Raw genomic sequence first — 56,724 nt, forward strand, 5'->3', positions numbered from 1 at the left:
GATATTGGCGCCATACACGTGGATGCTGATGGAGACGCGGTCCTCATAGGCGTTGTGCACGCGGTGGATGTCGCCCACCGTGGGCGACACGGCCTCCACATGGCCCGGCTCCAGCCGCGTGGCCGCGCCGTGCGGCTGCGGGCGCCCTTCGGCGTCGATCTGGTACGGCTGCGAATACTCGGCCCCGCGCAGCATGCCGATCAGCCCCCAGACCGTGTGGTCGTGGATGGGCGTGCGCTGCCCCGGCCCCCAGACAAAGCTGACGATCGAGAAACGCTCTGCGGAATCGCAATGCAGCAGCACCTGCTGGTAATACTCGGGGTGTGGCTGGGCGAAGGCGTCGGGCAGCCAGTCGTCGCGGGCCACCAGCGTGGCGAGCAGCGCGCCGCCTTCGGCCAGGATGCGGGGTTCGTCGGGCTTCTGGTCCAGCAGCGCCGAAAAACCGGTGATGAACTCGCGCAGCGGCGTGAGCGTACGCGCAGGGTGCGTGGGGGGTGTCTGGGTGTCGTGCATCCCGTGTCTCCTGGATGGTCCGCTTGGTGATCCGATTCGGCGGGCCGTCTGTGGATGGTGAGTCTGTGAACGGTGACGATCGCTGCGGCCCTGTCTCGAACAGCGGCCTTAAACATAGCACGAAGCCACCGTCCGAGCTGGGTCAGCCGGCCAGCGCCGTACGGCCGGCGGCGGTCAGGATGGCGTCGTTCTGCGGCGTGTGGATGCGGCTGCAAAGCACATCGCGATAGTGCCGTTCCAGCGCATTGTTGCGGCTCAGGCCGTGATTGCCCGACAGCTGCAACGCCAGTTCCACCGCCCGGATCGCGTTGCCGGTGACGGTGTACTTGAGCAGGCCGCTGTCCGTCGCCGAAGGCGGCGTGCCGGCATCGGCCTGTGCAGCGGCATCGTCAAGCAGCACCTGGTTGGTATGCAGCAGCGCGGCCATCTCGCCGATGGTCTCCTGCACGCGCGGCAGGGTGGCGAGCGGCGCACCCAGACTGCCCGGCGCGCGGTCCTGCACAAAGCTGCGAATCCAGTCGAAGCCGGCCCGCGCCACGGCGTCGTAGAGCGTGCCGAGCAGGCCCACCATCCACGCCTGCTGGTCGGCATTGGCGTCCACGTCGGCCTGGCTGGCCCCGGCTGGCGCCCAGGCCTCGGGCCGGCGGATGTCCACCGCATGGTCGAGCGGAATCCACACGTCCTCGAACACGGTTTCATGGCTGCCAGACGCGCGCAGGCCAAGGTGATTCCAGCTCTCCACCACGCGGATGCCCGGCGTGTCGGCCGACGGCTTCGGCACCAGGAAAATGCCCACGCGCGGCTCCGGCTCGTGCGTGCGGCCCCACACGGCCAGCCAGCGTAGTGCCGGGATGCCGGTGGTGTAGAGCTTGTGGCCGTGAATGCGCCAGCGGTCGCCGATGCGCGTGGCCTCGGTGCCGGGCAGGCCGCCGCGCGCCGGGGAGCCAAGTTCCGGCTCCACGCGCAACGAGTTGATCAGCGCGCCCTCCTCTACCGCGCTGGCGAAGACCTCCCGGCGCACCGCCTCGGGCCAGCGCGAGTCGGCCCGGCCGATGGCGCGATGCTGGAGGTAGGTCATGGTCAGGACCAGCGCCGTGGCCGGGTCGCCGGCCGCCACGGCCGCGATGATCCGGCGCGCTTCCGCCAGCCCCGCCCCGCCGCCGCCGTAGTCGCGCGGCACCACCTGGGCAATCAGGCCATGTTCGTGCAGCAGGTCGAAGTTCGCGTGCGGGAAGCTGCCGTCGGCGTCATGGCGCGCGGCGGTGGCGCCCAGCCGGGCGGTCAGCGTCGCCAGCAAATCGGCCAGCCGGGGCTCGCTCGCGGGCAGGCGGCGCAGGGTGGTACGCGGGGAAGTCGAAGCCATGATGGGGGGTCTCGGGAGAGCATCGTGCGATGAGTGCCGCATAGCGTACCGCGCGCCCGCCGCGCCGATAACGACGCATATCGCATATCGAGCGACGGTTTCTGCCGCATATCGAGCCGCGTTTTTATTCGTTGGGGGCCACGGCCCGCCGGGCGTACTTTGCTCGTCATTCCTGACACCACCCGCAAGGAGGCCCGTGCAATGAGCGTCGATTTCATCGGCATGATCCAGAGCCAGAAGCAGTCCGAGATCCATCCGCCCTCGGGCCCCGTGATCGACCGCGACTATGTGCGCGCGTTCGCCCAGGCCCATGAGCAGGCCGGCTTCGACCGTATCCTGGTGCCCCACCACTCCACCGGCCCTTCGGCCACGCTGACGATTGCCTACGCGGCGGCCGTGACCGAGCGCATCCACTTCATGCTGGCGCACCGCCCCGGCTTCACGGCGCCGACGCTGGCGGCGCGCCAGATCGCCACGCTCGACCAGTTCAGCGGTGGCCGGCTGGGGGTGCACTTCATCTCGGGCGGCTCCGATAGCGAGCAGGCGCGCGACGGCGACTTCCTCGACCACGACCAGCGCTACACGCGCACCGACGAGTACCTGGGCATCCTGCGGCGCATCTGGACCGAGGACAAGCCGTTCGACCATGACGGCGAGTTCTACCGCTTCGCGCAGGGCTTCTCCGAGGTCAAGCCGGCGCAGAAGCCGCATGTGCCGATCTACTTCGGCGGCGCGTCCGAGGCGGCGCTGGCCGTGGCCGGCAAGCATGCCGATGTCTACGCGCTGTGGGGCGAATCGCTCGACCAGGTGCGCGAGCTGACCACCCGCGTGCGGGCGGAAGCCGCCAGGCACCGGCGCGAGGTGCGCTTCTCGGTGTCGTTCCGCCCGGTGCTGGCCGAGACCGAGGAAAAAGCGTGGGCGCGTGCCGACAGCATCCTCGAACGGACCCGCGCGCTGCGCGTGCAGGCCGGCTACAGCCGGGGCGGCCCCCAACAGAGCGAAGGCGCGCGCCGCCTGCTGGCCGCCGCCGAACAGGGCGATCGCGTGGACCAGCGCCTGTGGACCGCCATCGCCCGCGAGACCGGCGGCCGCTCCAACTCCACCGGGCTGGTCGGCACGCCCGAACAGGTGGCCGAGGCGCTGCTCGCCTACTACGACATCGGCGTCACCACCTTCCTGATCCGCGGCTTCGACCCGCTGGAAGACGCCATCGACTATGGCCGCGAGCTGATTCCGCGCGTGCGGGAAGCGGTGGCGCGCCGCGAGGCGGAAGCCAGCCGCAAGGCCGCCTGAGGCCGCCTGAGGCCGCCTGAATCGACGCGCGCCAGCTTGCACCCACAACAACGAAAACGGGGAGTTTCCACACCATGAGCCAATCCAACGAGTCGAATCCGCCGAACCTGGCGCAACCCAACGCCCGAAGGCGCGGCGTGCTGCGGCTGGCCGGCAGCGCTGCCCTCGCCGCCCCGGCGCTGATCCTGGGCCGACAGGCATGGTCGGCGCCGCGCAAGCTCACCTTCGCGTGGAACCAGAACTCGTTCTGCCTGACGCCGATCGTGGTGGCGCAGGAGCGCGGCTTCTTCGAGAAGAACGGCCTGCAGGTAGACCTGATCAACTACAGCGGCTCCACGGACCAGCTGCTGGAATCGATTGCCACCGGCAAGGCCGATGCGGCGGTGGGCATGATCCACCGCTGGCTCAAGCCGCTGGAAGCCGGCTTCGACGTCAAGATCATCGGCAGTTCCCACGGCGGCTGCGTGCGGCTGGTGGGCGCCAAGGCGGCGGGCGTGACCAACCTCCAGGCGCTCAAGGGCAAGACCGTGGGCGTGAGCGACCTGGCCGCGCCGGGCAAGCACTTCTTCACGATCCTGCTGGCCAAGAACGGCATCGACCCCGACCGCGACATCACCTGGCGCCAGTACCCCGCCGACCTGCTCGGCGTGGCGGTGGACAAGGGCGAGATCCAGGCGATTGCCGATGGCGACCCCAACCTCTACCTGCTGGAGAAACGCACCAACGGCGCCTACGTGGAGCTGGCCACCAACCTGACCGGCGAGTACGCGCGCAAGGTCTGCTGCGTGGTGGGCGCCCGGGGCGATCTGGTCCGCAACGACAAGCCGGCCGCCGCCGCACTGGCGCGGTCCATCGTGCAGGCCACGGATTTCGTCAACGAGAACCCAAACGAGGCCGCGAAAATCTTCGCCAAGTACTCGCCCAAGATCAGCCTGGATGACCTGCGCAAGCTCTACGCCACGCTGACCTACACCCACCACCCCACCGGCGTGGACCTGCAGGAGGAAATCGCCTTCTATGCCGACGATTTCCGCAAGATCGGCGTGCTGAAGAAGTCCACCGACGCGAAGCGGCTGGCGCAGCACGTCTACGCCAACGTACTGGGATGATGCGATGACCACCACGAGTCCCTCCACCCTCGACACCCGGCATGCCCGGCCCACCGCCAACGCGCCGCGCCAGGCTGCCGTGGCGCGGCCGGGCCGCCTCTGGCCCACCGGCCTGCTCGCCGCGCTGGCCTGGGCCGCGTTCGGCGCCATCACCTGGCGCTGGCCGAACAAGGTGGCCGGCTTCTCCGACTGGGCCTATACGGAAGAACTCGGCATCGCCGCGCTGGTGGCCGCCGCCGCGCTGGCTGGATTGGCGCTGGCGGGAGCGAGCCTCCCGCCGCTGCACCGCGCGCTGGCCGCGCTGCGTCCCACCGGCCCGTGGCTGGTGGCGCTGCCGCTCGGCTTCCTCGGCTGGGAAATCCTCACCGCCAAGACCGCGCTGCTGCCCACGCCGTTCTTCGCGCCGCCGCAGGCGCTGATCGAGGTCTATGTGGACGACTGGCGCCGCCTGGGCGACAGCGTCCTCAACACCATCCGCCTGCTGGGGCTGGGCGTGGCCTATGGCGGCGTGGCGGGCTTTCTGATCGGCGTGTCGATTGGCTGGTCGCGGCGCATCGGCTACTGGGTGCACCCGGTGCTGCGCGTGCTGGGGCCGCTGCCCTCCACCGCCCTGCTGCCGCTGACCTTCTACTTCTTCCCGTCGAGCTACTCGGCCGCCGTGTTCCTGATTGCGCTGGCCACCGCGTTCCCCGTGGCCGTGCTCACGTGGTCCGGCGTGGCGAGCGTCAACAAGAGCTATTACGACGTGGCGCGCACGCTGGGCGCCTCCGGCTGGTTCCTGGTGCTACGCGTGGCGATTCCGGCCGCGCTGCCGCAGGTGTTCGTCGGCCTGTTCATGGGGCTGGGCGCGTCGTTCTCGGTGCTGGTGACGGCCGAGATGATGGGCGTGAAGTCCGGCCTGGGCTGGTACCTGACCTGGGCCCAGGGCTGGGCCTCGTACGTGAACATGTACGCCGCGCTGATCGTGATGGCGCTGCTGTTCTCGGGCGTCATCACGCTGTTGTTCGCCGTGCGCGACCGCGCACTGTCTTGGCAGAAAGGAACCGTCAAATGGTAGCCGTGCTGGAACGTGAACCCCTGCCGGCGTCGGCAACAACGTCGGCAACAACGTCGGCAGAAGCGTCGGTAACAGCGACGACAGTAGCCAGCGCCGGGGCGCGCATCGACATTCGCAACGTCAGCCATGACTTTGGCGATGCCGGCCAGCGCCTGCCCGTGCTCGATGGCGTGAACCTGAGCGTGGCGCCCGGCGAGTTCGTGGCGCTGCTGGGACCGAGCGGCTGCGGCAAGTCCACGCTGCTGCGGCTGGTGGCTGGGCTGGACGCGCCCACGTCCGGCCAGATCCTGCAGGACGGCACGCCGATCACCGAGCCCGATCCGTCGCGCATCGTGGTCTTCCAGGACCCCACGCTCTTCCCGTGGCGCCGCGTGCGCGACAACGTGGCGCTCGGCCTCCAGGCGCGCGGTATCGCCCGGCAGGAGGCCCATCGCGTGGACGAGGCGCTGCGCCGCGTGGGGCTGGAAGCCTTCGACCGCGCCTTTCCGCACCAGCTCTCCGGCGGCATGGCGCAGCGCGTGGCGCTGGCCCGGGCCCTGGTCAACGACCCGCGCCTGCTCGTGCTCGATGAACCGCTCGGCAAGCTGGACTCCCTCACGCGCCTGACCATGCAGAGCGATCTTGTCGAACTGTGGCAGCGCGCGCGGTTCTCGGCCCTGCTGGTCACGCACGATGTGGAGGAGGCGCTGTTCCTGGCCCAGCGCGTGATCGTCTTCAGCCAGCGGCCGGCGCGCATCACGGCGGAGATCGTGGTGGACCTGCCCTATCCGCGCCATCGCGGCGATCCGCGCCTGACCGCGCTGCGCCATGAGGCGCTGCGTCATCTGGGGCTCGATGCCAGCTGGTGATGGGTGCTTCGGTCTGGCCAGACGCGGTCTGGCTCAACAACCTGCTGGCGGTGCTGCAGGCCGCGCAGCTTGCGCTGCTGCGGCTCTGCCACGCACTGGGCCTGACGGGCGATAGCCACGGCCAGCCGGCGTGGCCGTGGGCACAGCGCATTGCCGGGGAGACGCTGCTGATCGACCCCGGCCTGGCCCGGCAACTGGCGTGGAGCCTGGCGGCGATGGCGTTCGCGCTGCTCGCGCTGGGGCTGGCGCTGGCCTGGCGGCGGGGGCGGCGGGGGCGGCTGGTCTGGCTCGGCGCCGCCGCGCTCGCCCTGGTTCTCGCCCCATGGCCGGTGCCCGGTATCGTCCTCGGCCCTGCCGCGCCCACCAGCTTCCATGTCAGCCCTACCCGCTTCGCCGTGGCGTCCATCGCACGGGGCGAGCGGGTCTACACCCAGCACTGCGCGGCCTGCCATGGCGACGATGGCCGGGGCGAGGGGCCGCTCGCGGCCTCGCTGTCACGCTGGCCGCCCACGCTGGCCGGCCCGCTGCTGGGCCGCCGCGCCGATGGCGAGCTGTTCTGGCACATCGTGGCCGGCATGCGGGGCCGCGACGGCCAGCCGACCATGCCCGCGTTCGGCACAACACTGGGCGACGCGGACGTCTGGGCCGTGATCGACTATATGAAAGCGCTGTCCGCCGGCACCGGCGCGCGCCTGCAGGGCGCATGGCCCACGCCGCTGGCCCTGCCGGACCTGCCCGTGCAGTGCGCCGGCATGCCGCCGCGCCCGCTGGCCGACTGGCGCGGCACGCAGCGGGTGCGGCTGGTGGCTGTCGATGGTCATGCGCCGCTGCCGATGGAGGACCCGCGCTTCCTGACCCTGCTGGTGACGCCGGACGGCCACGCGCCCGCCGAGGTGCCGCAGTTCCGGGCCGGCTGCGTGGCGGCTGCGCCCGAGGCATGGGCGGTGATGGCGCGCATCGCCGGCGTGCCGGCGGCGGCGCTGCCGGGCACGGCGCTGCTGAGCGACCGTCAGGGCTGGCTGCGGGCCCGGGGGGCGCCGGGACAGGCGGCGTGGCGCGAATCGGACCTGCTGTGCACCGCCGGGCAGGCCGGGGGGCAGCCTCAGTCCGCGGATGCCCGGATTGATACCCCCGTCGATGCCCCCGTCGATACCCCCGTCGATGGCCTGACCGCCCTGCTGCTGCGCATGGACGCCGAGCCGGTCCGCTTCGTCAAGGGCGGCTTCGTGCATTAGCGGGGAGTTTTCGCACTTTCAGAATCGTCTCAAAGACAGCGGCGGGCGCCGTGCTTACCGTGGGGGTTTCCGTCCCACCACGAAGCAGCCGCGCATGTCCCTTGATGTCCTTCCCGATGAAATCACCCTGCAGGCCGTGTCCGGCCGGACGCTGACGTGGACCGGCCACTACGCCGTGTCCGCCGGCCTGTTCGAGATCCGGCCGCCCCGTATTCCGCGCGACGCGCGCCCCGTGTTCGACGAGGATCTCGACTGCATCATCGGCTACCAGCGCAGCTTTGGCGGCTGCTATCACCTGTACGACCTGAACGGCGACATGACGGCGATCTGGGAGGGGTTGCGGGACACGGTGCCGGTGGAGAAGCGCGACCCCATGCTGGTGGTGGGCGGCCTGTGGGCGGCCAATGTACGTGGCCTGACGGCGCTGGCCCTGCCCGGCATCGGCTCAGCCATGGCGCCGACCACGCTGGCCCTGCTGCGCAAGCGCTTTTCCGGGCTGGCGGCCACGCCGCTGCTGTTCACAGGCGCCGCGCACGCCACGATGAACGATGCGCACCGCTTCGTGCCGGTGCATATCCTGCGGCTGGCAATGCGCCATGGCGACCGCATCCAGCCGCCGCCCGATGTGCCCGGCGCGGTGCGTTACCTGGCCCGGATGGCGATCCGGCGGCGGCCCTGCATACTGGATGTGGTGACGACCCATGGCAACGCCACGATCGTCCAGTTCGAGTACTGGTCCTACGCGGACACGTTGCCGGCGGCCTGATGCAACGGACCCGACGGACCCGACTGACCTGCCTGACCAGCCTGACCCGGCAGTTGGGGCGCCACCGAGTCGATGGCAGCCAGCACGGCCTCCACCGAGGGCGGCTTGCCCTGATCGCCGATCGACACCGACTGGCCCGGCTTCTGCACGCCGAAGTGCCCGCACGAGGTAGCCGTGAAGATCATCACCGTGGGCTTGCCGAGCGCGTCGGCCAGATGGACGAAGCCGGTGTCCATGCCGACGACCAGCGCGGCGGCGTCCAGGCGCTGCGCCACCTCGGTGATGGACATGCGTGGCAGCACCTCGGCATCCGGAATCGCGGCGGCCAGCGCGCGGGACTCCTCGTGCTCCTTCTCCGAGCCCCACGGCAGCTGCACGCGGAATCCGCGCGCCGCCAGCGACTGACCCACCGCAATCCAGTGGGCCTGCGGCCATTTCTTGATCTCGGCAGAGGTGGCATGGAACAGCATCGCGCGCGGCACGCCGTCCGTGTTCAGCGGCGTCGCCGGCGGCGGTATGCGCAGCGCGTTGGTCTCGGCTGCCGGGTAGGTGTAGCCCAGCGCGTTGGCCGTCACCAGCCGCATCTTTTCCCGGCAGGTGGCGTCGCCATGCGGGCCGAAGATGTCGGTGTAGGCGAATTCGGCCTTGGCCTCGCCCAGGAATTCGGCGGCGTAGCCAAACCGGCGCGGCGAGCGTGCCAGCCGGGCCACGATGGCGCTCTTGTAGACGCCATGAACGTCCACCACAACGTCGTACTTCTCGCGGCGCAGCTCCCGCACGGCGCGCAGGATGCCGCGCAGGTCCTTCCACTTCTTGCCGTTCTTCTTGAACTGCCGCAACGGCGGCGCAATCACCCGGTCCACGCCGATGGCCCAGCGCGGGATGTCCGCGCACGAGGCGTCGGCCACCCAGTCGATGGCGGCGTCGGGGTAGGCGCGGCGCAGGTCGGACACCAGCGGCAGCGTGTGGACCATGTCACCGAGCGAGGTGATCTTGATCAGCAGGATTCGCTTCATGAAATCAGGGGCAGCGGATGGGCGCGCGGGCGATGGGGCCCGTGGCGCGAAGGCGCTAGTATGCCTGAGCCGCCCGGGCGGGCGGCGGTCAAACATGTAATCAAAGCCCCCTACGCGCCCGGGGCGTCACTGGGCCCGTCACTGGACCCGGACGCCGGGTCCGGCTCCCCCTTATTGCCAGACCGAGGCGTCCGGCACCACCGTGGCGAAACGGTCATTCAGCGCCGCCAGCGTAACCCGATGCAGCTCGGCGGCCGCCAGCGGCTCCCCGCCGAGCGGATCTGGCAGGTCCCGCGTGGCGCAGGCGTTGGCCACGAGCGTGACGCGGTAGCCATGGTCGAGCGCCGAGCGCACGGTGGCGCTGACGCACATATGAGTCTGGAAGCCGGCCACGATCAGTTCCTTGCTACCCAGGGCAGCCAGCCGGGCGGCCAGCTCGGTGCCGGCGAAGCTGTTCGGCAGTTGCTTGACCACGGTTTCCTCGCCGGGCGCCGGCTGGAGCCCTTCGATAATGGCGGCATACGGGCCCGCCGGATCGAACGCGCCGCCGGCCTTGCCGTGATGCACCACGTGGATCACCGGCGTGCCGTGGGCGCGGGCGCGCGCGAGCAGGTCGGCGCAGGCCGGCACGGCCTCGGGCATGCCGGTCAGCGGCAGCTTGCCATCGATGTATTCGCGCTGATGGTCGATCAGGATCAGCACGGCGGCTTCCCAGGCGGCGGGGGTGCGGCTGGCACCGGCGGCATCGAGCAGCGTGAAGGGCGCGGACATGGGGCGGTTCTCCTTGTAGTTCGGGATACGTGGGTTGGCTATGCACGCAGCGTAGGGCAGGCTATGCTGTGCGCCAATTCGCCACGAACTCACACTCACTGTGCAAAAAAGCACAATCTCCTGGGACGACCTGCTCACGCTCTCCACGCTGATCCGGGCCGGCAGCTATTCGGCCTGCGCGCGGGAGCTGGACATTACTCACGCCACGGCAATCCGCCGCATCCGCCGGCTGGAGGCCGCGCTGGGCAAACCCGTGGCCACGCGCACCGATGGCACCTTCGTGCTGACCAGCGTGGGCCGCAACGCGCTGACGGCGGCGCGGCAGATGGAGCAATCGGCCGACCGCCTGCTGCGCGAGATGGAAGGCGCGAGCGCGGGGGTGTCCGGCGTGGTCCGCGTGGCAACCACGGCCGCGCTGGGCAGCGACTACCTGACGCCCCGGCTGCCGTCGCTCTACGCGCAGAACCCGGACATGGAGGTCCGGCTGGAGGTGGACAACCGCGTCACCAGCCTTGCGCGGCGCCGCGCCCATATCGCCGTGCGGCTGAACCGCCCGCACGAGGGCGAACTGGTGGCCCAGCGCGCCGGTACGCTGCGGTTCGGGCTCTATGCCTCCGCGCGTGCGCCGGTGGCCGACGACGCGCCGCTGTGCGGCCTGCTCGACGAAGGCTTCACGCTGCCCGAAGTGGCGTGGCCGCAGTCGCTCGGCCGGCCGTTCGCGTTCCAGTCCAACAGCCTGCTTGCGGTGCGTGCCGCCGTACGCGCGGGGCTCGGCATCGCCCTGCTGCCCCACTTCCTCGCCCACGACGACCCGGCGCTGCAACGGGTGCGCGAGGTGCCCGAGGTGGAGCGCGAGATCTGGCTCGCCTACCCCGCCGAATTCCGGGGCGCCTCGCGCTTCCGGCCCGTGATCGACTGGCTGGCGGACAACCTCGCCGACTGCCCTTAACGCCACAGCGCGCCCCCCGGGCCCGCGGCCTCCTGTTGCATCGGCACGACCCACGCGGCGCATGCGCCACCTCGTGTGGCATGCCGCACCAGATTCCAGCAATGGCCGCCCGGCGCGGGCCGGTGGTCTGCTACGCTACGAATCGGTTGCCAACCAAGGGGCGGGGGTTATGGATCACAGCCCGGCAGCCGATAAAAACGGGTTCAGTGCAAATACCAAGAAGAGATTCATGCGGCACTCCTTGAAGTACCGGATGGCGATCGCCGCAGCCGGCGTGGTCACGCTCATTCTCGTGACGCGCGCCTGCTACGCCCAGTTCTATGCCTATGAAAGCCTGAGGACGCTGCTTCAGGCGCAGCAGGACACGCTGGTCAAACTGGTCGCCGGCCAACTCGACGAAAAACTCGAATCCCGCGAAGTGGTGCTGCGCCGCCTCGCGCGCACCTTGTCGCCCCATCTGGACGCAACCCCGCGCCAGCAGTCGGCCATTGCCGCCGACACCGTGGACATGCCCGAAAGCTTCAACGCCGTGTTCCTGGCCCGCCCGGACGGCACGCTCGCGTTCAGCACCGCCGTACCGGAAGGCGTGAAGATGACCGTGGGCGAGCGCGACTACTTCCGCGCCATCGAGCGCGGCGCCTCGTTCGCCGTGTCGGACCTGCTCCAGGGCAAGCACAGCGCCGCGCCGGGCGTCATCCTCGCCGTGCCGATGCGCGATGCGGCCGGTGACCTGCGCGCTGTGGTGGGCGGCGTGCTGAACCTGTCGGCCAGCAACTTCCTGCGCGAACTGGCGCACAGCCGTGTAGGCGTGACTGGCTACTACTGCCTCGTCTCCTCCGGCGCCAATCCGCGCTACGCGCTGCACCCCGAGGCGGACCACGTGCTGGCGCCGGCCCGGGCCATCGGCGAGACATGCGGCGCCGAGCAGCCCGCGTCCGAGTGGGAAGCCCTCTGGCCAACCCAGCCCATCGTCTCGCGCTATTTGCTGTCGTCGAACGGCTGGGAGGTGGTGGCCGTGCTGCCAGCCGAGGAAGCCTATGCGCCGCTGATCGACGTGCGCAAGCGCACGCTGTTGATCGGCCTCATTTCCCTGGTGGTTACCGCCGCGCTGATGTGGCTGGTGATTCGCCGCCTGCTCGCCCCGCTCGAGCATCTGCATCGCACGGTGCGCCAGTTGGCGATGCAACCCACCGCCGTCTCGGACCTGCCGGTACGGCGGGACGACGAGATTGGCGAACTGGCCGGCTCGTTCGCCGAGGTGCTGCACCAGCTCTCCGAGCGCGAGGCCGCGCTGAAGGCCGCCAAGGACCGCGCCGCCGCCAGCGAGAAGCGGATCGAGGCGATTGCCAACCATGTGCCGGACTTCGTGGCGTTCATCGACGTCAACGAGCGCTTTGCCTTCGTGAACCAGGCCTACGCGCGCCACTTCGGCCTGCCCGCCGACCAGGTGGCCGGACTGTCGCTGCGCGAACTGTGGGGCACACCTGAATATGTGGCGAATGCGCCCTACCTTGAGGAGGCCCGCAGCGGCCGCGTGATCACCTTCACGCGCGAAGCGGCCGATGGGCTGGCGTGGGAGGTGACCTACCAGCCTGCGTGGAACGACGCGCAGGACACGGTGTCCGGCCTGCACATGTTCGCCCGCGACGTGACCGGGGAGCGCCAGAAGCTGCGCTCGCTGGAGGCGCAGACGCTGTCCGACCACCTGACCGGCCTGCTCAACCGCAAGGGCTTCGACCGCCGGCTCAACGAGACCATGGCCCGCGCCGATGCGGGCGGCCACCGCGCGGCGCTGCTGCTGGTAGACCTGGACGACTTCAAGGCGGTGAACGACACCTACGGCCATCCGGTGGGCGACCGCCTGCTGGTGTCCTTCGCCGAACGGCTCGCCACCTGCGTGCGCAAGGGTGACGCAGTGGCGCGCATCGGCGGCGACGAATTCGCCATCATCCTGGACAACGTGTCGAACCCGGCCACCGTGGAGCGGATCGCCCAGACCGTGGTGCAGGCCGCGCTGCGGCCCTTTGTCGTGGACGGCCTCACGCTCGTCTCCACTGCCAGCGTGGGCAGCGCCATCCATCGCCCGGATACGGGCTCGTCAGTCAGCGAACTGTTCATGCGTGCCGACATGGCGCTCTACGAAGCCAAGCGCCACGGCAAGGCCCGCCATGCGGCGCCGAACTGCGCGCCGGTGGGTGCCCCGACCTCCCCGGCCGGCGCGATGTCCGGAACCTGAAACGGAATGGTGGCGCCCCAACCGCTGGCGCCACCGTCCCTTCCCCCTACCGATTTACCGGTGCATCACCGCACGCGGCCTTCCTTCCACGCCTGGAGCAGCTTGTCATAGGCGATGGTTTCGCCCTTCGGCTTCTCGTTGTCCAGCTTCTTCCAGGGCGCGTGCTCGGTGCTCAGCCACTTGGCCGGGTCGCTCTTGGGGTTCAGCTTGGGCGCGCAGTTGGTCATGCCGGCGCGCTGGAGCCGCGCCATCACCTGATCCATCTCCTCGGCCAGGTTGTCCATGGCCGCCTGCGGCGTCTTCTCGCCCGTCACCGCCGTGGCCACGTTCTTCCACCAGAGCTGGGCCAGCTTCGGGTAGTCGGGCACGTTGGTCCCCGTCGGCGTCCAGGCCACGCGGGCCGGGCTGCGATAGAACTCGATCAGGCCGCCGTACTTGGCCGCGTTCTTGGTCAGGTAGTCGGTGTTGATGTCGCTCTCGCGGATAAAGGTCAGGCCCATCAACGACTTCTTCAGCGAGACCGACTTCGCCGTCACGAACTGGGCGTAGAGCCACGCGCCCGCGAGGCGGTTGGGGTCGGTGTTCTTGAAGAAGGTCCAGGAGCCCACGTCCTGATAGCCGTTCTGCATGCCCTGCTTCCAGTACGGGCCGTACGGCGACGGCGCCATGCGCCACTTGGGCGAGCCATCGGCATTCACCACCGGCAGGCCCTTCTTGGTCATGTCCGCCGTGAAGGCGGTGTACCAGAAGATCTGCTGGGCGATCTGGCCCTGCGCGGGCACCGGGCCAGCTTCGGAGAAGGTCATGCCCATGGCCTGCTGCGGCGCGAACTTCTTCATCCAGTCGATGTACTTGGTCAGCGCGTAGACCGCCGCCGGGCTGTTGGTAGCGCCGCCGCGCGAAACCGAAGCGCCTACCGGCGTGCACTTGTCCTCCGCCACGCGGATGCCCCACTCGTCCACCGGCATGCCGTTGGGCAGGCCCTTGTCGGCGGTGCCGGCCATCGACAGCCACGCGTCCGTGAAGCGCCAGCCCAGCGAGGGGTCTTTCTTGCCGTAGTCCATGTGGCCGTAGACCTTCTTGCCGTCCAGTTCCTTCACGTCGTTGGTGAAGAAGTTGGCGATGTCCTCGTAGGCGGACCAGTTGGTCGGCACGCCCAGGTCATAGCCGTACTTGGCCTTGAACTTGTCCTGCAGGTCCTTGCGGGCGAACCAGTCGGCGCGGAACCAGTACAGGTTGGCGAACTGCTGGTCGGGCAGCTGGTACAGCTTGCCGTCCGGCGCCGTGGTGAACTTGGTGCCGATGAAGTCCTTCACGTCGAGGCCGGGATTGGTGAACTCCTTGCCGGCGCCGTTCATATAGTCGGTCAGCGGCAGGATCGCGCCATAGCGGTAGTGGGTGCCGATCAGGTCGGAATCGGAGATCCAGCCGTCGTAGATGGACTTGCCGGACTGCATCGACGTCTGGAGCTTCTCCACCACGTCGCCTTCCTGGATCAGGTCGTGGTTGACCTTGATGCCGGTGATCTCCTCGAACGCCTTGGCCAGCGTCTTGGACTCGTATTCATGGGTGGTGATGGTTTCCGACACCACGTTGATCTGCGTCACACCCTTGGCCTTGAGCTTGGCGGCGGCGTCGATGAACCACTTCATCTCGGCCATCTGCTTGTCCTTGGCCAGCGACGACGGCTGGAACTCGTTGTCTACCCACTTCTTCGCGGCGGCCTCGTCGGCTCGCGCCCCGCCGCATGCCAGCGTGGCCGCTATGGCCAGGGCCGACATCCCCAACTTCACGTGCACTTTCATCAGTGTCTCCTCTTGGAATGATGGAACGGCAACGACTACGCGCACCGGCAGGCATCAGCCACGGCGCATGACCACAAGCAGCACCACGGCCGCAATGGCCGCACTGATCCAGATCGACGGTTCCTCCGCCAGCCCGAACCAGGTCTGCATCTTCTCGCCCAGCCCTACCCAGGCCAGGTTGATCCACGCGGCGAACATCAGCCCGATGAACAGCCGGTCGCCGCGCGTGGTGGCAATCGGCAGGAAGCCCTTGCGCATGACCGTGGGGGAGCGGGCCTCCCAGACCGTCATGCCGATCAGCATCACCACCACCAGCGCGAAGAACACCGCCACCGGGGTGGTCCAGACCATCCAGCTCAACATGTGACGAACTCCTCTCTTTTGCCCGGCCCGCTACACGCGGCCCATGGCGAAGCCCTTGGCGATGTAGTGCCGCACGAACCAGATCACGATGGCGCCCGGCACGATGGTCAGTACGCCGGCAGCGGCCAGCACGCCCCAGTCCATGCCGGAGGCCGATACCGTGCGGGTCATGGTGGCGACGATCGGCTTGGCATTGACCGAGGTCAAGGTCCGTGCCAGCAGCAGCTCCACCCAGCTGAACATGAAGCAGAAGAACGCCGCCACGCCCACCCCGGCCTTGATCAGCGGCAGGAAGATGGTCAGGAAGAAGCGCGGGAAGGAGTACCCATCCACATAGGCGGTCTCGTCGATCTCGCGCGGCACGCCGGACATGAAGCCTTCCAGGATCCAGACCGCCAGCGGCACGTTGAAGACCAGATGCGCCAGCGCCACGCCGAGGTGGGTGTCCATCAGCCCGATGGTGGTGTAGAGCTGGAAGAACGGCAGCAGGAACACCGCTGGGGGGGTCATGCGGTTGGTCAGCAGCCAGAAGAACACGTGCTTGTCGCCGATGAACTGGTAGCGGGAGAACGCGTAGGCCGCCGGCAGCGCCACGCTGATCGAGATCACCGTGTTCATGGCGACGTAGATCAGCGAGTTGATGTAGCCGGAGTACCAGGAGGCATCGGTGAAGATGGTGCGGTAGTGCTCCAGCGTGAACGAGGCCGGCCAGAGCGACAGCGTGGTCAGGATCTCCTCGTTGGTCTTGAACGACATGTTGACCATCCAGTAGATCGGCACGATGGCGAACAGCAGGTAGACCACAAGAAACACCGGCCGCCACGCTCCGGCCCGGTTGCTGGCGTGTTGACTAGCCATGGGGCACCTCCTCCCCGCCGGACGTGCCGGCGCGCTGCATCCAGTTATAGAGGATGAAACAGGTCAGCAGGATGATCAGGAAATAGACAATCGAAAATGCCGCCGCCGGCCCCAGGTCGAACTGGCCCACCGCCTTCTGGGTCAGGTACTGGGAGAGGAAGGTAGTGGCGTTGCCCGGCCCGCCGCCGGTCAGCACGAAAGGCTCGGTGTAGATCATGAAGCTGTCCATGAAGCGCAGCAGCACGGCAATCATCAGCACGCCGCGCAGCTTGGGCAGCTGGATGTAGCGGAACACGGCGAAGCGGGAGGCCCCGTCGATCTGGGCGGCCTGGTAGTAGGCGTCCGGAATCGCGCGCAGCCCCGCGTAGCAGAGCAGCGCCACCAGCGGGGTCCAGTGCCAGACGTCCATCACCAGCACCGTGACCCAGGCATCCACCGCGCTGCCCGTGTAGTTATAGTCGAATCCCATCGCCTCCAGGGTGGCGCCGAGCAGGCCGATGTCGGTGCGGCCGAAGATCTGCCAGATCGTGCCGACCACGTTCCACGGAATCAGCAGCGACAGCGCGATGATGACCAGCACCGCCGAGGCCCGCCAGCCCTTGGCCGGCATGGCCAGCGCCAGCAGGATGCCAAGCGGGATCTCCACCAGCAGCACGGCCAGCGAGAAGCCAAGCTGGCGGATCAGGGCGTCGTGCAGTTCGGCGTCGCGCAGCACGGTGCGGAACCATTCCGTGCCGACGAACACGCGGCGCTCCGGCGAGATGATGTCCTGCACCGAGTAATTGACGATGGTCATCAGCGGCAGGATGGCGGAGAACGCCACGCACAGCACCACGGGCAGCACCAGCAGCCAGGCCTTCTGGTTGACGGGCTTCATTGGACCAGTTCCTCGTTGATATAGAAGCAGGTGTGGCGGTTGAACACCGAGAGCCACGCCGTGTCCCCGGGGGCCAGGCTGGCCGCCTCGGTGCCGAGCCGGGCGCGCAGGGTGCCGCCAGCCTGCTCGCCCTCCCCCGCCACCGTGCCGGTCACGAGCCAGTACGTGCCGATATCCTGCGCGCGCGTCACGCGCATGGGCATGGCCTGGGGGTCGTCGGGAGCGGCCAGTTGCAGGTACTCGGGCCGCACGCCCACCTTGAAGGCGCCAGCGCCTGCCAGCGCGGCGGCAATGCCCGCCGGCAGCTCCGGCATATAGCGGCACCCGGCCACCTCGATGGCGCCGTTGCGCCACGTGCCCGGCAGGAAGTTCATGCCCGGCGAGCCGATGAAATTGCCGACGAAGGTATGCGCGGGCCGTTCGAACAGCGCATCGGCGGCGCCCACCTGCACCGCCTTGCCGCGCGACATCACCACCACCTGGTCGGCGAAAGTCAGCGCCTCGGTCTGGTCGTGCGTCACGTAGATCAGCGTCAGCCGGAATTCGTGGTGGATCTCCTTGAGCTTGCGCCGCAACTGCCATTTCAGGTGCGGATCGATCACGGTCAGCGGCTCGTCGAACAGGATCGCCGAGACGTCCTGCCGCACCAGCCCGCGCCCGAGCGAGATCTTCTGCTTGGCGTCCGCCGCCAGCCCGCTCGCGCGGCGGTCCAGCGAGGCCGAGAGGTCTAGCATTTCGGCGATTTTGCCGACCCGCTCCTTGACCTGGGCCGCCGGCACACCGCGATTGCGCAGCGGAAAGGCCAGGTTCTCGCCGACGGTCATCGTGTCGTAGATCACCGGAAACTGGAATACCTGGGCGATGTTGCGCGCCTGTGGCGTGGCGGCGGTCACATCGCGGCCGTCGAACTGGATCGTGCCCTGCGAGGGCCGCAGCAGGCCCGACACGCAGTTCAGCAGCGTGGTCTTGCCGCAGCCTGAGGGCCCGAGCAGCGCGTAGGCGCCGCCATCCTCGAAGGTGAAGCGCAGCGGCAGCAGCGCGTAATCCTCATCGGTCTTCGGTTCGGCGACGTAGGAATGGGCGAGGTCGAGGTCGATCCTGGCCATCTCAGCCACCCGTCTCGGAGATGGGCGTGCTGACCACATCGGCCAGCGCGCCGGGCCGCTGGGGCGCGTGGATGCGCAGGCCGGCGGCGTCGAACAGGTAGAGATGGGCCGGTTCCAGATGCAGGGAGAGCGGCGCACCGAGTTGCAGGTCGAGCACGCCGGCGAACTGCGCGACCAGGTTGCCCATCGCCGTATCGAGGTGGACGAAGGTGTCGGAGCCGGACAGTTCGGCCAGCGCCACCTTGCCCGGCACGGCCACCGCGCCAGGTACGGCGGCCAGCCGCAGGGCGGCGGCGCGCACGCCCACGGTGACCGGGCCATCGGGCGCCTGCACCTCGGGGAGCGGAATCACGATGTTCCCGGCCAGCGTCACGCGGCCCGCTTCCAGCCGGCCTTCGACGAGGTTCATCGGCGGATCGCTGAAAGCCCGCGCCACGCGCAGCGAGGCGGGATAGTGGAAGACCTCGGGGGTCGGGCCGTACTGGAGCAGTTCGCCGGCATCGAGTACCGCCGTGTAGCCGCCCAGCAGCAGCGCCTCGGCCGGCTCGGTGGTGGCGTAGATGACGGTGGCGTCGCCATGGGCGAAGAGCTGGGTCAGTTCCTCGCGCAATTCCTCGCGCAGCTTGTAGTCGAGGTTGACCAGCGGCTCGTCCAGCAGCATCAGCGGCGCGTTCTTGGCCAGCGCCCGGGCCAGCGCCACGCGTTGCTGCTGGCCGCCGGACAGCTCCGCCGGGTAGCGCGCCAGCAGGTGGTCGATGCGCAGCCGGCCGGCTATCGCGCGGACCTGGCTGTCCAGTTCCGGCCCGCGCACATTGCGCAGCCGCAGCGGCGAGGCGATGTTGTCGAAAACGGTGAGCGAGGGGTAGTTGATGAACTGCTGGTAGACCATCGAGACATTGCGCTCGCGCACCGGCACGCCGGTCACGTCGGCCCCGTCGGCCAGCACCCGGCCCGCGCTGGGCTTGTCCAGCCCCGCCATGACCCGCATCAGCGAGGTCTTGCCCGCCTGGGTGGCCCCAAGGAGTATGGTCACGGCCCCGCGCACAGGCGCCAGTGACATCGGATAAAGATAGGCTTGCGATCCCACCTGCTGCGCAACGCCGTCCAGGCTCAGTTGCATCCGGTCTCCATCGGTTCGATTCGTGTTCGAACTGCATTGATGTGCTTGATCGATCACAATCAGAACCGTGACCGAGGGGCACTATTCATGGCATCCCGCTCGTTTTAGCAAATAAACGAACACAAAACAATCGTGCAGTGCATCATTTGTTTTCGTTTGTGTTTGAACTAGAATGCGGCACATGACGCTCAATCCCCGCCAGACCGCCCTGCTCGAGGAAGTCCGCAACCAGGGCTTTGCCTCCATCGACGAACTCGCGCGCAAGTTCGGCGTGACGCTGCAAACCGTGCGGCGCGATGTGAATCTGCTGGCGGAAAACGGCATGCTCGCGCGTTTTCATGGCGGCGTGCGGATGGATGGGTCCACCACCGAGAACATCGCCTACCGGCAGCGGCAGGTGCTGCATGCCGAGGGCAAGGTGCGCATCGCGCGGGCCGTGGCGGCGGCGGTGCCGGAGGGCTGCTCGCTGATCCTGAACATCGGCACCACGGTGGAGGAAATTGCCCGCGCGCTGATCCATCATCGCGGGCTACGCGTCATCACCAACAACCTGCACGTGGCCAATATCCTGGCCGACAACCCCGATTGCGAGGTCATCGTGGCCGGCGGCGTGCTGCGCTCGCGCGACCGGGGCATCATCGGCGAGGCCACGGTGGAGTTCATCCGCCAGTTCAAGGTCGATATCGGCCTGATCGGCATCTCGGGCATCGAGACCGACGGCACGCTGCGTGACTACGATTTCCGCGAGGTGAAGGTGGCGCGCACGATCATGGAACACTCGCGCGAGGTGTGGCTGGCGGCGGATGCCAGCAAGTTCAACCGTCAGGCGATGGTGGAACTGGCACCGCTCTCCAGCATCGACCGCCTGTTCACGGACGAGCCGCTCCGGCCGCCGTTCGTGCAGATGCTGGCGGACAGTGGAGTGAATTGTGTGGTGGCGGACGGGGAATGAGGCGGGGGGTGGGACGGCGGCGTGCTTGCCAGCCACCGCCCCACCCCCCCGGCCCCTCTCCCAGAAGGAGAGGGAAGAATCCCGTTTACTTGAAGACGACGGTCTTGTGGCCGTTCACCAGGATGCGGTGTTCGGCGTGCCACTTGACGGCGCGGGCCAGCGCCACGCATTCCACGTCGCGGCCCACGGCGGTCAGCTGCTCGGGGTCCATGCTGTGGTCCACGCGCTCGATTTCCTGCTCGATGATCGGGCCTTCGTCGAGGTCGGCCGTCACGTAGTGCGCGGTGGCGCCAATCAGCTTCACGCCACGGTCGTGCGCCTGGTAGTACGGCTTGGCGCCCTTGAAACTCGGCAGGAAGGAATGATGGATGTTGATCGCGCGGCCGGCCAGCTTGCGGCACAGGTCGTCGGACAACACCTGCATGTAGCGCGCCAGCACCACCAGGTCGATGTTCTGGTCGCGCACCACCTCGAACACGCGCGCTTCCTGCGCGGCCTTCTGCTCGGCAGACGCGTTCATCAGCGGCAGGTGGAAGAACGGCACGTCGTACGACGCGGCCAGCTGGTAGAAGTCACGATGGTTCGAGACGATCGCGGCGATCTCCACCGGCAGGCCACCGGCCTTGGCACGGAACAGCAGGTCGTTCAGGCAGTGGCCGATCTTGGACACCATGATCATCACGCGCGGCTTCGCGGTGGCGTCGAACACCTCCCACTGCATGCCGAACTGGTCACCGACCGGTGCGAAGGCCTGGCGCAGCGTGGCCAGGTCCGGGCCGCCGGCAGCGGGCATGAAATGCACGCGCATGAAGAAACGGCCCGTGAATTCGTCGCCGTACTGGTCAGAATCGACAATATTGCAGCCGTGCTGGAACAGCAGGCCGGAAACGGCATGAACAATGCCCGGTTGGTCCGGGCACGAGAGGGTAAGGATAAATCCGGTGGCGCTCATCGTAAGCAAGGGCAAATCGTAATGTGGCAGGCCGGCACCGCGATGCGCAGCGAGGCTGGCGCGGGTCAGGCTGGGGGCGCGCTGGGCGTCCAGCCGCGCCGGATAAGCGTATCCAGCGTCACCAGCGTGGCATCCACGGTCATGGCGCGGTCCGCCATGATAGCAAGCAATGCACCCGGCTCGATACGCCGGTGCTCGGCCACCTCCCCGTCGCGGTTGACCGGCACGAAATCCGGCGGCAGCGTTAGGTCATATATATATACGTGCTCCCACTGCACGCCCTCGGGAATCTCGCGCCGCACCTCGATCACGCCGTGGGGCGCGGCCCGGCCCGCCAGATCGGGCGGAATGCCCGATTCCTCGTCGCACTCACGGATCAGCGTCTCGAGCGGATGGCTGCCGTGGGGCATGCCGCCGGCCACGAGGTTGTCCCACATGCCGGGATCGACCGCTTTGCTCTCGCTGCGGCGGGAAATCCACATCGCCCGCTCGCCGGCGATGATCCCGTTCATGTGCGAGGCGAAGGTCAGCAGCCCCAGGAAGCGCGCCGCGGCACGTTCCACCACGGCGAACGCCGGCGCGGCGAGGGTCGGGGTGACCGCGAACAGTTCGTTGCGCCAGCCGCGCACGTGGCCGGCGTCGGCCAGTTGCCGCGCCAGCGTGGCCAGCGCCGCGCTGCGGGTCTCGAAGGTCGTGCAGGCCGGGAGCAGCGTTACAGCGTCTGGTACATCAGACACATCAGGATCGGCCGGCGGGCCATCGCCCAGCATGCCGGGGATGCGCCGCAGGACGTCCGCATGCCTGCGGGGAATCCACCCCACCTGCTGCCCGGCCACGGTGAGCCGCAGGTGGGCGGCGGGCTCGAACGGGCTGCGCGCGGTCACGCCGGCGCGCACCACACTCACGATTTCTGACGGTTGGAACAAGGATTCGGCCATGGCAGCGATGTCTGGCCGGCAAACCCGGCCGCAATTCAATTCCGGATGGAACGCATGACCCCGACGCCTTCATCGCAGCAGCCCCAGTACGTGCTGGCCCTCGACCAGGGCACCAGCAGCTCGCGCGCCATCCTGTTCGATCACGCTGGCAATGTGGTGCGGATCGCCCAGCGCGAGTTCCGGCAATATTATCCGCATCCCGGGCACGTCGAGCACGATCCCTATGAAATCTGGCAGTCGCAGCTGGCCGTGGCCCACGCGGTGCTGGCCGATGCCGGCGTGAGCGGCACCCAGATCCGCGCCATCGGCATCACCAACCAGCGCGAGACCACCGTGCTGTGGGACCGCAAGACCGGCGAGCCGGTAGGCCGCGCGCTGGTCTGGCAGGACCGCCGCACCGCGCCGATGTGCGAGGCGCTGCAGGCCGCCGGCCACGGCGACACCTTCCAGCAGAAGACCGGCCTGATCATCGACGCCTATTTCTCCGGCACCAAGCTGCGCTGGATGCTCGACCACTATGAAGGCGCCCGCGCCCGCGCAGAACGCGGCGAGCTGGCCTTCGGCACCGTCGATAGCTGGCTGATCTGGCAGTTGACCGATGGCGCGCGCCATGTGACAGATGTGTCGAATGCATCAYGCACGCTGCTGTTCAACATCCACAATTTCCGCTGGGACGACGAACTGCTGGGCCTGCTCGACATTCCACGCAGCCTGCTGCCCGACGTGGCGCCCTCCAGCGGCGAGGTAGCGCGCACCTCTGCCCGGCTGTTCGGCACCGAGATCCCCATCGCCGGCATCGCCGGAGACCAGCAGGCGGCCACCTTCGGCCAGGTCTGCTTCTCGCCCGGCATGGCAAAGAACACCTACGGCACCGGCTGCTTCATCCTGATGAATGCCGGGAGCCAGCCCGTGACCTCGCACAACCGGCTGCTGACGACGATTGGCTGGCAGATCGGCAACGACACGCAGTATTGCCTCGAAGGCGGCGTGTTCATGGGCGGCGCCACGATCCAGTGGCTGCGCGACGGCCTGAAGCTGATCCAGAGCGCGCCCGAGGTGGAGCCGCTCGCACGCCAGTGCGAGGACACCGGCGGCGTGGTGCTGGTGCCGGCCTTTGCCGGGCTCGGCGCGCCGCACTGGGACCCGTTCGCGCGCGGCACCATCGTCGGCATCACGCGCGGCACGGGCGGGCCGCATATCGCCCGCGCCGCGCTGGAATCGATCGCCCTGCAAAGCGTGGATGTGCTCGACGCCATGCAGAAGGACGCCGGCATTGCGCTGGCCGAGCTGCGGGTGGATGGCGGCGCCTCGCGCAGCGACCTGCTGATGCAGATGCAGGCCGATCTGCTCGGCACGCCAGTGGTACGCCCGCGCGTGACCGAAACCACCGCGCTGGGCGCCGCCTATCTGGCGGGGCTGGCGACCGGCTACTGGGCCGATACCGAGGAGATTGCGCGCCAGTGGCAGGTGGAGCATCGCTTCGAGCCGCGCCTCTCCGCCGATGAGCGCGGGCAACGGCTGGCCCGCTGGCACCGCGCCGTGGACCGCGCCCGCGACTGGGCGCGCGATGACGCCCCATCCGCCTGACCGCCCTATCCATCGTCAAATTTCTTTGAAATTCGATTTGCACCGAACCACCATGCCCACACCCGTCACCCCCATCCAGCCACCCTCGCGCGCCGCCCTGCTCGATACCCTGCGGCGCGAGGCCCGCTGGGACGTCATCGTCATCGGCGGCGGCGCCACCGGGCTCGGCACGGCCGTGGACGCCGCGGCGCGCGGCTATCGCACCCTGCTGCTGGAGGCAGCCGACTTCGCCAAGGGCACCTCGAGCAAGGCCACCAAGCTGGTGCACGGCGGCGTGCGCTACCTCGCCCAGGGCAATATCAGCCTGGTGCGCGAGGCGCTGCACGAGCGCGGCCTGCTGGCCCGCAACGCCCCGCACCTGGTCTGGCCGCTGGGCTTCGTGGTGCCGGCCTACCAGATGTTCGACCAGCCGTTCTACGGTATCGGCCTCAAGGTGTACGACATGCTGGCGGGCAGCCTGAACCTGTCCGGCAGCCGCTGGCTGAACCATCGCGAGACACTGGAGGCCGCCCCCACGCTGGCCGAGCACGTCGGCGGCCGGCCACTGCGTGGCGGCAACCTCTACTTCGACGGCCAGTTCGACGATGCACGGCTGGCCGTGGCGCTGATGCGCACGCTGTTCGACGTGGGTGGCACGGCGGTCAACTACATGCGCGTGACCGGGCTCTCGCAGAAAAACGGCGTAATCACCGGCGTGACTGCGCAGGATGCGCTCGACGGCAACGGCAGCGGCAACCGCGAAGGCGGCGAGACCTTCGCGCTGCGTGCGGACTGCGTGATCAATGCCACCGGGGTGTGGGTCGATGCGGTGCGGCAGATGGAAGACGGCCAGGCGCGGACCATGGTGGCGCCGAGCCAGGGCGTGCACCTGACCATCCCGCGCAGCTTCCTGCCCGGCGACCGCGCGATCCTGATTCCGAAGACCGATGACGGCCGGGTGCTGTTCGTCGTGCCCTGGAACGGCCACACCATCGTCGGCACCACCGACACGCCGCGCCACGACCTGCCGCTGGAGCCCCGCGCGGGCGCCGACGACGTCGATTTCATCCTGGAGACAGCGGCGCGCTACCTGTCCCGCGACCCCACGCGCGCCGACGTGACCAGCGTCTGGGCGGGGCTGCGGCCGCTGGTCAAGGCGACTGGGGAGGCCTCCACCGCGTCGCTGTCGCGCGAACATACGATCCTGGTGTCGAAGGCGGGCCTGATCACGGTCACCGGCGGCAAGTGGACCACCTATCGCAAGATGGCCGAGGATGTGGTGGAAACGGCGATCCAGCGCCAGTTGCTGCGCGCGGCGCCGGGCCGCACGGCCGATCTGCCGCTGCATGGCGCCACCGGCCTGCCGGCGGACCTGCCCGCGCCGGGCTCCGGGTCGCCAGACCGCTACTACGGCGCCGACCTGCCGCTGGTACGCGCCCTGCCCGGCGCCGACATCCTGGTCGTGCCCGAAACCGGCCTGACCGAGGCCCACGTGCGCTTTGCCGCCCGCCACGAACTGGCGCGGCGCGTGGAAGACGTGCTGGCGCGCCGCAACCGCGCGCTGTTCCTGGACGCCCGCGCGGCACTGGCCGGCGCCCCGCGCGTGGCCGCCATCCTGGCCGAGGAACTCGGGCACGACGCCGCCTGGCAGGCGCGCGAGCTGGAGAGCTTTGCGGCACTGGCGAAGGGGTACCTGCTATAAAGGCGCGGCTGGCGCAGAGACTTGGGCGATAATGCCGGGTATCGCATCACGGAGAACACCATGGACGAGATTGACGATCTGTCCGATCTGCCGATGCCCCGGTTCATCTGGGGCTTCGCTGTCATCGCCGGCAAGGGCGGCGAGATCATGCATGACGAATTCGAATATCTGACCCACACGCGCAGCCCGCGCTTCACGTGCCGTGTGGTGGAGCTGGAGGACATGCCGGCGGACAGCGAGGAGTCCGGCATCGACGGCCGCCTCGTGCATTACGACGAGCCGGACCGCCTGTTCTACATCACCGACGCCGGGCTGGCGCTGGTGAACTTCCAGCTGTTCGATAACTTGCCCGAGAAAGGCAAGCTCAAGAAGGTCTGCGACGAAGCCATCACCAACTGGCTGCTGCGCCGCGATTTCCTCGACGACGAGGAAGACGAAGGCTGAGCCTTCAGCGCCCCTCTTCCGCAGGGAGAGGGGCCACCCCAACCTCAGGCGGTCATCCCCGCCAGCCCCTTTTCCAGCACCTCGGCCACCAGGCCATTCATGCCTCCCGGGTGCTCCTTGGCCAGTTCCTGCAGCCGCGCCGCCAGTTTCCCTTCCAGCTTGCATGCAAACGGCACCAGGCCGGCCTGCTGGTCGAGCTTGCGCTGCTCGCGCCGGGCCAGCGTTGCCGCCTGACCCACGCCACCGCCACGCACCGCCGCCGCGTGCTTCATGTCATGGGCGATCTTGAGGCCTTTGTTCTTTTCCAGGTCCGTCTTCTTCACGGGAATTTGTCCGAGGGGGATTGAGTAAGGGCGCCATTGTACCGGGGCAGGCCAGGTAGCCGGTTTATTCCGGCTGCACCGTGATCAGGCCCGACGCCACGCGTTCGATCTCGCAATAGACCGGCAGCGCCTCCAATGGCCCGGTGCAGCCCACGCCCGAGGCCTGGCTCGCATCCGCGCCCGGGGGCAGGAACACGAACGCCATGCCCGGCTGCCAGCCCGGGTGCCGGCGCAGGCTGTCATTGAGGATGTCGAGATACTGCGCACGCGAGAAGACCTGCTTTGCCATGTCTCATGCCTCCGGGGTGGAACAATCTCGCGGAAATCCTAGCATGGCGCCCCGCGCGGCAGTTACCGCATGATGAGAAGACCGGCGAATCAGCACTCGCCCTTCTTGGCGTGACCCGGCGGGCAGCCCTTGCCGCCCTTGTCCTTGTGCTTGCCATGGTCGCCCGGCCCCGGGCTCCAGCGCTCCGGCTGCATCACCCAGCCATTGCTCGCCTCCACCCAGCGCGGCGCCTCGTAGACATAGCCGGGCCGCTCCGGCGCCCACTTGCCCTGCCTCCATTTGTGCTTGTGGCCGCGGTCATCCCAGGCCCAGTAGCCCGGCTGCCAGACGTAGCCGGCGCGCGGCGCGGGCACGGCCTCGTAGATCGGGGCCGGCGGCGGGGTGCCAATGCCGATATTGATATTGACCTGCGCCATCGCCGCCGGCGCAAACGCCAGGGTGGCAGCGAGCAGCGTGGCGCCCGTCATGGCGCGGACGAGACGGCGTTGGAACTTGTCTTGAAGCTCGGGCATTCCCTCTCCTTCTATCTGTCTTCGGGGTTTCGATGGCAAATGGGCGGCAGCCGACACGGCCCCGCGCGGGGCCCGGCTTGAGAAAGGGTATCGGAAAACGATGCGGCGTGACAGTCACCGGACACGCCGGATGGACGGGTGTCAGTGATCGGCGGCCATCGCCTTGAGCTGGGCGTCGCCCGCCACGCGTGCGGCGTCAGCCGTGGTGAACGTGTCGTCGGACACAATGGTGCGCCGGACCTGCTGGGCGCCGAAGTCCACCAGCGCAATGATCCAGACATAGCGCCCTGCCTGCGGCGCGGTCTGCACGAACGCCTTCACCTGCCCTTTTTGTTGCGATTGGGATTCGGTCGCCATGGTGCCCTCCGTGGACAAACGCGTTCAAACGACTCTAGCACATCCACATGGACGCGCCGGCTACAGTTTTGCCGGCCCCGTGCCGACATCCCAAGGGACCCCAACCGCCCTCGTCCGTGCCGCGCGCCTTCTCTCCGCCCCTCCTGCTGCCTGCCCTGCCGATGCTCGCCGCGCTGCTGCTGGCCACGCCCCGGCTGGCTGCGCACGACCTGGCCCCGGCCGCCCCGGCGCTGCCGCGTCCGGAGGCGGTGGCGCGCGTGGTCATGGGCCTGCTCGGTTATGCGCGCTGGCCCGTCGAGCGCGACGCCCTACGGCTTTGCGTAGACCCCGTCGCGCGCTATGCCGGCAAGCTGATGGAGGGCGGCGCGCTCTCCACGGGCCGGCTGGTTGCCGCCCGGCAGATGGACCCCATGGCCGGCAACCCGGCGCCCGACTGCGACGCGCTCTATGTCGGCGCGATGTCCGCCCCACGCCGCGAGAAAATCTCCGCCGACGTGACTGGCCACCCGGTGCTGGTCATCGCGGAGGAAGACTTCGAATGTGATGCCGGAAGCATGTTCTGCCTCAACATCCGCGAGCGGCACGTTTCCTTCCGTGTCAATCTCGATGCCCTCGGCCGCAGCGGCATCCACATCCACCCCGGCGTGCTGCAACTGGGCCGCCGCAAGGCGCCGGCATCATGACGCGCGCTGCCCGGCCGTCGCTCTATGGCACCCTGCGCCGCTTCCACCTGAGCGTGGCGCTGATCGCCGTGTTCACCGCCGGCACCACGCTCACCGGCCTGGGCCTGACCGCGCTGCGCGCCTATGCCGACCACAACCTGCGGCTGGTGGCGCGCTCCATCGCCTATACCGTGGAGGCACCGATCGTGTTCCGCGACGAAGCCGCCGCCGCCGAGACCCTGGCGATGATCGCCACCGGCGAGGACCTCACCGCGGTCTGGATCTTCGACCGCGACAGCCAGCCGGTGGCCAGCTGGCACCGCCATGGTTCGTCGCGCTTCCCGGCCCTGCGCCAGTTCGTCCGGGACCTGCTGACCTCGGGCCCGGTGGACCAGCCGGTCTTCCACGAGTCCCAGCAGGTGGGCAGCGTGCGCGTGATCGGCGACCCCGTGGCGCTGCTCCATTTCCTGCTCAAGGGCATGCTCGGGCTGATGGCCTGCCTGCTGCTGACGGCGGTGGGCGCGCACTACCTGTCCAGCCGCATGCTGGTGCACATCATCGACCCGGTGCGCAGCCTGATGCGCGTGGCCCATGCGGTGCGATCCGAACGCGCGTTCGGCCAGCGCGTACCGCCGGCGCGCATCGACGAACTCAACGCGCTGGGCGAGGATTTCAACGTGCTGCTCGATGAACTGGAGGCCTGGCAGGGCCAGTTGCAGCACGAGAACCGCTCGCTGGCGCACCGCGCCACGCACGACAGCCTGACCGGCCTGCTCAACCGCGCCGCCTTCACCGAGGCGCTCGACCAGGCCGTGCGCAGCGCGGCTGCCCTGGGCCAGCGCGTGGCCGTGCTCTATCTGGACAGTGACGATTTCAAGGGCATCAACGACCGCCACGGCCATGCCGTGGGGGACGCCGTGCTGGTGGGTATCGCCCAGCGCATCCGGGCCTGTCTGCGCGAGACCGACCGCGCGGCCCGGCTGGGCGGCGACGAATTCGCGGTGCTGCTGGGAAGCCTGCGTGAGGCCGACGACGCCGTGCTGACCGCCAAGCGCATCCTGGCGGCGATGACCGAGCCGTTCGGCACGGCGAGCGGGGAAAGCATCGGGGCGACGCTCAGTATCGGGGTGGCGGTCTATCCGGTGCACGCGCGCGGCGGCACCGCGCTGCTGCATGCGGCGGACGCCGCGATGTACGGCGCCAAGCGCCAGTCCGGCGCCACCTGGCGCTACGCGGAGGTGGTGGCGCCGGCCTGAGCCGGATCAGCGCCCCCGTCATCCTTAGTCGCCGAAGGGATTCGGCACGCTGGAGACCGGCTCGTCGGTCAGGTCGAACTCGTCCCGCACGTCATCGACGACATTGCGGATGGCGGCCTCGAAGCCGCGTGCATTGCCGAAGCGGGCCATGTCCCAGTTCCGGCCACGTCCATCGCGCGGGTGCGGCTGCGGGTCCGGCACCTGGATGTGTCGGCCCTCGTCGGCAATCTCGTCGATCTGCTGGACCCGCCGGCTCACCTCTTCCATGATGACGCGCCGGCTGCGCTCGCGCTTGGCCATGACTGGCCTCCTCTCGGTGGTTCGTCCGCGGCCATCCTAGCACGGGCGCGCCGTGCGTTATAGCGCCGCCTTGGCCGTCTGGTAGGCCGCGTAGAGGCGCTGGAACACCGGACCGGGCTTGCCATTGCCGATGGCGCGGCCGTCGAGCGTGACCACCGGCAGCAGTTCCTTGCTGGCCGACGACAGCATGACCTCGTCCGCCGCGAAGACCTCGTCGCGCGAGATGGGGCGCGACGTGAACGAAATATCCATCGCGGCGCAGAGTTCCTCCATCAGGCCGTAGCGGATGCCCTCCAGGATCAGGTTGTCCTTGGGCGGGGCCACCACGCGGCCCTGCTGCACCAGCCACACGTTCGACGCCGAGGCCTCGGTGAGCTGGCCGTCGCGGAACTGGATCGCCTCGGTCACGCCATTGGCGGCGGCTTCCTGCGCGGCCAGCACGTTGCCGAGCAGCGAGGTGGACTTGATCTGGCAGTTCAGCCAGCGGCGGTCTTCCATCGTCACGCAGGCCACGCCCTGCTCCACGGCCGACGCCGGCGGCAGCGCCATCGGATTGGTCATGATCAGCACGGTCGGCGTGACCGCTTCCTTCGGGAACGCATGTGCCCGCTTCGCCACGCCGCGCGTGACCTGCATGTAGACCATCTGGTCCGACAGGCCGTTGGCCTTGACCACGCGGCCGATCAGCGCGAGCCATTCGGCCTCTGTGTACGGATCGTCGATGCCGATGGCCGCCAGGCTGCGCTTCAAACGCGCCAGATGCTGCGCGCCCCGGAACGGCTTGCCGTTGTAGAGCGGAATCACTTCATAGATGCCGTCGCCAAAGATGAACCCGCGGTCGAGGACGGGAATGCGGGCTTCGGACAACGGGAGCAGTTCCCCGTTCAGGTAGACGATGGCTTCGGACATGGCGCGATGACGGCAATGAGGGTAGGAGATTGTCATTCTTCCACATGGCGATTCCTCCCCTTATGCAAAATGTGCATCGACACGGCGCCGAACGCATCCGCTTGATGGCAAACGCTTGACCCGTTGGCGCAAACAGGAGCCACTGATTTCAATGTTTTGCCCGAAGACGGCGCGGCGAATTGAATAATTTTTATTTCACGCCCGCCGCCCCGCGCCACCTCCCAATTCGCCGAAAACTGCGTGCTATATTCGCCACGCAGTAGCGTGAGCGCGGCGCTTCGGTCATCTTTGCGATGGTGCGGCTGCGCCACCTTCACAGGGCACTCGATATGATTCTTCTCGTGTCAGACCTGCGCTGTGGCGGCAAACGGCTTGCCATGCTGTGCATGACCGCATGTGCCGCGTCCGCGATGGCGCAAACGCCGGCCCCGGCGCCCACGGCATCGACGCCGGCTGCGGCCTCGACCCCGGCAGCCCCAGCAGCCCCGGCAGCCCCGGCACCGGGGCGCACCCAAGTGCTCACACTGGCCCAGATGGGCGCCGGCCAGCCCATCCCGCTACGCGGCGTGGACCCCGACCGCACGCTGAACATCGGCGTCCGCCTTGATGAAGTGGTCACGGTCGCCAGGCTCAAGCTGGTCTTCACGTACTCGCCCTCGCTGGTCTATCCGCTCTCGCACCTGAAGATCCGCCTCAACGATGAAGTGGTGGCCACCCTGCCGCTGGAGAAGGAGCAGGCGGGCCAGCAGATCACGCGCGAGATCGACCTTGACCCGCGCTACTTCACGGACTTCAACCGCCTGAACGTGCAGATGATCGCCCACTACACGGTCGATCACTGCGAAGACCCGTACCACTCCAGCCTCTGGGCAGACATCAGCCCCGCCACCACGCTGACGCTGACCAAGCTGCCCGTCACGCTGCCGGACAACCTGGCGCTGCTCCCCGCGCCGTTCTTCGACCGCCGCGACAACAGCCGCGTCACCGTGCCCTTCGTGCTGCCGGCCAATGCCGATGCCGCCACGCTGCGCGCGGCTGGCGTGGTGTCGTCCTGGCTCGGCGCGCTGGCCAGCTACCGGGAGCTACGCTTCCCGGCGCGCAGCCAGTTGCCCGCCGATGCCCACGCCATTGTCTTTGCGATGCCGAACGCGATGCCGGCGGGCATCCAGCTGCCCGAGATCCAGGGCGCCTCGGTCAGCGTGATGCCGAATCCAGCGAATCCGTCGCGCAAGCTGCTGGTGCTCGCCGGCCGCAATCCGCAGGAATTGCAGGTGGCGGCCAACGCGCTGGTGCTGGGCAAGGCCGCCATGGCGGGCAGCCGCGCGGGCGTGCAATCGGTGGAACTCGGCAAGCCGCGCAAGCCCTACGACGCACCGGCCTGGGCGCCGGTGGACCGCCCCGTGCTGTTCAAGGAACTCGTCACGGACCCGCAGCAGCTGCAGGTGGGCGGCGCCAGCCCCGATCCGATCCGGGTGAACCTGCGCGTGCCGGCCGACCTGTACGGCTGGAACGACCGCGCCGTGCCGATGAACGTGAGATACCGCTACACCGCGCCCTCCACCTATAACGACTCGGTGCTCAGCGTCGATATCAACGAGCAGCTGGTGCGCTCCTACCGGCTCAAGCCGCTGACCGCACAGAACGACGAGAGCCTGGTCAGCGTGCCGCTGATCTCGGGTGGCAGCGCGTCCGTCAGCAACGAGATCCTGATTCCCGCCTTCCGCGTGGGCAGCAACAACCAGATGCAGTTCCGCTTCCACATGGACTCGCAGAAGACCGGCCTGTGCGCGTCCTCGGCGGCCAACGTGGCGCGCGCGGCGGTCGATCCCGATTCGTCGATCGACTTCAGCGGCTTCTCGCACTACGCCGCACTGCCCAACCTCGCCTTCTTCGCCAACAGCGGCTATCCGTTCACCCGGCTGGCGGACCTGGCCGATACCGCCGTGGTCATGCCGGACGCCCCGAGCGCGCTGGACCAGGAGGCGATGCTGACGCTGCTCGGCCACATGGGCAAGTGGACCGGCCTGCCGGCGCTGCGCGTGGCGGTGGCGCCGGCCAAGGCCATCGACACCGTGAAAGATCGCAACCTGCTGATGGTGGGCACCGGCAGCGCGGGCGAGATCCTGGCGAGCTGGGGCAAGTCCCTGCCGATCCTGGTCCAGCGGGGCCGCACCGAGATCACCCTGCGCGACCAGCGTGGCGGGGCGTGGACCAACTGGCTCAGTGGCGAGGCAGACCACAACGTGTCGCCCGCCGGGCGCGCCATCCTCTCGGCCGATGGCCCGCTGGCGGCGCTGATCGGCTTCGAGTCGCCGTATCAGGCGCAGCGCAGCGTGGTCGCCGTGACCGCCACCGCGCCCGAGAACGTGCGCGATGTGCTCGATGTGCTCGAAGACGCCGGCAAGGTCGCCCAGATTCGCGGCGACCTCACCGTGGTCCGACAGCGCGAGGTGGAAGGGCTGCGCCTGGGCGAGCGCTACTACGTGGGCACCCTGCCCTGGTATGCGCGCGTGTGGGTGCGCATGGCGGACCACCCGGCGTTGCTGGCCATCGCCGGCATCGTGGCCGGGCTGCTGGTGGCACTGACCCTGTTCTGGGCGCTAGGCCGGATCGCGGCACGCCGCAACGGAGGGTGACATGCGGCGTGCGCTGCCCCGCTGGCTCAGGCAGATCGCTCGCGGCCTGGTGATGACCACGCTGGCGGGGGTGTCGCTCGCCAGCCTGGCGGCCACCTGCCCGTGGCCGGACTGGGACGCCTTCCGGCGCGACACCATCAGCCCGGACGGCCGCGTGGTCGATGCCAGCACCGAGCGCCAGGCCACGGTCTCCGAAGGGCAGGCCTACGCGCTGTTCTTCGCGCTCGTGGCCAACGACCGCGCCACCTTCGACAAACTGCTCGGCTGGACCGAGAACAATCTGGCGCGCGGCGACCTCAGCGCCCACCTGCCCGCGTGGATCTGGGGCAAGCGCGACAGCGGCCCCGAGGCCGGCACCTGGGGCGTGATCGACACCAACGCCGCCAGCGACGCCGACCTGTGGATCGCCTACACGCTGCTCGAAGCCGGCCGGCTCTGGCGCGAACGCCGCTTCACGGCGCTGGGCACGCTGGTGGCCCGGCGCGCGCTGCGCGAGGAATCGGCGGTGCTGCCCGGGCTGGGCCGCACGCTGCTGCCCGGCCCGGTCGGCTTTCATCCCACGCCCGAAAGCTGGCGGCTGAATCCGAGCTACGTGCCGTTGCCGGTGATGCGCCGGCTGGCTGCCGTGCTGACCGAGGACCGGGGCTGGCAGGCCATGGTCGAGAGCGCGGGGCGGCTGATCGTGGACACCGCGCCGCGCGGCTTCTCGCCCGACTGGGTGCTGTATCAGAAGGGGGACCAGAAAGGCGCCGGCTTCCGGCCCGATGCGGACACGCAGGCCACGGGCTCCTATGATTCGATCCGGGTCTACCTGTGGGCCGGCATGACCGCCGCGGCCGACCCGCTGCGCGCCGGTGTGCTGCGTACATTGCATCCAATGGCCGACTATGTGCTCGCCAACGGCCATCCGCCCGAGCGGGTGGACACGCAGGCGGGCACCTTCGGGCCGAACGCGGGCAATGCGGGCTTCTCGGCGGCCATCGCGCCGTTCATGCTGGCGCAGGGCCAGCCGGACGCCGCGCGCGCCCAGGCGCAGCGCACGCGCACGCTGGCCGCGCAGTCGCCCTCCGGCTACTACAGTCAGGTACTGACGCTGTTCGGGCTGGGGCATGTGGATGGCCTGTACCGGTTCGAGGCGGACGGCAAGCTGGTGCCGGCGTGGAATACCGCATGCCCGGCAAGGCGCTAGCTCGCACGCTGTGGCTGCTGCTGGCCAGCGCCGCACTGCCGGGGGAGGCGGCGGCCGCCGACGCCGCATCGGCCCCAGCCGCCGCCAGCGCCACCACGCGCCGGGAGATGGCGCAGTTGCTGGCGTCGGCGCGCATGTGGGAGGCGCGCAACCGTGCGGACATGGCGCGCGGCGTGCTGGAGAAGGCGTTGTTGATCGATCCGCGCCAACCGGAGGCGCTCAAGATGCTGGGCCTGATCGAAATCCGTTCCAATCGCCCCACCGAGGCCGACAAGGTGCTGCGCCGCATGCACGAGGTGGCGCCGGGCAGCGCGGCCACGCGTGACCTTGAGGACGCCTACCGCATCGCCACGCGTGACAAGCGCGAGATGGCGCAGGTGCGGCTGCTCGCCCGCAGCGGCAAGTCCGAGGAGGCCGCCACGCGGCTCCAGGCGCTGTTCCCGCGCGGCGCGCCGGGCGGCGAGCTGGCGCTGGACTACTACCGCATCCTGTCCGGTACGGATGCTGGCCGCCCGCGCGCGATTGCCGAGTTGCGCCGCCGTGTGAAGCAGGAGCCGGACGACTCGCGCCTCGCCCTGGCGCTGGGCAGCCTGCTGACCGACCGCGAGGCCACCCGGCAGGAAGGGCTCGCCATCCTCTACGACCTCACCCAGCGGCCCGATGGCGATCGCAAGAGCGCGCTCGATATCTGGCGGCGCACGCTGTACGGCGTCAACGAAGACCCGGCCTACTACACGTGGTTCGAACGCTACCTCAAGGAAGTGCCCGACGACGATGCCGCCAAACAGACGCTGGCCAGCCTCGGCGCCAAGCGCGAGGCCCAGCGCAAGCTCGAAGCCGACCCCGCCTGGCAGGCGCGGCAGCGCGGGCTGGCCCAGCTGGAGCGCGGGCAGCTCAAGGAGGCCGATATCGCCCTCCAGAAGGCCTACCAGAAGCGTCGGCAGGATGGCGAGGTGGTGGGCGGGCTCGGTCTGGTGCGGCTGCGCGAAGGCCGGCACGACGAAGCCCGCGAGCTGTTCACCCGGGCGATGACCCTCGATCCGGACAATCGCAACAAATGGCGCAGCCTGCGGGACACCGCCACGTTCTGGGGCACCGTGGCCCGCGCGCGCGAGGCCAACGCCCAGGGCAAGCCGGTGCAGGCCGAAGCGCTGGCGCGCGAGGCGCTGGCCCTGCAGCCCGGCAACGAGAACGCGCAGGCAATTCTGGCCGACGCGCTGATCGCCCAGCACAAGGATGCCGAGGCCGAGACGCTGCTGCGCCAGATGCTGGCCCGGCCGCAGCCCGACATGGGCGCGCTGCGCAGCCTCGTCACGCTGCTCCAGACGCAGCAGCGGCAGGACGAGATCGGCCCGCTGATCGCGGACGCGTCGCGCCGCATGCAGGGCGCCGAGTCCGAGCTGCGCGCGCTGCGGGCCGACCTGCTGGCCGTGCAGGCCGACCAGCTCATCGCGCAGAAGCAGCGCAGCCCGGCGCTGCAACGGCTCGAAGACGCCATCCGGCTCGCCCCCGATGCCGCCTGGACGCGCTACACGCTGGCCCGCCTCTATCGCGACCTGAACCTGCCGGTGCTGGGCCGCACCGTCATGGAAGACGGGCTCGCCGCCGCCCCCACCGCCGACATGCGCTACGCCACCGCGCTCTATCTCAATGCCGTGGACGACATCGACGCCGCCACGGCCGTGCTGGCGGCGGTGCCCGAGGCCGAGCGCAGCGAAGGCATGCGCGACCTCGCCAACAACCTCGCGGCACAACGGCTGCTGCGCGATGCCCGCCTGCGGCTGGCCGAAGGCCGCGATGACGAGGCCCGCGCGCTGCTCGACCGCGCCGCCATCGCCGCGCGCGACGCGCCGCACATGCTCGCCTCCATCGGCCGCGAATGGATCGGGCTGGGCGAGTCCGACAAGGGCCTGCGGCTGGTCAGCGACTGGCTGGCCGCGCACCCCGAGGACCCCCACCTCGACATCCGCCTGCGCTACGGCGAACTGCTGGCCGCCGCCGACCGGGACGGCGCCTTGCAGGCCTGGATTGCCGAATCGCGCGCCCTGCCCGGCATTACCGCCGAGCAGCAGGCGTCGTTCGACGATCAGTCGCTGCGGCTGGCGCTGCGCCGCACCGACCGGCTCATCGCCGATGGCGACCTCACGCGGGCCCGGCAGACGCTGTACGCGGTGCCCGAGGCCCAGCAGGCTGACCGCCGCTGGCTGCTGACGCTGGCCGATCTGAGAGAAGCCGGCGGCGACTACCGGGGCGCGGCGGAGGCCGCGCAGGCGGTGCTGGCCACGGACCCCAAGGACGCCGGCGCGCGGCTCACGCTGGCGCGCATGCTCGAACGGCAGGGCAAGGAAGCCCAGGCGCTGGAGATCGTGCGCGCGGTGCTGGCCGATACCCCCGACGACGACATCGACACCCGGCTCTCGGTGGCGCGCCGCTTCACGGCGATGCGGCGCACGGACGAGGCCAGCGCCGTGGTCGACGACCTCGCCCAACGCTACCCGGACCGCGCCGACATCACCGTGCAGCAGGGCCGCATCGCCCAGGCGCGCGGCGACTTCAACGACGCGGCGGCGCACTATCGCACCGCGCAGGGGCTGGAGCAGCGCGAAGGCGTGCTGGCTGGCGCCGAGGGCACGCCAGCCGGCCGCGCCCTGGCCGGGCTGGAGGCGCGCCGCCAGGGCGAGGTGGCGACGGCGGTGATGCAGTCGAACAAATCCGGCGATGCCGGCATCTCGCGGCTGCACGCCACGGAGATTCCGCTGTTCGTGCGCATTCCGCAGGGCTACACGGGCCACATGTTCTTCCATGCGGATACGGTGCTGCTCGATGCCGGCACGCTGCAGGCGAGTAATGTCTCCAAGGCGTCCGAGTTCGGCAAGATCGCCGCGCTCGGCAACGCGGGCCTCGGCGCCATCGGCCAGACCGACCGTGGCGTGGCGCTGGCCGCCGGCTACGAGTTCGACGGGGCCGACAACAGCTGGCGGGCGGACCTCGGCACCACGCCGCTCGGCTTTACCGAACAGACCGTGGTGGGCGGCTTCCGCTATCGCGCGGATCTGGGCGTCTCGTCCGCCTCCGTCGACGTCTCGCGGCGGGCCGTGACCAGTTCGCTGATCTCCTACGGCGGCGCCACGGACCCCGTCACCGGCGAAACCTGGGGCGGCGTGGTGCGCAACGGCATCCACCTGCGCTACGCGCGGGACATCGGCCGCGTGAGCGTGTTCGGCGACGTGGGCGCCGGGCTCTACACCGGCCACAACGTGGTGACCAACCGCGAGTTCACGGTCCGCACCGGCTTCGACCTGCCCGTCTACACCCAGCGCGACCAGCGCGTGACCAGCGGGCTGGTGCTGAACTACTGGCGCTACAGCGACAACCAGCGCTTCTACTCGTTCGGCCATGGCGGCTACTACAGCCCGCAGCGCTACCTGTCGTTCGGTATCCCGCTCGACTGGACCGGGCGCTACGCGCGCTGGTCGTGGCGGCTGCAGGGCTCGGCCGGCTGGTCGTTCACCTACGAGGACGACGCGCCCTACTTCCCCACCCGCCCGGACCTGCAACAACTGGCCGGCAACCCGATCTACACGGGCGGCTCGGGCGGTGGCTTCAGCTACACGCTCGGCGCCACGGTGGAATACACCTTCGCCCCGCACTGGGTGGCCGGCGCGGGCTTCCAGATCGACCGCTCGCGCGACTACGCGCCGAACCGGGCCATGGTCTGGCTGCGCTACCTGTTCGACCGTCGCCGTGACCCGGTGCCGTTCCCGCCGAATCCGGTGCGGCCGTACTCGGCCTATTGATGGGGGATCGATGAAGCACACCGACCGCACCACTGCCCCCGCCATCCCCGCCATCCCCGCCACCGCCCGGCCCGGCCTGCGCGCGCGCTTCCAGGCGCGCACGGGGCTGGCCATCGACGGCCTCTCGCCAGCGCTGGCAACGCTCACGCCGGCCCGCGCCCACGTGGTCTATGCCGAGCCCTCGCCCGCCCGCGACGCGCTGTTCTGGCAGACCGCCGCCACGGCGCTGCGCGCGCCAGCCACGGTGCTCTCCACACGTGACGCCGCCGACATTGCCGCCCAGCTGCGCGCCCATGGGCTCGACATCGACGCAAACCGCGCGCTCCACGGCCGCGCCAACCTGTGCGCGCTGCGCCCGCCCACGGACGCCAGCCGGCCCGGCATCGACTTGCTCATGGAGGCACTCCAGGCGCTGGTGGACCAGTGCGGTGCGCAGGGCAGCATGATGCTGATCGAAGGGGCGGAGGCGTTCTTCGCCTGGCACGATGCCGCGCGGCTGGCCCAGGAAGGCCTGCGGCTGGGCGAATGGTGCGCGCGCCACCGCTGCGCCGTGCTGCTGGTGATGGGGCCGCCCACGCCGGCGCCGGGGCAGCCGGCACCGGACCTGCAGGGCTTCCACGGCCGCTTTGCCGGCGCGGTGCAGCTCTCGCAGCAGCAGGGGCAATACACCTGGGAGGTGGCGTTCTGGCGCGACAACCAGGCCGTGGTGGCGGGCGAGATCGTGCCACTGCGCTTTGCGCCGCACGAACACCGGCTGATGGTGGCCGCGCAGACCTTCACCGACACCATCGAGGAAGCCGGCATGCTCGCGCCGGACGAGCAGCGCGTGATCGTCAGCCGCGACGCCGTGCTGCGCGAGCGCTACATCCCCGAGCACTGGCGCGTGGTGGACAGCAACGAGGCCGCCGTGGCCAGCGCCGCCCACGCGGTGGCGGCCACGGTCCTGCTGCACTACGGCGGCGGGCGCGAACTGGAGGCGCTGGCCGAGCAGGTGCACCGGCTGCGGCGCGGCGCCGGGCGCGCACTGAAAATTGCCGTGCGGGAAGACAAGGAGGCCATGCGCCAGCATTACGAGCTGCTGATGCTCAACCTCGGCGCCAATCTCGTCATCGCCCAGCGCACGCCGTTCGCGCGGGTGCAGGCCATGATCGAGGGCCTGCAGGGGCAGGTGTTCTCGCGGCCGATTCTGGCCGACTACCGCAACGCGCTGTCCGCCGTACTGACCACCTCGACCAGCGGCTACGTGCCGCCTGCCGAGTTCGTCGCGCTGGTGCGCGATGCGGTGGAACGCAGCCGCATGATCCGGCTGCCCCATGTGCTGCTGCAACTGCCGCTGCTGCCCGAGGTGGCCCATGTGGAAGCGCTGCGCGCCTGCCGCATGAACCGCGCGGGCGATCTCTGCACAGCCGGCAGCGACAGCCTCTACGCCTTCTTCTTCGCCTGCCGCATGGACGATGTGGACGCCGTGTGCCGGCGCGTGTTCCAGCGCCCGCTGGCCGAGCTGTTCCATGGCGACGTGCGTAATGGCGACCTGGAATCCATCGGCGCCACGCTGGGCCGCTTCGAGGCCGAGATCGCCGAGGTGCCGCCGCCCGACTACAGCAGCTGGCTCGCGCGCCAGCAGGAGGCGCCCCGGCCCGCGCCGGCCCCCACGTCCGACATGCCCGACATGCCTGACATGCCCGACACCACCGCCGCGCTGGTTGCGCACGGCAGCGTCCATGACGGCGCCAACGCCCCGCCGGTGGCCCAAATCCACACGCTGCCGCTGCGCGACACCCCGCCCGCGCAGCCGCGTGCCATGCCGCAGCCGCACCCGGTGCCGCTGCTTCGACAGGACTGACGCGACATGTCCATCTTCCTTGGCTATTTCATCTGGGGACTGATTCTGGCGGCGCCGCTGGCGTTTCTGATCTGGCGCTTCGACCTGCTGCGCTGGTTCCCGCAATGGACCGCGCCGCGCCCGCGCCGCACCGTGCGCCTGCCGCCCCAACTGCACGGCATGGTGATTCGCGGCAAGCGCCGCCCGGACCGGGAGCCCCAGCGATGAAGACCATCGCCATCGTCTCCCCCGCCGGCGGCGCCGGACGCAGCATGGTGACGGCCTCGCTGGCCTCGCTGCTGGCCGCGCGCGGGCACCCGGTGCTGGCGCTCGAATGCGATCCGCGCAATGTGCTGGGCTATCACTTCGGCCTGCGCGACGCCGCGCGCGCGGGGCTGTCCGGCTGCCTGGCCGACGGGTCGCCCACCGCGTGGGCGCAGGCCGGGCTGCGCAGCGACGATGGCGTGCTGTTCGTGCCCTGGGGCGAGCAGGACAGCGATGACGATGACCTCCAGGCCGGCAAGCTGCTGCGCGCGGGGCCGCACTGGCTGCGCGGGCTGATTGCCCAGGTGGCCATGCCGGCGCACGGCGCGGTCCTGATCGACACGCCGCCCTGGCCCTCGCCGCACGCGGGCCAGGCCATCGCCGCCGCAGACCTGGTGCTGGTGCTCCTGCCGCCGCAGCCCGAAGTCTGCGTCGGGCTGCGCCGCCTGACCGATGCGCTGGCCCGGCGCGGCCACGCCGCCTGCTACGTGGCCACGCGGCTCCAGCCGGCGCGACGGCTGCATGCCGATATCGTCACGCTGCTGCGCGCCACGCTGGGCGATGCGATGCTGGCCTGCCCCGTGCACGAGGACAGCGGCATTCCGGAAGCCTTCGCACGCAGCGAGAACTTCTGCCGCAGCGCGCCGCACTCGCAGGCGGCGCACGACCTGCAAGGGTTGGCATCGTGGGTGTCCAGCTGGATGGGTGCCCCGCCTCAGGAGCGCGATCGATGAGCGACCAGCCCTCCCGCACCGCCCCCACCTCCGGCACCTCTCGCATCGCCCGCTGGCTGAATGGCGCGCGCGACCGGCTCGCGCGCCACCTTGGCGTCACCGCGCCGGCGCATGGCGGCATCTGGCTGCTGCGTGCCATCTTCCAGCCGCCCCGCCCCGGCAAGCCCGATGTGCCGGCGGAATGGGCCGCGCTGCTGTACCGGCGCGCGCTGGCCCGGCTTGGCATGGGCCGCCGCCGCGACCCCGCCGCGTGGCTGTGGCGGCTGTTCATTCGCCCGCCGCGCCCGCGCTACCGGCTGGCCGCCGACCTGCGCAAGCGCCACCAGGTTGCCGCGCCGCCGGGTGTGACGCCGGGTGTGACGCCGTTCCGGCGCTGGCTGGACCGCCTGCTCGGGCCGATCTACCACGCGGTGATGCGCACGCGGCGCCGCCTTGCCGCGCGGCTGCCCCGCGTGAACTGGGCGCGCGTGGGCGATCGCGTGGAAGCCGTCGCCATCCGCGTGGGCCGCATCCCGTTCGCGGTGCCTGCGTCGCTGGTGCTGGCCTGCCTGGCCGGTGCGGTCATCAGCACCACGCCGCTGACGTTTTCAAGCCAGCTGCTGCTGTTCGCCATCGTCTGGATCGGGCTGACGGTGCTGCGGCGCATTCCCGGCCGGCTGCCGACGCTGGCGATGATGGTGCTCTCCACGCTGATGGCGGGCCGCTATATCTGGTGGCGCTCCACGCAGACGCTGCAGTTCACCACGGCCACCGAGGCCGCCGTGGGCTACATCCTCTACGCGGCCGAGGTCTACACCTGGATCGTGCTGGGGCTGGGCTACCTGCAAACGGCGTGGCCGCTGAACCGCCGGCCCAAGGCGCTGCCGGCCGACCCGGAGACCTGGCCCACGGTGGACGTCTACATCCCCACCTACAACGAGTCGCTGGCGGTGCTGCAACCCACCGTGTACGCGGCGCTGAGCATGGACTGGCCGGCACACAAGCTGCGCGTGTTCATTCTCGACGATGGCCGCCGGCCGGCGATGCGGGACTTCGCGGCGGCGGTCGGGGTGGGCTACCTCACGCGCGAGGACAATTTCCACGCCAAGGCCGGCAACATCAACAAGGCACTGGCGAAGACGGACGGCGAGTACATCGCGATCTTCGACTGCGACCACATCCCCACGCGTTCCTTCCTGCAGATGACCATGGGCGAGTTCCTGGCCGACCCGAAGTGCGCGCTGGTGCAGACGCCGCACCACTTCTTCTCGCCAGACCCGTTCGAGCGCAACTTCGACACTTTCCGGCGCGTGCCGAACGAAGGCAGCCTGTTCTACGGGCTGATCCAGGACGGCAACGATTTCTGGAACGCCACCTTCTTCTGCGGCTCCTGCGCGGTCATCAAGCGCGCCCCGCTGCTGGAGATTGGCGGGATTGCCGTGGAAACCGTCACCGAGGACGCCCACACGGCGCTCAAGCTGCATCGGCTGGGCTACAACAGCGCCTACCTGCGCACGGTGCAGGCGGCGGGGCTGGCTACCGAGAGCCTGTCCGGCCATATCGGGCAGCGCATCCGCTGGGCGCGCGGCATGGCACAGATCTTCCGCATCGACAACCCGCTGCTCGGGCGCGGGCTGCACCTGTTCCAGCGCATCTGCTACAGCAACGCGATGCTGCACTTCTTCTACGGCATTCCCCGGCTGATCTTCCTGACCATGCCGATCGCCTACCTGTACTTCGGCCTGCACGTGATCAACACCTCGGCGCTGCTGATCATGGCCTACGTGCTGCCCTACCTGTTCGTGGCCAACGTGACCAACTCCCGCCTCCAGGGCCGCTACCGCCATTCGTTCTGGGCCGAAGTCTACGAATCGGTGCTGGCCTGGTACATCGTGCTGCCGACCACGGTGGCCTTTATCAACCCGCGCCTGGGCAAGTTCAATGTCACGGCCAAGGGCGGGCAGATTGCCGACGACTACCTCGACTGGACCATCTCCAAGCCCTACCTCGTGCTGCTGGCGCTCAACGTGGTCGGGCTGGCGGTTGGCGTGGGCCACCTGCTGTTTGGCAGCACCGACGAGCCGGCCACGGTGCTGATGAACATGGGCTGGGCACTGGCCAACCTGATCATGCTCGGCGCCGCCGTGGGCGTGGCGCGGGAGGCGCGGCAGGTGCGGGTCTCCCACCGCATTCCGATGCGCGTGCCGGCCACGCTGCTGCTGCCGGACGGCACCACGCTGGCCTGCCGCACCGAGAACTACTCGATGGGCGGGCTCGGCCTGCTGCTGCCCGTGGAGGTGTTGCTCGACGAAGGCGCGCGCGTGGGGGTCTGCCTGGCGCGCGGCACGCGCACCTATCACTTCCCCGGCGTGGTCACGCGCAACGTCAACCGCCACCTCGGCGTGCGGATGGAGGGCCTGACCGCCGAGCGCGAGATCGAACTGATCCAGTGCACCTTCGGCCGCGCCGACGCCTGGATCGACTGGCTGGACGACGAACACGCCGACGCCCCGCTGCGCAGCCTCAAGGAGGTGATCGAGATGGGCTACCAGGGCCTGCTGCGCCTCTACGACGCCTGCGCGGAGGCGGTTGACCTGCTGATCGGGCGCCACCGGCCCCGCCAGCCTTAGATCATCACCCCGGCCATCACGCCGCAGGAGCCGAACCACACATCGCCATGGGAATCTGGAACCTCTACTTCCTCGCCAAGCTCTGGCTGTTCCACACGGGCCACCTCCAGCCGCACTGGCTGACGAACCTGGTGTTCGCGCTGTTCCTGGCGGCGCCGATGGAGTCGCGGCCGCTGCGGGTGCTGCGCCAGCTCATCGCCATCGTGGTCGGGGCGATGCTGGCCTACCGGGAATCGACGCTCCCGCCGTTCGCGCGCGTGGTGTCGCAGTTCTCGAACGTGCGCGCGTTCACGCCGGAGTACCTGCTCGAACTGGCGCAGCGCATCGTCTCCCTGCAGATGGTGGTGGCGATCCTGCTGGCGGTGCTGCTCTACCTGATCATCAACCGCTGGGTGCGGGTGACGTCCTTCGTACTGCTGGCGCTGATCGCCATCCCGTTCTGGCACGGCACCGGCGACGGCAACCCGCCCACGCGGCTCAACCAGATGACCGCGCGCGCGGCGGACACGCCGCGCGCCGACTTCGCCGTGCGTGGCGGCTACGACGCCCAGCTGGCCGCCTTCCGCGAGCAGGAATCGACCCGCTCGGCCACGGCGCAGCCGCTGACGGCCACGCCCGACGCACAGTTCGACATCATCGTGCTGCACATCTGCTCGCTGTCCTGGGACGACCTGGACGCCGCCAAGGCCAGCAACCACCCGCTGTTCACGCGCTTCGACTACCTGTTCAAGAATTTCAGTTCCGCCGCCAGCTACAGCGGGCCGGCCGCCATCCGGCTGCTACGCGCCTCGTGTGGCCAGCAGCCCCACGCCGACCTGTACTCGCCGGCGCCGGCCGAATGCCATCTGTTCGAAGCGCTCGCCCAGGCCGGCTTCGGCCCCCATGTGCTGCTGAACCACGATGGCCGCTTCGACAATTTCCGCAGCTTCGTGGACAAGGAGGTCGGTGTGGCGGGCGTGCAGCCCGAGTCCAACGAGGGCGTACCCGTGGCGATGCGCGCCTTCGACGATTCCCCGGTGCTGGGCGACTATGACACCTTCGACCACTGGTACAAGCGCCGCCTCCAGCAGAACAGCGGCCCCGTGGCGCTCTACTTCAACACGGTGACGCTGCATGACGGCAACCGGCTGCCGGGCAAGCGGCTCACCAGCCTGGAGTCCTACCCGCTGCGGCTGGCCAAGTTGCTCGAGGACGTGGACCGGATCATCGAGACCATCAGCAAGTCCGGCCGCAAGGCGGTGGTGGTCTTTGTGCCGGAGCATGGCGCGGCGCTGCGTGGCGACGAGAACCAGATCTCCGGGCTGCGCGAGATTCCCACGCCGCGCATCGTCCACGTGCCGGTGGGCGTGAAGCTGGTGGGCCTGCCGACCACGGCCACAGGCGGCATGGTGACGATTGACGCGCCGTCCAGCTTCCTGGCGTTGTCGCAACTGCTGTTCAACCTCGTGGCGGACAGCCCGTTCCGCCAGGGCGCCCCGCCCACCGCCAGCTACAGCGAGAACCTGCCGCAGACCATGATGGTGGGCGAGAACGAGGGCACCGTGACCATGAAGCTGAGCAAGGGCTATGTGATTCATACGCCAGATGGCGTCTGGGTGGAGCAGAAATGAGTGAGTCGCCGAAGTCCGCGAAACCCCCGAGACCCCCGAAAGCCCCGCCGGTGCCGCGCGGCACGCCGGGCGCCTATAGCGACATCGACGCCCTGGGCCGGCATGTAGAAGGCTTCGACGCGCGCCATTACTTCGACCAGCAGGACGCGGTGCAGACCCGGGCGGCGGCGCAACGCTGGCCGCTGCTGGGGCGCGCGCTGGGGCACGCGACGGACGCGGCCGATGACCCCGCGCCCCGCCCCGGCGGCTAATGCCGCCACCCCACTCGCGTGGGGCTTTAACCATTGATTTACAAGGAAAACCGTCACATAGCCGACATGCACCGGCCGTAGACTCTGGGCCACTTTCCCCACCCTGGTTCCTTCGGTCATGTCTGGCGTTCTGGTTGATCCCTCCGCTGCCCGCCTGCGCTTCCGGCAGCCCTGTGCCGAGGATCTGGCCGTCATCACGCCGTCCGTGACGACCGACCACACGAATCAGGACGTGCTCGAGGTCTTCGCGCTGCACCGCGACCTCAACTGCCTGCCCGTGACCGAGCGCGACAAGCCCATCGGCCTGATCAACCGGTCGATCTTCCTGTCGCAGATGAGCAAGCCGTACCACCAGGAGCTCTACAACCGCAAGAGCTGCATCGCCTTCATGGACAAGGAGCCGCTGATCGTGGACGCCGCCATGAGCATCGACGCGCTGACCTTCCGCGCGGTGGAATATGGCGAGAAGGCGCTGGCGGAGGGCTTCATCATCGCCCGTGACGGCAAGTTCATCGGCCTGGGACACGGCCTGCAGCTGATGCGCGTGGTGGCGGACATGCAGGCCGAGCGCAATCGGCAGATCATGCAGAGCATCGACTACGCCAGCACGATCCAGCGGGCGATGCTGCGCACCTCGCGCCAGACGCTGGCCGCCACGCTGCCGGACGCCGCGCTGGTCTGGGAGCCGCGCGACGTGGTGGGCGGCGACTTCTATCACTTCGCGGCGTTCGACGACGGCTGGTTCGCCGCGCTGGCCGACTGCACCGGCCATGGCGTGCCGGGCGCGTTCATGACGCTGATTGCCTCGTCGCTGCTGACGCAGGCCATCGAGCAGCAGGGCCCGCGCGACCCCGGCGCGCTGCTGGCGGCCGTCAATCGGGGCATCAAGCAGATGCTGGGGCAGATCGACGGACATATCGACGGGCAGGACGGCCAGCGAGGCGAGCGCGGCATCGCCGAATCCGACGACGGCATGGACGCCGCCTTCTTCTGGTTCGACAACGCCACGCGCACGCTGACCTTCGCCGGCGCCAAGTGCGCGCTGTTCGTGCTGCAGCCGGGCGACAGCGAAGGCCAGATGATCAACGGCGCCCGCATGGGCGTCGGCTACGTGGACACGGGCATGGACTACGCGTGGCAGAACGCGGCCGTGCCGATGCCACCCGATACGGTGGCCTTCGTGACCACGGACGGGCTGATCGACCAGATCGGCGGCCCGCGCGAGATCTCCTTCGGCAAGCGCCGCATGCGCGAAGCCATCTGCGCCAGCCGCGCGGCATCGGCAGCGCAGATCAGCCAGGCGGTGCTCGAGGTGCACCGCGCCTGGCAGGGCCAGCACCGGCGCCGCGACGACCTGACCTTTTTCTGCTTCCGCGCCCGATAACACCGCGCCAGCCTCTTACAGCGCCCCACCGGCCGCACGACACATGAACGCCGCACAATCGATTGACAAGGAATATGAGCCGTTTTTCGCGATGGCTCGGGAACGCAACGTGATCTTCTACTACGTCGGCTACTTTTCGCAGAACATCATCGCCGCCATGTCCGACGCGGTGCGCCTGCAGCTTGCCGTGAGCGGGGTCGATGGCACCACGCGGCGCAAGCTGTTCTCGTCGTTCGTGGAGATGGCGCAGAACATCGTCCACTATTCCTCGGACGCCCTGACCGCGCCCACGCCGGAGAGCGAGCAGCAGCGCGGCCAGCTGCGCCACGGCTCGGTGTGCATCAGCATGGTGGACGAGCACTACCGCCTGATGTGTTCCAATCCGGTGGCCACGGTACGTGTGCACCAGTTGCGCGCCACGCTGGAGCCATTGCGCACGATGACGCTGGACGAGATCAAGCAAGCCTACAAGCAGACCCTGCGCGCCGAGGCGCCGGAGGGCAGCAAAGGCGCCGGGCTCGGCTTCCTGACGATGGCGCGCGATGCCAGCGCGCCCCTCGAATACAACTTTCAACCGATCGACACGGATCCGGGATCGACGATGTTCCAGCTCGTCGCCACGATCTGACGTCTCGGGAAGAGCCTCTGCCATGGAAAACCTGTTTATCGCCGCCACGCCCTCCTCGCCCGAGGTGAGCTTCGACTTCGAGCGGCACATCCTCTCGCTCAAGGGCGAGTCCTACCCCGAGAACGCCGCCGTGTTCTACGGCGAGGCCATCGCCCGCCTGCGCAAGTACCTGGCGGCGTGCGACGGGGTCTCGGTCACGGTCAACGTGGCGCTGACCTACTTCAACAGCTCGAGCACCAAGATGCTGTTCAGCATCTTCGACGCGCTGAACGACGCCGCCGAGCGCGGCAACCGCATCGAACTGCACTGGTTCCACGACGAGGACGACGACACCATCCTCGAATTCGGCCAGGAGCTGCACGACGACTTTCCCGCGATTGCGTTCCACGACGTAGCGACCACCGGCAGTTGAACCCACCCGCCGCCATCATGTCCGAGCCCGACCTGTTCGAATCGGAGAACAGCGTCCTGGCGCATGCCAAGGCCGTGTTCTGCGATGTCGATGCCGGCGAGGAATCGTATCGGCATACGCTGGGCCAGCTCATCAGCTACTACGAGCGGCTGATGCGCGAGACGCGCCGGCTGATCCGCCGCAGCGACCGCGAGGAACTGGAGATGAACCGGCTCAACCACCGGCTCCAGGAGTTGGCGCAGGAACTCGAATACCGCGCCACGCACGACACGCTGACCGGCGCGCTCAACCGCGGCGCCGTGATCGACCGCGCCACCGCGGCGCTGGCGCGCGGGAGCCTGTCGATGATCGTGCTCGATATCGACCATTTCAAGCGGCTCAACGACGCCTATGGCCATCCGGTGGGCGACGCGGTGATTTGCGGCGTGACCGCCTGCCTCAAGAACACCGTGGACGCCGAGGGCGCCATCGGGCGCGTGGGCGGCGAGGAATTCACCGCCCTGCTGCCCGGCGTGCCGCTCGAAGACGCGCTGGTGCTGGCCGAGGACATGCGCCACGCCATCGCCACGCATCGCTTTCCCTCCCCCGTGGACTGCCCGGTCACGGCGAGTTTCGGCGTGAGCTGGTCCGCCCAGGGTCGCACCTTCGAGCACGCCTATGGCCGCGCCGACGAGGCGCTCTACGAAGCCAAGCGCAGCGGCCGCAATCGCGTGATGCAGGCCGCCATCGCGTGATCGCATTTTGCTGATCCATTGACTGGTCCGACACTGTGATCTGGAATACGGTGGTTTGCCCTCGCGAAACCAATGTTTCCGATAGGGCAAGCCTTGACTACTATCCAGAGTGATCCCTGACATCAGGACGGCGCAGGTCACCTCGCCGGCCAGGACAAGGAGAGGCATGCACCACATCGAGCCAGTGGAATGCGTCTGCGGCGCGACGCTCCACATCCGCGAATACCGGCTGGGCCTTGTGAGAACCCCACGCAAGGAACACGCGCCCTGCCCCGTCTGCGGGCGCACTGTCTACGAAACCGAGATGGACGGCTTTCTGATGGTGGAAGTCGTCACGCGGCGCGCCCCGGTCATGCCGGTGGCGGCCAAGGTGCAGAAACGCAAGGCCCAGCGAACGTGAGCCCGCCGGGGCTATGACTTCGTGATGCGCTGGGGATGGGTCGCGTAGTACGCGAGGATGACTGACGCGGTGAACGCCATGCCGGCCACGGCAAAGGCGATCAGCGTGGGAAGGGCAACGCCGGATTTTTCCTTGTACATGCGGGACTCCTCGGAGGAATGGTCACGGTATGGTAGCGCGGCTTGGCGCCGGCTGCCGACCCGATGCCTCCGGGTGGAAGCGCACATAAGGCACGCCGCGCTCCGGGTGCGCCGTGGTCTGGTCGATCAGGCGCTCGACATCGGGCACGTCCCGCATCGCGGCCATGAACGGCGCCAGCGGGAACCCCGGCGCCACGCAGCCCTGCACCAGCACCCAACGCTGCCACACCGTCACCCACAACGTGCTCTGCCGCCACGCCGGCAGGTTGGCGGACAGCCATTGCAGCCGCCGGCGCGTGCTGTCGGCAATTTCCGCATCGTAGGCAAAGGCATTCGGCAGGCGGCAACGTCCTTCCAGCCAGCAGTGGTTGCCGTGCTCGATCCGATGATGCGCATCGCGCTTCCACTCGGCCTCCGTCACGCGCGGCCCGGCCGGTTCGGGGCAATTGGCAAGCGCGGACGAGATTTGAAAAAAGGGATCGTTGCCGCGATTCTGGAGGTCCTCGGCGTGGGCGGTGGGGGTGAGGAGGAACAGTGCGGGGAGGATGCGGTGGGGAATGCCAGCCATGGAGATCTTCCGTCTAGTTCGCCGCTGATTCCCCGGTTTGCCGCGGCTCGGGCACGATCGCGGCGCCGGCGTCTTTCAGCAGCCGCCGAAAATCCGGCGACGTCATGATGATCTTGCCTGCAGCGGCACGCAGGCGGTCGACCGCTTCGGCCGGCAAGGAAAACGACGTGGGAAGCTCATTCAGGTAGGCCAGTTCCGCCTTGTCTTCCAGTTGCGCAAACGAAACGTCGATGGCGTAGATGGTGGCGTCTGGCGTGCGAAGTGCCTTGGCTATCGCTTCGTCCTTATTGGCGGCAAACGCGGCGGATTGCCGGATCTGGCGCATGGATTGCCAGCGCGCCTGGCTGTCCTTCAGCAACTCGGTCGCCTCATAGGAGTAATGGTCGATCGGCACGCCCGTTGCCTTCACCAGTATCTCCAGGGTGCCCGGCGGGGATTCCGACCTATCCCATTCCGTTTTGGGAACGGAAAGTGAATTGACGACGAAGACGACAATCCTGCGGATTTGATCAAGCGGCGTATGCTGGCCGATCATATGCAACGCCTCCATGAGTTCCATGGTATCCAGTACGCTGCGCATGCCGAGATTATCGGAAACGCCCCCGTCTACCAGATGGAGGAAGGGACGATCGCTACCGGCGCCAAATTCCGCCTCTTCCTTGAGATGGCGAGTCGCGCGGGCGGCGGGCCGGGGCGGGTTTTCGGCGTTAATGAACGGCTTGATCCAGTCCGGTGGCGCGTAGCCGCAGTTGCCCCCGTAGTTATTGAGCGTGATGGGGCTGAGCACAACCGGCACCGCCGACGAAGCGGCCGCTGCCCGCGACAGGCGCAAGGCATTGAGGTCCGAACACAGTACGTCGAACGTCGCCTGCGTAAAAGGCAGACGCGCGCCGGTGGTGATATCAGTGGCCGATGCGACGATAAACGGGCCGTCACCCCGATTGAGGTCGCCAAATGTCGCGCCATGGAACAGGATCTCGTCGTACAGATCGGCCGCCAGCTCCGAGCGGCCCCACCCTGCGGACCATAGCGAGGGCCAATAGGCAGGGTTCAGGGTACGGAAGGTGATCGTGCCCTGTACGTCCCGTTTCAGGAAGCGCTGTTCGTAGTCGTCGAAGAGCTTATCGCCGTAGAGACCATAGGCGAGCGCTGTAAAGCTGCCGCCCGAGACGCCGGTCACCACGCCCACATGGTCGAGCAGCCGCGATTTGCCCTTCGGGCCTACGATTTGGGTATTGCGCAGGAATTCCAGGACGCCGTACGAAAACGCAGCGGCGCGGGTGCCTCCGCCCGAAAATGCCAGGATTACCAGATTCTCCTTATCGGCGGCAAACTGCGGGCGCGTAAAAAACCGATAGCCAGCACTCTGGTCGGCATGGGCCAGCGGCGGATTGACGGGCCGGCCCGCGCAGCCGCCCAGCAGAAGCAAGCACGCAACAATCAGCCATACACGGTTCGACGATCTGGCCATGGCTTTCTCCGATTCTCCGAGTAGCCTAGACGAGAGACTTCACCGGGGAAATGAAAAAGAGAAGGCACCTTGGCGCCGGTGGCCAGGATGGCGTAGCAGATTCCTGCAGAATCAAGGGGCTAGAAACAAAAAAGCCGTCCAACTGGACGGCTTTTGCTTGATGCGAATGGTGTTCTGGCGGAGAGAGGGGGAGTCTGGCCGAAAAATAATAAACCGTTAAAAAACAATAGCTTACAACCCTCGCCGAGTAACCGTATGTACCCGTGACGGGCTGCAATTTTGTACCCAGCTAGTCTGTTCGTCAATCCTAAGGGGCGCGCAGTCTTGCCAGAGCACGAGTCGTAGGAGTGAGCACCTCGATAGCAGCGAAAGCGCCCCCAGAAGGCCGCTGGACCGGGACAAGCTCACAAACCATCCCCAAAGGCTTGCGTGATTACATTTATCTTTATGAAATGAATCTGCTGCTGTCCCCCGGTCACTAGCATTCCAGCTAGTGCATAGTGCATGCCATCCTCATTCTCGTGCCCAACAAATACAGGAGAACCGCTAAACCCATCAAGCTCGTTTCGCCAAGATATATTTGCCAGCTTCAACCTATCATCCCCACCAGAAAGCGCAAGATGCCCAGTAAATTTGGCGGCCTGGAGATAGACGGTATTGTTATTATCCTTAAAATTCAAGAAATCGGTCTCCGTTCCCGAAGTCGGATAGCCAATACACGAAAATAAAATCCCTCTCTCGGCCACGATATCACTCTGCGCCTGAGGGAGTTTAACTAACTCATCTAACCAAGCTCCCGCTGGCGGCAACTTCACTGCACGCGACAATAGATTCTTTCTTTGCCGCTCGTTACTTAGTTTGGTTATAGGAAGAACGACTATATCAGCCAGCTCACCGAGCCCCGGCGAAGAATTGTCTCTAAGAGAGATAATCTTCTCAAAGACAACGTAATCATCCGGCTTGATATCCCTTTTGTTGTGCGTGACTAGCACCCTTAGTCGCCCGACCGCCTCTTCTACTGAAAGATTGTTGTGTCTTTCTAGACAATGCCTCGCGGTAATGTAGTAAAGTTCTCTTTCTCGCCGCGCAAAAAATCCCGTCCCACGTTTGTATGGATAATCTTCAAAATCCTTTTCTATAAAGAGATTCGGGGCAACACATTCGCTTGGGTACCCTGTGTGGATAAAGGATATTTTCGCCATCAGAATACGGAATCGCTACAGGTCGCAATAGATAAAGGACAACATCTGCTCCGCCAAGCTTGACCAATCATCGGGGCTGCGAGACGACCAAGCATGGTGCGGGCCGTTGAGGGCCTCTCGGAACTGGTGAAGCTTCTTCGCTTGTTCTTGGGAAAGCGCACCTGCTGACTCAAGCCCGGTAATCAACTCACCTAATTGGCATTTATCGAGCCCGTTGTCAAAAATTTGCTGCCGATATCGCTCATGAACCTCAGTTTCCAAGAATACCCGCAGGTCAGAGTCTATTTCCCTATCGCGCGCACCATCTACAAAGCTTCTAAGTTTCTTATATTTGCGATGATGCTCGGTCTCAACAAAATCTTCCTCCGCGCCATGTGATAATGCGGTCCCATTCAAGTCTTTGCTCAGCTTGAGAACTGCCATACTACCCGACAATCTCATATCGACCAGCATGTGTCGCGCAAGTCGGGGATAATGCGTCAGAAAAATCGCCTGACAGAAATTATCCAGGGCAGATTGAATTTCCATCATGGTCACTGAAATCCTGTTGTCATCAAAGCTGGTAACAGGGTCATCGAAAATCAATATTGTCTTCTTCTTTTCATCATCAGACATTATTGACAGCCTTGCCCAAAATATAGACAAAGCCAAAGCGCGCCTATCCGATTCACTAAAAACACGTACCAATTGCGACGTTGGTATTTTTTTGCCTTTGAACTTAACAATTAGCGATATGACAGGTTGATGCCCTTTTGCATCGAGAGTCGTGTCGGTACTTATAGTGAAGTCTCGTGACCCAAATTTCACGAAATAATGATTAATTTTCTCGAAAAACTTCTCCAGAAAGGCAGACTGCTGCTGCGACAGTTCCTGCTGTTCCTTCTTTATTTTTTTATCAAGCTCAGAAATTTTTGCGGATAGCGACTTATATTCCTCGCACGCGACATTCATTTGGAGGCGCCTTTTTTTCAGGCCAAGCGCCCCCAATTCCACATTATGCGAGTTTATTTCCTTCTGCAGTCTTTCCGTTTCTATTGACCGCTTAAATGCGGTAAATTCATCGTTGATTTTCTGTGTCGTCGCATTGTATTCAGCGACCGCTTTCGCAATAGCCTCCTCCGCTAGGAGTACTGATGCGCTATCGAGCCCCGCAATTTCCTCGTGTGGTATTTCGCGTTTCTTTTCAATGAGCTTGGCTAGCTCCGGCTGTACGTCACTCCACAACTGATTAAACGCATCGGCCGATTTAGTAAGCTCGGCCGCCGTCCCCTCTAGCAAGGACGGAAGTGACCTGAACGATTCGCCTTCAACCAACTCTGGATACAATTGAATTGCACTGAGATTGGCCTGTATTTTAGCTTCGTAGGTGACGCCGCTGTATTTTTGGAATCGCTCAAACGAGGTCTTCATGGTTGCATTCAGCTCGGCAAACTTCGCCTTGAACGCTTCATTAAAGCTCTTGCGATATACATCAATGAGCTCGTTGGCCTCTTCGCCAAATGGTTGCGAGCAAAATGGACAGTCATTCCCCTGTGCGAATTCTAGTCCGTGACGAATCCACTGCTGGGCATCTGAGCGTCCTTGCATATGATTCTTAATATGCAACTCCAGCTTCCTTTTGGCTTCGTCGTCAACTGCCTGGAGTGAGAGCTTAAGCGACTCATTTACTTGATTAATCGCATCACTGGCACCAATCACAAAACGGCAATCAACCAGTTCAGGCCGCGCAGCAATCTTATTGGCGTTGGTAATCTGCTTTTGCTTTTGGTCTATCGAGACGTTCAATTGAGCGATGGCCGTTTCAATTGCCACCGTCGACTCAGCAACATGAGTATTTATAAACGACTGAATATTTGGGATTCCGCTAAATCCCTTTTCAATGGCCTTCAGCTCACTTTTATTTTGTGTTTGCGCCTTACTATCAGTCGCAATTTGCTCAGCCTGAATTACACCCTGCTCGCCCAAGACAAATTGGGTTAGCGCCTCCTTGTTTCGCCTATCTATATCCTGACCTGTAAATAGATTGCGCGAAATAAAACCCGAATCAAATACAGCATATTTCAATCCGTAAGGTATGGCGTCAATCCAGGCATTATCTATAAACCGCAGAGGTATCTCGGGTTGCCCATCCTCCGACATACTCAACAACACCTTTTGTGTCGCTGACGTTGGAATGGTTTTCCTTTCGGTTATCGGAGTTGTATCAGGAGCCTCCAATGTCCTTAATACGTCGCATAGCGTAGACTTTCCATAGCTGTTACTGCCGTAGACCAAAGTCAGCTTTTTAAGTTCAACTGCAGCCGCTTTGCAGGAAATATAAGGCCCTACCCCAGATATTTCTTTGATTCTTTTTAGCATTCTTCATCCCCGGCTTTTTGCTAAATCTAAGGTACACGTGAGACATGGAGGTCCTCACAGCTCACAATTTCGGACCACTTCGCTAGCGATGGTGCAATTGGCTCAATCAAGGCCGAATGATTGTATGCGCACTATGTGCATTGCTTGCGCCGTCCGGCGCGCCCGACAGGGAGCAACACTCTAGTTCTTCGCCGCGTGAAGGGTTAGTACCTGGTCTATCCTATCCAAAATTTCAGAAAATCCCGCGAATTTGATATTTTTTTGCCCCTTTTTAATGACGTGCTCAGCAAAAAGATGCTTGCCGTATTGGGTGCCGGCATCAAATTTATCAGCCCTACTGAATTTCTTTCCATTCAATAGAGTATCTAATACGGATTTTTCAAAGAAGTCTTCAATGGCAGTCGGTTTCCCGTTCCGCAACGGCACTGGAACAACGTATAAATTGTCCCGCACAAAATAATATGGCGCCTTTCCATCGACTTCCTTGACTTTCATGGCGGTTGCAATCGCAGAATATATCCGAGTCGCACCAGAGTCATTGTCGATGAGAATTATTACCGGATTTCTTTTCCCATCGTGGATGAAGCTCTTGAACTCGGCGCCATACTTTCCGATGAAGTTGCTTATATCCCCAGTCCCACCGCCAAGGTGAAGAATGCGGTCCGCTATCTTCGAGTGACCAAAAAAATCAATCTTAAATTCGAGTTCGCCGCCGGCTTTCTTCTCAACTAGCGCTGGATATTTTCCAAATAGCTCACGCAGTGCGCATTTGATATAAACATTGTCTGTTTTCCCTTCGCAGAATATGAGCGGCCTGCTAGGTCGAAAAAATTGCGTAAAAACCAGGAATCGGCGATACAGCCGCGCAGCCCCATCCATTTCCTCTAGGGACACACGAGGCAGCTTATAGTCTGGCTTTCCGTTATTCTTCGGAGTATCTCTGCATTGTTCGAAGTGACGTACTGAGTCGATAAAACTCAGCATCCCTCTAAGCTGCGTCTCGGAGCCCGTTTCTGTTGTTGTTATCCAGGCGCCTGTGTCATCCCGTGACATCTTTTTAATTCGAAACTCGCCTTTGGTAACCAGCTCGTGTACCATCGCACGCGCGTTCTTAACGTACTCTGTTCGAATGTTAAGCTTTGAGTTGACTATTACGCCAGTGACGTCCTGCCGGAAATCCTTAAACTGCATTCTGGTTTTCGTAGGGTTTATTTCAAAACCACAACGGCGAATCTCGCGAATGAGTTTCCTACTGGGCTCCCATTGAGTCGCATCATCAACCCTAGTCGCAATTAATGAGGGGAACTCTCTTTTATTGGTGGAAAACGTTAAATCATCCGCATATCGTGAATAATAGCAGCCAGCGTTTGCTGCAATTTGCGCCATGCGTATATCTAGTACGTGCCCAATAAGATTCGATATTACTGGAGAGCAAGGGCTGCCTTGTGGCAGTTTTGTAAGAGTGCCTGCCGGCGTTAAAGTGCTGTGACAGGCTATTTGTGCGATGGTACGCGCGACACTGGAGTTTAGTTGAAACTCGCGATTTCTCTCAAAAAATCGCCAAACTCGGCCAAAATTTATGGTACCGAAGAAATCTTGAAGGTCGATATTGAATACGTAGCGTCGCCCCCGGTGAACAGCGGCATTCGTCATGATGGAATGCTTGGGTCGAAAACCGTGCGACAGCGACTTCTTCATTCCGCGTGCTAAATTTATTTCGGCCACACAATCTTCGAGGAGGTGAGCCAGATGTTTCTGTAGTTTTTTTAGCTGCGGAACGGGCGCGTTAATCGTACGCATTCCACCAGAGCGTTTTGGAATCTGAAAATCTTTGTATTTTGCATCGTCTGAAATTCCATGAACGACGTATGCTAAGCCTTTAGACTTGTAGCCGAGGATTTGCGCGAGGGAATGGAGGGATGTAGCGGCCTTTAGGCTTGCAAGGCGAGTAGTCATTTTTTAGTTTTGTGCACTGCGCTTGAGGCGGGCGCTACGGACACTCTCTGGCAGCATTCATGGCACATTGCTACATCGACGCAACGGCAATCTTTCCTAACAAGACTTCCAC

53 protein-coding genes (1 of these 53 cut by a window edge) are annotated in these 56,724 nt (G+C 66.7%); 28 read left to right on the plus strand and 25 right to left on the minus strand.

Features of this window, described 5'->3' with window-relative positions; all coding sequences use genetic code 11:
• Positions 1-513: the 5' portion of a cysteine dioxygenase gene (locus AB4120_RS14490; RefSeq protein WP_149135630.1), read on the minus strand. It extends 120 nt beyond the left edge of the window; only the first 513 of its 633 coding nucleotides appear in the window; its start codon is at positions 511-513; its stop codon lies beyond the left edge, outside the window.
• Between the two features lie 142 nt (positions 514-655).
• Positions 656-1,876: an acyl-CoA dehydrogenase family protein gene (locus AB4120_RS14495; RefSeq protein WP_149135629.1), complete on the minus strand. Its 1,221-nt coding sequence runs from the start codon at positions 1,874-1,876 to the stop codon at positions 656-658.
• 201 nt (positions 1,877-2,077) lie between these two features.
• Here AB4120_RS14495 and AB4120_RS14500 point away from each other — a divergent pair, with 201 nt between their 5' ends.
• The 6 genes from AB4120_RS14500 to AB4120_RS14525 all read left to right on the plus strand — a co-directional run bounded on the left by AB4120_RS14500 (position 2,078) and on the right by AB4120_RS14525 (position 8,184).
• The gene (locus tag AB4120_RS14500; protein ID WP_149135628.1) at positions 2,078-3,169 is read left to right on the plus strand and encodes an LLM class flavin-dependent oxidoreductase; all 1,092 of its coding nucleotides are present in this window, start codon (positions 2,078-2,080) and stop codon (positions 3,167-3,169) included.
• 74 nt (positions 3,170-3,243) lie between these two features.
• Entirely contained in the window at positions 3,244-4,278 is a 1,035-nt protein-coding gene (locus AB4120_RS14505) for an ABC transporter substrate-binding protein (RefSeq protein WP_149135627.1), read from the plus strand.
• A 4-nt stretch (positions 4,279-4,282) separates the two neighbouring features.
• The gene (locus AB4120_RS14510; RefSeq protein ID WP_149135626.1) at positions 4,283-5,335 is read left to right on the plus strand and encodes an ABC transporter permease; all 1,053 of its coding nucleotides are present in this window, start codon (positions 4,283-4,285) and stop codon (positions 5,333-5,335) included.
• On the plus strand, positions 5,329-6,183 hold the full coding sequence (locus tag AB4120_RS14515; RefSeq protein ID WP_149135625.1) for an ABC transporter ATP-binding protein: 855 nt from the start codon (positions 5,329-5,331) through the stop codon (positions 6,181-6,183). The genes AB4120_RS14510 and AB4120_RS14515 overlap by 7 nt, the downstream gene beginning before the upstream one ends.
• Positions 6,183-7,418 carry a c-type cytochrome gene (locus AB4120_RS14520; protein WP_441642460.1) on the plus strand — a complete coding sequence of 412 codons (1,236 nt, stop codon included), beginning with the start codon at positions 6,183-6,185 and terminating at the stop codon, positions 7,416-7,418. The genes AB4120_RS14515 and AB4120_RS14520 overlap by 1 nt, the downstream gene beginning before the upstream one ends.
• A gap of 94 nt (positions 7,419-7,512) precedes the next feature.
• The gene (locus AB4120_RS14525; protein WP_262389567.1) at positions 7,513-8,184 is read left to right on the plus strand and encodes a hypothetical protein; all 672 of its coding nucleotides are present in this window, start codon (positions 7,513-7,515) and stop codon (positions 8,182-8,184) included.
• On the opposite strand, the gene waaC is transcribed toward AB4120_RS14525, so the two are convergent.
• Together waaC and AB4120_RS14535 are read right to left on the minus strand one after the other, a co-directional pair.
• Positions 8,157-9,200, minus strand: a complete 1,044-nt coding sequence (gene waaC, locus AB4120_RS14530) for a lipopolysaccharide heptosyltransferase I (RefSeq protein ID WP_149135624.1) — start codon at positions 9,198-9,200, stop codon at positions 8,157-8,159. The genes AB4120_RS14525 and waaC overlap by 28 nt on opposite strands.
• 171 nt (positions 9,201-9,371) lie before the next feature.
• A complete protein-coding gene (locus AB4120_RS14535) occupies positions 9,372-9,971 on the minus strand; it encodes a cysteine hydrolase family protein (protein ID WP_149135623.1) in 600 nt (199 codons plus the stop codon).
• 100 nt (positions 9,972-10,071) lie between these two features.
• Here AB4120_RS14535 and AB4120_RS14540 point away from each other — a divergent pair, with 100 nt between their 5' ends.
• Together AB4120_RS14540 and AB4120_RS14545 are read left to right on the plus strand one after the other, a co-directional pair.
• Positions 10,072-10,920: a LysR family transcriptional regulator gene (locus tag AB4120_RS14540; RefSeq protein ID WP_149135622.1), complete on the plus strand. Its 849-nt coding sequence runs from the start codon at positions 10,072-10,074 to the stop codon at positions 10,918-10,920.
• A gap of 229 nt (positions 10,921-11,149) precedes the next feature.
• The gene (locus AB4120_RS14545) at positions 11,150-13,156 is read left to right on the plus strand and encodes a sensor domain-containing diguanylate cyclase (RefSeq protein ID WP_262389566.1); all 2,007 of its coding nucleotides are present in this window, start codon (positions 11,150-11,152) and stop codon (positions 13,154-13,156) included.
• A gap of 65 nt (positions 13,157-13,221) precedes the next feature.
• Here AB4120_RS14545 and AB4120_RS14550 read toward each other — a convergent pair whose 3' ends face one another.
• The 6 genes from AB4120_RS14550 to AB4120_RS14575 form a co-directional block, all read right to left on the minus strand.
• A complete protein-coding gene (locus tag AB4120_RS14550) occupies positions 13,222-14,949 on the minus strand; it encodes an ABC transporter substrate-binding protein (protein WP_149137482.1) in 1,728 nt (575 codons plus the stop codon).
• Between the two features lie 66 nt (positions 14,950-15,015).
• On the minus strand, positions 15,016-15,324 hold the full coding sequence (locus AB4120_RS14555; protein ID WP_149135621.1) for a DUF2160 domain-containing protein: 309 nt from the start codon (positions 15,322-15,324) through the stop codon (positions 15,016-15,018).
• 30 nt (positions 15,325-15,354) lie between these two features.
• A complete protein-coding gene (locus AB4120_RS14560) occupies positions 15,355-16,182 on the minus strand; it encodes a carbohydrate ABC transporter permease (RefSeq protein WP_441642461.1) in 828 nt (275 codons plus the stop codon).
• A complete protein-coding gene (locus AB4120_RS14565) occupies positions 16,175-17,059 on the minus strand; it encodes a carbohydrate ABC transporter permease (RefSeq protein ID WP_144201823.1) in 885 nt (294 codons plus the stop codon). The genes AB4120_RS14560 and AB4120_RS14565 overlap by 8 nt, the downstream gene beginning before the upstream one ends.
• Entirely contained in the window at positions 17,056-18,165 is a 1,110-nt protein-coding gene (locus AB4120_RS14570) for an ABC transporter ATP-binding protein (RefSeq protein ID WP_441642462.1), read from the minus strand. The genes AB4120_RS14565 and AB4120_RS14570 overlap by 4 nt, the downstream gene beginning before the upstream one ends.
• A 1-nt stretch (position 18,166) precedes the next feature.
• A complete protein-coding gene (locus AB4120_RS14575; RefSeq protein WP_149135619.1) occupies positions 18,167-19,285 on the minus strand; it encodes an ABC transporter ATP-binding protein in 1,119 nt (372 codons plus the stop codon).
• Between the two features lie 181 nt (positions 19,286-19,466).
• On the opposite strand from AB4120_RS14575, the gene AB4120_RS14580 reads away from it, so the two are divergent.
• Positions 19,467-20,237, plus strand: a complete 771-nt coding sequence (locus AB4120_RS14580) for a DeoR/GlpR family DNA-binding transcription regulator (RefSeq protein ID WP_186296958.1) — start codon at positions 19,467-19,469, stop codon at positions 20,235-20,237.
• Between the two features lie 85 nt (positions 20,238-20,322).
• Here AB4120_RS14580 and purU read toward each other — a convergent pair whose 3' ends face one another.
• On the minus strand, positions 20,323-21,189 hold the full coding sequence (purU, locus tag AB4120_RS14585) for a formyltetrahydrofolate deformylase (protein ID WP_144201831.1): 867 nt from the start codon (positions 21,187-21,189) through the stop codon (positions 20,323-20,325).
• 65 nt (positions 21,190-21,254) lie between these two features.
• The gene (locus tag AB4120_RS14590) at positions 21,255-22,127 is read right to left on the minus strand and encodes a DUF4743 domain-containing protein (RefSeq protein WP_441642463.1); all 873 of its coding nucleotides are present in this window, start codon (positions 22,125-22,127) and stop codon (positions 21,255-21,257) included.
• Between the two features lie 45 nt (positions 22,128-22,172).
• Between AB4120_RS14590 and glpK the strand changes: the two genes are divergently transcribed.
• The 3 genes from glpK to AB4120_RS14605 are packed head-to-tail and all read left to right on the plus strand — an operon-like array spanning position 22,173 to position 25,839.
• A complete protein-coding gene (gene glpK, locus AB4120_RS14595; RefSeq protein WP_441642464.1) occupies positions 22,173-23,714 on the plus strand; it encodes a glycerol kinase GlpK in 1,542 nt (513 codons plus the stop codon).
• 52 nt (positions 23,715-23,766) lie between these two features.
• Entirely contained in the window at positions 23,767-25,395 is a 1,629-nt protein-coding gene (locus tag AB4120_RS14600; protein ID WP_441642465.1) for a glycerol-3-phosphate dehydrogenase/oxidase, read from the plus strand.
• Positions 25,396-25,455: 60 nt separating this feature from the next.
• A complete protein-coding gene (locus tag AB4120_RS14605) occupies positions 25,456-25,839 on the plus strand; it encodes a hypothetical protein (RefSeq protein ID WP_144201839.1) in 384 nt (127 codons plus the stop codon).
• A gap of 44 nt (positions 25,840-25,883) precedes the next feature.
• On the opposite strand, the gene AB4120_RS14610 is transcribed toward AB4120_RS14605, so the two are convergent.
• From AB4120_RS14610 to AB4120_RS14625, 4 genes are all read right to left on the minus strand, one after another.
• Positions 25,884-26,162: a hypothetical protein gene (locus tag AB4120_RS14610; RefSeq protein WP_144201841.1), complete on the minus strand. Its 279-nt coding sequence runs from the start codon at positions 26,160-26,162 to the stop codon at positions 25,884-25,886.
• Positions 26,163-26,226: 64 nt separating this feature from the next.
• The gene (locus AB4120_RS14615; protein ID WP_441642466.1) at positions 26,227-26,451 is read right to left on the minus strand and encodes a hypothetical protein; all 225 of its coding nucleotides are present in this window, start codon (positions 26,449-26,451) and stop codon (positions 26,227-26,229) included.
• An 89-nt stretch (positions 26,452-26,540) separates the two neighbouring features.
• On the minus strand, positions 26,541-26,963 hold the full coding sequence (locus AB4120_RS14620) for a YXWGXW repeat-containing protein (protein ID WP_149135617.1): 423 nt from the start codon (positions 26,961-26,963) through the stop codon (positions 26,541-26,543).
• A gap of 141 nt (positions 26,964-27,104) precedes the next feature.
• Positions 27,105-27,320, minus strand: coding sequence for a hypothetical protein (locus AB4120_RS14625; protein ID WP_144201847.1), 216 nt, complete (start codon positions 27,318-27,320; stop codon positions 27,105-27,107).
• Positions 27,321-27,367: 47 nt separating this feature from the next.
• Here AB4120_RS14625 and AB4120_RS14630 point away from each other — a divergent pair, with 47 nt between their 5' ends.
• Both AB4120_RS14630 and AB4120_RS14635 read left to right on the plus strand, forming a co-directional pair.
• Positions 27,368-28,003, plus strand: a complete 636-nt coding sequence (locus tag AB4120_RS14630) for a YfiR family protein (protein WP_149135616.1) — start codon at positions 27,368-27,370, stop codon at positions 28,001-28,003.
• The gene (locus AB4120_RS14635; RefSeq protein WP_149135615.1) at positions 28,000-29,238 is read left to right on the plus strand and encodes a diguanylate cyclase domain-containing protein; all 1,239 of its coding nucleotides are present in this window, start codon (positions 28,000-28,002) and stop codon (positions 29,236-29,238) included. The genes AB4120_RS14630 and AB4120_RS14635 overlap by 4 nt, the downstream gene beginning before the upstream one ends.
• A 24-nt stretch (positions 29,239-29,262) precedes the next feature.
• Here AB4120_RS14635 and AB4120_RS14640 read toward each other — a convergent pair whose 3' ends face one another.
• From AB4120_RS14640 to AB4120_RS14650, 3 genes are read right to left on the minus strand one after another with little or no spacing between them, the layout of a single operon-like run.
• On the minus strand, positions 29,263-29,538 hold the full coding sequence (locus AB4120_RS14640; RefSeq protein WP_144201851.1) for a hypothetical protein: 276 nt from the start codon (positions 29,536-29,538) through the stop codon (positions 29,263-29,265).
• A 57-nt stretch (positions 29,539-29,595) separates the two neighbouring features.
• Entirely contained in the window at positions 29,596-30,447 is an 852-nt protein-coding gene (locus tag AB4120_RS14645; RefSeq protein ID WP_441642538.1) for a D-amino acid aminotransferase, read from the minus strand.
• Positions 30,448-30,479: 32 nt separating this feature from the next.
• Positions 30,480-30,764: a hypothetical protein gene (locus AB4120_RS14650; RefSeq protein WP_149135614.1), complete on the minus strand. Its 285-nt coding sequence runs from the start codon at positions 30,762-30,764 to the stop codon at positions 30,480-30,482.
• Positions 30,765-30,833: 69 nt separating this feature from the next.
• Between AB4120_RS14650 and bcsB the strand changes: the two genes are divergently transcribed.
• The 14 genes from bcsB (at position 30,834) to AB4120_RS14720 (ending at position 48,917) form a co-directional block, all read left to right on the plus strand.
• Complete coding sequence (bcsB, locus tag AB4120_RS14655) at positions 30,834-33,083, plus strand: cellulose biosynthesis cyclic di-GMP-binding regulatory protein BcsB (protein ID WP_441642539.1); 2,250 nt, start codon at positions 30,834-30,836, stop codon at positions 33,081-33,083.
• Position 33,084: 1 nt separating this feature from the next.
• The gene (gene bcsZ, locus AB4120_RS14660) at positions 33,085-34,272 is read left to right on the plus strand and encodes a cellulose synthase complex periplasmic endoglucanase BcsZ (RefSeq protein ID WP_149135612.1); all 1,188 of its coding nucleotides are present in this window, start codon (positions 33,085-33,087) and stop codon (positions 34,270-34,272) included.
• Complete coding sequence (locus AB4120_RS14665) at positions 34,254-38,069, plus strand: cellulose synthase subunit BcsC-related outer membrane protein (protein ID WP_441642467.1); 3,816 nt, start codon at positions 34,254-34,256, stop codon at positions 38,067-38,069. The genes bcsZ and AB4120_RS14665 overlap by 19 nt, the downstream gene beginning before the upstream one ends.
• 10 nt (positions 38,070-38,079) lie before the next feature.
• Positions 38,080-39,912, plus strand: a complete 1,833-nt coding sequence (gene bcsE, locus AB4120_RS14670; protein WP_441642468.1) for a cellulose biosynthesis protein BcsE — start codon at positions 38,080-38,082, stop codon at positions 39,910-39,912.
• A 6-nt stretch (positions 39,913-39,918) separates the two neighbouring features.
• A complete protein-coding gene (locus tag AB4120_RS14675) occupies positions 39,919-40,119 on the plus strand; it encodes a hypothetical protein (protein WP_441642469.1) in 201 nt (66 codons plus the stop codon).
• A complete protein-coding gene (gene bcsQ / locus AB4120_RS14680; protein WP_149135610.1) occupies positions 40,116-40,889 on the plus strand; it encodes a cellulose biosynthesis protein BcsQ in 774 nt (257 codons plus the stop codon). The genes AB4120_RS14675 and bcsQ overlap by 4 nt, the downstream gene beginning before the upstream one ends.
• Positions 40,886-43,498 carry a UDP-forming cellulose synthase catalytic subunit gene (bcsA, locus tag AB4120_RS14685; protein WP_441642470.1) on the plus strand — a complete coding sequence of 871 codons (2,613 nt, stop codon included), beginning with the start codon at positions 40,886-40,888 and terminating at the stop codon, positions 43,496-43,498. Before bcsQ ends, bcsA begins: the two co-directional genes overlap by 4 nt.
• Positions 43,499-43,545: 47 nt before the next feature.
• The gene (gene bcsG, locus AB4120_RS14690) at positions 43,546-45,108 is read left to right on the plus strand and encodes a cellulose biosynthesis protein BcsG (protein WP_149135609.1); all 1,563 of its coding nucleotides are present in this window, start codon (positions 43,546-43,548) and stop codon (positions 45,106-45,108) included.
• Positions 45,105-45,359 (plus strand): BcsR/BcsP family cellulose biosynthesis protein, encoded by a 255-nt coding sequence (gene bcsR / locus AB4120_RS14695; RefSeq protein WP_262389562.1) that lies wholly within the window; start codon positions 45,105-45,107, stop codon positions 45,357-45,359. Before bcsG ends, bcsR begins: the two co-directional genes overlap by 4 nt.
• 118 nt (positions 45,360-45,477) lie before the next feature.
• Positions 45,478-46,743: a SpoIIE family protein phosphatase gene (locus tag AB4120_RS14700; protein WP_149135608.1), complete on the plus strand. Its 1,266-nt coding sequence runs from the start codon at positions 45,478-45,480 to the stop codon at positions 46,741-46,743.
• 43 nt (positions 46,744-46,786) lie between these two features.
• Entirely contained in the window at positions 46,787-47,371 is a 585-nt protein-coding gene (locus AB4120_RS14705) for a SiaB family protein kinase (RefSeq protein ID WP_149135607.1), read from the plus strand.
• A 22-nt stretch (positions 47,372-47,393) separates the two neighbouring features.
• Positions 47,394-47,783: a DUF1987 domain-containing protein gene (locus AB4120_RS14710; RefSeq protein WP_092289941.1), complete on the plus strand. Its 390-nt coding sequence runs from the start codon at positions 47,394-47,396 to the stop codon at positions 47,781-47,783.
• Positions 47,784-47,800: 17 nt separating this feature from the next.
• A complete protein-coding gene (locus AB4120_RS14715; protein ID WP_149135606.1) occupies positions 47,801-48,517 on the plus strand; it encodes a GGDEF domain-containing protein in 717 nt (238 codons plus the stop codon).
• A gap of 166 nt (positions 48,518-48,683) precedes the next feature.
• On the plus strand, positions 48,684-48,917 hold the full coding sequence (locus AB4120_RS14720; RefSeq protein WP_149135605.1) for a hypothetical protein: 234 nt from the start codon (positions 48,684-48,686) through the stop codon (positions 48,915-48,917).
• 11 nt (positions 48,918-48,928) lie between these two features.
• On the opposite strand, the gene AB4120_RS14725 is transcribed toward AB4120_RS14720, so the two are convergent.
• The 6 genes from AB4120_RS14725 to AB4120_RS14750 form a co-directional block, all read right to left on the minus strand.
• The gene (locus AB4120_RS14725) at positions 48,929-49,057 is read right to left on the minus strand and encodes a hypothetical protein (RefSeq protein ID WP_441642471.1); all 129 of its coding nucleotides are present in this window, start codon (positions 49,055-49,057) and stop codon (positions 48,929-48,931) included.
• A gap of 22 nt (positions 49,058-49,079) precedes the next feature.
• Positions 49,080-49,625, minus strand: coding sequence for a BON domain-containing protein (locus AB4120_RS14730; RefSeq protein WP_441642472.1), 546 nt, complete (start codon positions 49,623-49,625; stop codon positions 49,080-49,082).
• A 13-nt stretch (positions 49,626-49,638) separates the two neighbouring features.
• On the minus strand, positions 49,639-51,096 hold the full coding sequence (locus AB4120_RS14735) for a patatin-like phospholipase family protein (protein ID WP_149135603.1): 1,458 nt from the start codon (positions 51,094-51,096) through the stop codon (positions 49,639-49,641).
• Positions 51,097-51,500: 404 nt separating this feature from the next.
• Positions 51,501-52,298, minus strand: coding sequence for a hypothetical protein (locus AB4120_RS14740; RefSeq protein ID WP_441642473.1), 798 nt, complete (start codon positions 52,296-52,298; stop codon positions 51,501-51,503).
• Between the two features lie 15 nt (positions 52,299-52,313).
• A complete protein-coding gene (locus AB4120_RS14745; protein WP_441642474.1) occupies positions 52,314-54,656 on the minus strand; it encodes an AAA family ATPase in 2,343 nt (780 codons plus the stop codon).
• A 180-nt stretch (positions 54,657-54,836) separates the two neighbouring features.
• Complete coding sequence (locus AB4120_RS14750; RefSeq protein WP_441642475.1) at positions 54,837-56,612, minus strand: retron Ec67 family RNA-directed DNA polymerase/endonuclease; 1,776 nt, start codon at positions 56,610-56,612, stop codon at positions 54,837-54,839.
• Positions 56,613-56,724 lie beyond the last annotated feature (112 nt).

The organism is Cupriavidus sp. 2KB_3, from assembly GCF_052115685.1.
Classification (GTDB): domain Bacteria; phylum Pseudomonadota; class Gammaproteobacteria; order Burkholderiales; family Burkholderiaceae; genus Cupriavidus; species Cupriavidus campinensis.

Bases quoted from the DNA above. Each gene is read 5' to 3' on its own strand.
- AB4120_RS14700 (WP_149135608.1), top strand. From the start codon at position 45,478: ATGTCTGGCGTTCTGGTTGATCCCTCCGCTGCCCGCCTGCGCTTCCGG.
- waaC (WP_149135624.1), bottom strand. From the start codon at position 9,200: ATGAAGCGAATCCTGCTGATCAAGATCACCTCGCTCGGTGACATGGTC.
- AB4120_RS14645 (WP_441642538.1), bottom strand. From the start codon at position 30,447: ATGTCCGAAGCCATCGTCTACCTGAACGGGGAACTGCTCCCGTTGTCC.
- AB4120_RS14750 (WP_441642475.1), bottom strand. From the start codon at position 56,612: ATGACTACTCGCCTTGCAAGCCTAAAGGCCGCTACATCCCTCCATTCC.
- AB4120_RS14605 (WP_144201839.1), top strand. From the start codon at position 25,456: ATGGACGAGATTGACGATCTGTCCGATCTGCCGATGCCCCGGTTCATC.
- AB4120_RS14525 (WP_262389567.1), top strand. From the start codon at position 7,513: ATGTCCCTTGATGTCCTTCCCGATGAAATCACCCTGCAGGCCGTGTCC.
- bcsQ (WP_149135610.1), top strand. From the start codon at position 40,116: ATGAAGACCATCGCCATCGTCTCCCCCGCCGGCGGCGCCGGACGCAGC.
- AB4120_RS14745 (WP_441642474.1), bottom strand. From the start codon at position 54,656: ATGCTAAAAAGAATCAAAGAAATATCTGGGGTAGGGCCTTATATTTCC.
- AB4120_RS14620 (WP_149135617.1), bottom strand. From the start codon at position 26,963: ATGCCCGAGCTTCAAGACAAGTTCCAACGCCGTCTCGTCCGCGCCATG.
- AB4120_RS14625 (WP_144201847.1), bottom strand. From the start codon at position 27,320: ATGGCGACCGAATCCCAATCGCAACAAAAAGGGCAGGTGAAGGCGTTC.
- bcsR (WP_262389562.1), top strand. From the start codon at position 45,105: ATGAGTGAGTCGCCGAAGTCCGCGAAACCCCCGAGACCCCCGAAAGCC.
- AB4120_RS14725 (WP_441642471.1), bottom strand. From the start codon at position 49,057: ATGTACAAGGAAAAATCCGGCGTTGCCCTTCCCACGCTGATCGCCTTT.
- bcsA (WP_441642470.1), top strand. From the start codon at position 40,886: ATGAGCGACCAGCCCTCCCGCACCGCCCCCACCTCCGGCACCTCTCGC.
- AB4120_RS14535 (WP_149135623.1), bottom strand. From the start codon at position 9,971: ATGTCCGCGCCCTTCACGCTGCTCGATGCCGCCGGTGCCAGCCGCACC.
- AB4120_RS14710 (WP_092289941.1), top strand. From the start codon at position 47,394: ATGGAAAACCTGTTTATCGCCGCCACGCCCTCCTCGCCCGAGGTGAGC.
- AB4120_RS14665 (WP_441642467.1), top strand. From the start codon at position 34,254: ATGCCCGGCAAGGCGCTAGCTCGCACGCTGTGGCTGCTGCTGGCCAGC.
- AB4120_RS14590 (WP_441642463.1), bottom strand. From the start codon at position 22,127: ATGGCCGAATCCTTGTTCCAACCGTCAGAAATCGTGAGTGTGGTGCGC.
- AB4120_RS14560 (WP_441642461.1), bottom strand. From the start codon at position 16,182: ATGGCTAGTCAACACGCCAGCAACCGGGCCGGAGCGTGGCGGCCGGTG.
- AB4120_RS14580 (WP_186296958.1), top strand. From the start codon at position 19,467: ATGACGCTCAATCCCCGCCAGACCGCCCTGCTCGAGGAAGTCCGCAAC.
- AB4120_RS14575 (WP_149135619.1), bottom strand. From the start codon at position 19,285: ATGCAACTGAGCCTGGACGGCGTTGCGCAGCAGGTGGGATCGCAAGCC.
- bcsG (WP_149135609.1), top strand. From the start codon at position 43,546: ATGGGAATCTGGAACCTCTACTTCCTCGCCAAGCTCTGGCTGTTCCAC.
- AB4120_RS14740 (WP_441642473.1), bottom strand. From the start codon at position 52,298: ATGGCGAAAATATCCTTTATCCACACAGGGTACCCAAGCGAATGTGTT.
- AB4120_RS14730 (WP_441642472.1), bottom strand. From the start codon at position 49,625: ATGGCTGGCATTCCCCACCGCATCCTCCCCGCACTGTTCCTCCTCACC.
- AB4120_RS14600 (WP_441642465.1), top strand. From the start codon at position 23,767: ATGCCCACACCCGTCACCCCCATCCAGCCACCCTCGCGCGCCGCCCTG.
- bcsZ (WP_149135612.1), top strand. From the start codon at position 33,085: ATGCGGCGTGCGCTGCCCCGCTGGCTCAGGCAGATCGCTCGCGGCCTG.
- AB4120_RS14675 (WP_441642469.1), top strand. From the start codon at position 39,919: ATGTCCATCTTCCTTGGCTATTTCATCTGGGGACTGATTCTGGCGGCG.
- AB4120_RS14495 (WP_149135629.1), bottom strand. From the start codon at position 1,876: ATGGCTTCGACTTCCCCGCGTACCACCCTGCGCCGCCTGCCCGCGAGC.
- AB4120_RS14630 (WP_149135616.1), top strand. From the start codon at position 27,368: ATGGACGCGCCGGCTACAGTTTTGCCGGCCCCGTGCCGACATCCCAAG.
- bcsE (WP_441642468.1), top strand. From the start codon at position 38,080: ATGAAGCACACCGACCGCACCACTGCCCCCGCCATCCCCGCCATCCCC.
- AB4120_RS14515 (WP_149135625.1), top strand. From the start codon at position 5,329: ATGGTAGCCGTGCTGGAACGTGAACCCCTGCCGGCGTCGGCAACAACG.
- AB4120_RS14500 (WP_149135628.1), top strand. From the start codon at position 2,078: ATGAGCGTCGATTTCATCGGCATGATCCAGAGCCAGAAGCAGTCCGAG.
- AB4120_RS14735 (WP_149135603.1), bottom strand. From the start codon at position 51,096: ATGGCCAGATCGTCGAACCGTGTATGGCTGATTGTTGCGTGCTTGCTT.
- AB4120_RS14510 (WP_149135626.1), top strand. From the start codon at position 4,283: ATGACCACCACGAGTCCCTCCACCCTCGACACCCGGCATGCCCGGCCC.
- AB4120_RS14715 (WP_149135606.1), top strand. From the start codon at position 47,801: ATGTCCGAGCCCGACCTGTTCGAATCGGAGAACAGCGTCCTGGCGCAT.
- purU (WP_144201831.1), bottom strand. From the start codon at position 21,189: ATGAGCGCCACCGGATTTATCCTTACCCTCTCGTGCCCGGACCAACCG.
- AB4120_RS14545 (WP_262389566.1), top strand. From the start codon at position 11,150: ATGCGGCACTCCTTGAAGTACCGGATGGCGATCGCCGCAGCCGGCGTG.
- AB4120_RS14635 (WP_149135615.1), top strand. From the start codon at position 28,000: ATGACGCGCGCTGCCCGGCCGTCGCTCTATGGCACCCTGCGCCGCTTC.
- AB4120_RS14615 (WP_441642466.1), bottom strand. From the start codon at position 26,451: ATGGCAAAGCAGGTCTTCTCGCGTGCGCAGTATCTCGACATCCTCAAT.
- AB4120_RS14705 (WP_149135607.1), top strand. From the start codon at position 46,787: ATGAACGCCGCACAATCGATTGACAAGGAATATGAGCCGTTTTTCGCG.
- AB4120_RS14570 (WP_441642462.1), bottom strand. From the start codon at position 18,165: ATGGCCAGGATCGACCTCGACCTCGCCCATTCCTACGTCGCCGAACCG.
- AB4120_RS14640 (WP_144201851.1), bottom strand. From the start codon at position 29,538: ATGGCCAAGCGCGAGCGCAGCCGGCGCGTCATCATGGAAGAGGTGAGC.
- bcsB (WP_441642539.1), top strand. From the start codon at position 30,834: ATGACCGCATGTGCCGCGTCCGCGATGGCGCAAACGCCGGCCCCGGCG.
- AB4120_RS14520 (WP_441642460.1), top strand. From the start codon at position 6,183: ATGGGTGCTTCGGTCTGGCCAGACGCGGTCTGGCTCAACAACCTGCTG.
- AB4120_RS14555 (WP_149135621.1), bottom strand. From the start codon at position 15,324: ATGTTGAGCTGGATGGTCTGGACCACCCCGGTGGCGGTGTTCTTCGCG.
- AB4120_RS14505 (WP_149135627.1), top strand. From the start codon at position 3,244: ATGAGCCAATCCAACGAGTCGAATCCGCCGAACCTGGCGCAACCCAAC.
- AB4120_RS14565 (WP_144201823.1), bottom strand. From the start codon at position 17,059: ATGAAGCCCGTCAACCAGAAGGCCTGGCTGCTGGTGCTGCCCGTGGTG.
- AB4120_RS14720 (WP_149135605.1), top strand. From the start codon at position 48,684: ATGCACCACATCGAGCCAGTGGAATGCGTCTGCGGCGCGACGCTCCAC.